General features: G+C 44.2%; 42 protein-coding genes and 1 tRNA gene. 31 read left to right on the top strand and 12 right to left on the bottom strand.

What is annotated here, in order from left to right; all coding sequences use genetic code 11:
- Positions 1-49: 49 nt before the first annotated feature.
- Positions 50-3553, top strand: coding sequence for a calcium-binding protein (locus BGI33_RS07770; RefSeq protein WP_180298975.1), 3504 nt, complete (start codon positions 50-52; stop codon positions 3551-3553).
- A gap of 369 nt (positions 3554-3922) precedes the next feature.
- Here the strand turns inward: BGI33_RS07770 and BGI33_RS07765 are convergent, their stop codons facing one another.
- Positions 3923-5128 carry an acetate kinase gene (locus tag BGI33_RS07765; RefSeq protein WP_100090652.1) on the bottom strand — a complete coding sequence of 402 codons (1206 nt, stop codon included), beginning with the start codon at positions 5126-5128 and terminating at the stop codon, positions 3923-3925.
- A gap of 59 nt (positions 5129-5187) precedes the next feature.
- The gene (locus tag BGI33_RS07760) at positions 5188-5715 is read right to left on the bottom strand and encodes a C40 family peptidase (protein ID WP_100090651.1); all 528 of its coding nucleotides are present in this window, start codon (positions 5713-5715) and stop codon (positions 5188-5190) included.
- 344 nt (positions 5716-6059) lie between these two features.
- Between BGI33_RS07760 and BGI33_RS07755 the strand changes: the two genes are divergently transcribed.
- Together BGI33_RS07755 and dapC are read left to right on the top strand one after the other, a co-directional pair.
- Positions 6060-7229, top strand: coding sequence for an NAD(P)H-dependent flavin oxidoreductase (locus BGI33_RS07755; protein WP_100090650.1), 1170 nt, complete (start codon positions 6060-6062; stop codon positions 7227-7229).
- 177 nt (positions 7230-7406) lie between these two features.
- Positions 7407-8594, top strand: coding sequence for a succinyldiaminopimelate transaminase (gene dapC / locus BGI33_RS07750; RefSeq protein WP_100090654.1), 1188 nt, complete (start codon positions 7407-7409; stop codon positions 8592-8594).
- A 101-nt stretch (positions 8595-8695) separates the two neighbouring features.
- On the opposite strand, the gene BGI33_RS07745 is transcribed toward dapC, so the two are convergent.
- A complete protein-coding gene (locus BGI33_RS07745) occupies positions 8696-9568 on the bottom strand; it encodes a YicC/YloC family endoribonuclease (RefSeq protein ID WP_257379101.1) in 873 nt (290 codons plus the stop codon).
- A gap of 161 nt (positions 9569-9729) precedes the next feature.
- On the opposite strand from BGI33_RS07745, the gene rph reads away from it, so the two are divergent.
- The 8 genes from rph (at position 9730) to xerD (ending at position 16481) form a co-directional block, all read left to right on the top strand.
- Positions 9730-10467, top strand: coding sequence for a ribonuclease PH (gene rph, locus BGI33_RS07740; protein WP_100090649.1), 738 nt, complete (start codon positions 9730-9732; stop codon positions 10465-10467).
- A gap of 203 nt (positions 10468-10670) precedes the next feature.
- Positions 10671-11912, top strand: coding sequence for an aspartate kinase (locus BGI33_RS07735; RefSeq protein ID WP_100090648.1), 1242 nt, complete (start codon positions 10671-10673; stop codon positions 11910-11912).
- Between the two features lie 108 nt (positions 11913-12020).
- Positions 12021-12953, top strand: a complete 933-nt coding sequence (gene ttcA, locus BGI33_RS07730; RefSeq protein WP_100090647.1) for a tRNA 2-thiocytidine(32) synthetase TtcA — start codon at positions 12021-12023, stop codon at positions 12951-12953.
- 7 nt (positions 12954-12960) lie between these two features.
- Positions 12961-14199 carry an MFS transporter gene (locus tag BGI33_RS07725; RefSeq protein ID WP_100090646.1) on the top strand — a complete coding sequence of 413 codons (1239 nt, stop codon included), beginning with the start codon at positions 12961-12963 and terminating at the stop codon, positions 14197-14199.
- Between the two features lie 71 nt (positions 14200-14270).
- Positions 14271-14654: a hypothetical protein gene (locus BGI33_RS07720; protein WP_100090645.1), complete on the top strand. Its 384-nt coding sequence runs from the start codon at positions 14271-14273 to the stop codon at positions 14652-14654.
- Between the two features lie 36 nt (positions 14655-14690).
- Complete coding sequence (locus tag BGI33_RS07715; RefSeq protein WP_100090644.1) at positions 14691-15137, top strand: peroxiredoxin; 447 nt, start codon at positions 14691-14693, stop codon at positions 15135-15137.
- Complete coding sequence (locus BGI33_RS07710; protein WP_100090643.1) at positions 15130-15588, top strand: methylated-DNA--[protein]-cysteine S-methyltransferase; 459 nt, start codon at positions 15130-15132, stop codon at positions 15586-15588. The genes BGI33_RS07715 and BGI33_RS07710 overlap by 8 nt, the downstream gene beginning before the upstream one ends.
- Positions 15582-16481 (top strand): site-specific tyrosine recombinase XerD, encoded by a 900-nt coding sequence (gene xerD, locus BGI33_RS07705; RefSeq protein ID WP_100090642.1) that lies wholly within the window; start codon positions 15582-15584, stop codon positions 16479-16481. The genes BGI33_RS07710 and xerD overlap by 7 nt, the downstream gene beginning before the upstream one ends.
- 409 nt (positions 16482-16890) lie before the next feature.
- Here the strand turns inward: xerD and BGI33_RS07700 are convergent, their stop codons facing one another.
- The 3 genes from BGI33_RS07700 to tgt form a co-directional block, all read right to left on the bottom strand.
- Positions 16891-18063 carry a hypothetical protein gene (locus BGI33_RS07700; RefSeq protein WP_100090641.1) on the bottom strand — a complete coding sequence of 391 codons (1173 nt, stop codon included), beginning with the start codon at positions 18061-18063 and terminating at the stop codon, positions 16891-16893.
- 546 nt (positions 18064-18609) lie between these two features.
- Positions 18610-19992, bottom strand: coding sequence for an argininosuccinate lyase (argH, locus tag BGI33_RS07695; RefSeq protein WP_100090640.1), 1383 nt, complete (start codon positions 19990-19992; stop codon positions 18610-18612).
- Between the two features lie 120 nt (positions 19993-20112).
- Positions 20113-21228 carry a tRNA guanosine(34) transglycosylase Tgt gene (gene tgt, locus BGI33_RS07690; RefSeq protein WP_100090639.1) on the bottom strand — a complete coding sequence of 372 codons (1116 nt, stop codon included), beginning with the start codon at positions 21226-21228 and terminating at the stop codon, positions 20113-20115.
- Between the two features lie 245 nt (positions 21229-21473).
- On the opposite strand from tgt, the gene thrS reads away from it, so the two are divergent.
- The 9 genes from thrS (at position 21474) to BGI33_RS07645 (ending at position 29534) form a co-directional block, all read left to right on the top strand.
- Positions 21474-23381: a threonine--tRNA ligase gene (gene thrS / locus BGI33_RS07685; RefSeq protein WP_100090638.1), complete on the top strand. Its 1908-nt coding sequence runs from the start codon at positions 21474-21476 to the stop codon at positions 23379-23381.
- 6 nt (positions 23382-23387) lie between these two features.
- Positions 23388-23921 carry a translation initiation factor IF-3 gene (infC, locus tag BGI33_RS07680; RefSeq protein WP_174828828.1) on the top strand — a complete coding sequence of 178 codons (534 nt, stop codon included), beginning with the start codon at positions 23388-23390 and terminating at the stop codon, positions 23919-23921.
- 279 nt (positions 23922-24200) lie between these two features.
- Entirely contained in the window at positions 24201-24398 is a 198-nt protein-coding gene (gene rpmI / locus BGI33_RS07675; protein ID WP_100090636.1) for a 50S ribosomal protein L35, read from the top strand.
- A 12-nt stretch (positions 24399-24410) separates the two neighbouring features.
- Positions 24411-24767 (top strand): 50S ribosomal protein L20, encoded by a 357-nt coding sequence (rplT, locus tag BGI33_RS07670; RefSeq protein WP_025330521.1) that lies wholly within the window; start codon positions 24411-24413, stop codon positions 24765-24767.
- 278 nt (positions 24768-25045) lie between these two features.
- Entirely contained in the window at positions 25046-26035 is a 990-nt protein-coding gene (gene pheS, locus BGI33_RS07665; protein WP_100090635.1) for a phenylalanine--tRNA ligase subunit alpha, read from the top strand.
- Between the two features lie 316 nt (positions 26036-26351).
- Complete coding sequence (gene pheT, locus BGI33_RS07660) at positions 26352-28709, top strand: phenylalanine--tRNA ligase subunit beta (RefSeq protein WP_100090634.1); 2358 nt, start codon at positions 26352-26354, stop codon at positions 28707-28709.
- Positions 28710-28809: 100 nt separating this feature from the next.
- A complete protein-coding gene (locus BGI33_RS07655) occupies positions 28810-29112 on the top strand; it encodes an integration host factor subunit alpha (protein ID WP_100090633.1) in 303 nt (100 codons plus the stop codon).
- The gene (locus tag BGI33_RS07650) at positions 29096-29422 is read left to right on the top strand and encodes a hypothetical protein (RefSeq protein WP_100090632.1); all 327 of its coding nucleotides are present in this window, start codon (positions 29096-29098) and stop codon (positions 29420-29422) included. The genes BGI33_RS07655 and BGI33_RS07650 overlap by 17 nt, the downstream gene beginning before the upstream one ends.
- 35 nt (positions 29423-29457) lie before the next feature.
- Positions 29458-29534, top strand: a tRNA-Pro gene (locus BGI33_RS07645).
- A 165-nt stretch (positions 29535-29699) separates the two neighbouring features.
- On the opposite strand, the gene recO is transcribed toward BGI33_RS07645, so the two are convergent.
- Positions 29700-30431 carry a DNA repair protein RecO gene (gene recO / locus BGI33_RS07640; protein WP_100090631.1) on the bottom strand — a complete coding sequence of 244 codons (732 nt, stop codon included), beginning with the start codon at positions 30429-30431 and terminating at the stop codon, positions 29700-29702.
- A 182-nt stretch (positions 30432-30613) separates the two neighbouring features.
- On the opposite strand from recO, the gene trhP reads away from it, so the two are divergent.
- Complete coding sequence (trhP, locus tag BGI33_RS07635) at positions 30614-31981, top strand: prephenate-dependent tRNA uridine(34) hydroxylase TrhP (RefSeq protein WP_100090630.1); 1368 nt, start codon at positions 30614-30616, stop codon at positions 31979-31981.
- Positions 31982-32054: 73 nt separating this feature from the next.
- Here trhP and hemH read toward each other — a convergent pair whose 3' ends face one another.
- Both hemH and thiE read right to left on the bottom strand, forming a co-directional pair.
- Entirely contained in the window at positions 32055-33062 is a 1008-nt protein-coding gene (hemH, locus tag BGI33_RS07630; RefSeq protein WP_100090629.1) for a ferrochelatase, read from the bottom strand.
- 210 nt (positions 33063-33272) lie between these two features.
- Positions 33273-33899 (bottom strand): thiamine phosphate synthase, encoded by a 627-nt coding sequence (gene thiE, locus BGI33_RS07625; protein WP_100090628.1) that lies wholly within the window; start codon positions 33897-33899, stop codon positions 33273-33275.
- A 115-nt stretch (positions 33900-34014) separates the two neighbouring features.
- On the opposite strand from thiE, the gene BGI33_RS07620 reads away from it, so the two are divergent.
- The 3 genes from BGI33_RS07620 to BGI33_RS07610 all read left to right on the top strand — a co-directional run bounded on the left by BGI33_RS07620 (position 34015) and on the right by BGI33_RS07610 (position 40611).
- The gene (locus BGI33_RS07620) at positions 34015-35610 is read left to right on the top strand and encodes an inorganic phosphate transporter (protein ID WP_100090627.1); all 1596 of its coding nucleotides are present in this window, start codon (positions 34015-34017) and stop codon (positions 35608-35610) included.
- Between the two features lie 356 nt (positions 35611-35966).
- Positions 35967-40292, top strand: coding sequence for an RHS repeat-associated core domain-containing protein (locus tag BGI33_RS07615; protein WP_100090626.1), 4326 nt, complete (start codon positions 35967-35969; stop codon positions 40290-40292).
- Position 40293: 1 nt separating this feature from the next.
- A complete protein-coding gene (locus tag BGI33_RS07610) occupies positions 40294-40611 on the top strand; it encodes a hypothetical protein (protein WP_100090625.1) in 318 nt (105 codons plus the stop codon).
- Positions 40612-40709: 98 nt separating this feature from the next.
- Here the strand turns inward: BGI33_RS07610 and BGI33_RS13165 are convergent, their stop codons facing one another.
- Positions 40710-40919 (bottom strand): hypothetical protein, encoded by a 210-nt coding sequence (locus BGI33_RS13165; protein WP_180298974.1) that lies wholly within the window; start codon positions 40917-40919, stop codon positions 40710-40712.
- Positions 40920-40979: 60 nt separating this feature from the next.
- Here BGI33_RS13165 and BGI33_RS14005 point away from each other — a divergent pair, with 60 nt between their 5' ends.
- The 4 genes from BGI33_RS14005 to BGI33_RS07590 all read left to right on the top strand — a co-directional run bounded on the left by BGI33_RS14005 (position 40980) and on the right by BGI33_RS07590 (position 44284).
- Positions 40980-41789: an RHS repeat-associated core domain-containing protein gene (locus BGI33_RS14005; RefSeq protein ID WP_180298973.1), complete on the top strand. Its 810-nt coding sequence runs from the start codon at positions 40980-40982 to the stop codon at positions 41787-41789.
- A gap of 15 nt (positions 41790-41804) precedes the next feature.
- A complete protein-coding gene (locus BGI33_RS07600; protein WP_100090623.1) occupies positions 41805-42149 on the top strand; it encodes a hypothetical protein in 345 nt (114 codons plus the stop codon).
- Positions 42150-42448: 299 nt separating this feature from the next.
- Entirely contained in the window at positions 42449-43819 is a 1371-nt protein-coding gene (locus BGI33_RS07595; RefSeq protein ID WP_100090622.1) for an RHS repeat-associated core domain-containing protein, read from the top strand.
- Positions 43820-43834: 15 nt separating this feature from the next.
- Complete coding sequence (locus tag BGI33_RS07590; protein WP_100090621.1) at positions 43835-44284, top strand: tetratricopeptide repeat protein; 450 nt, start codon at positions 43835-43837, stop codon at positions 44282-44284.
- 3 nt (positions 44285-44287) lie between these two features.
- Here BGI33_RS07590 and BGI33_RS13465 read toward each other — a convergent pair whose 3' ends face one another.
- The gene (locus BGI33_RS13465; RefSeq protein ID WP_218965172.1) at positions 44288-44446 is read right to left on the bottom strand and encodes a hypothetical protein; all 159 of its coding nucleotides are present in this window, start codon (positions 44444-44446) and stop codon (positions 44288-44290) included.
- A gap of 60 nt (positions 44447-44506) precedes the next feature.
- Between BGI33_RS13465 and BGI33_RS07585 the strand changes: the two genes are divergently transcribed.
- The 3 genes from BGI33_RS07585 to BGI33_RS07575 are packed head-to-tail and all read left to right on the top strand — an operon-like array spanning position 44507 to position 46172.
- Positions 44507-45277, top strand: a complete 771-nt coding sequence (locus BGI33_RS07585; protein ID WP_218965171.1) for an RHS repeat domain-containing protein — start codon at positions 44507-44509, stop codon at positions 45275-45277.
- A complete protein-coding gene (locus BGI33_RS07580; protein ID WP_100090619.1) occupies positions 45271-45699 on the top strand; it encodes a hypothetical protein in 429 nt (142 codons plus the stop codon). The genes BGI33_RS07585 and BGI33_RS07580 overlap by 7 nt, the downstream gene beginning before the upstream one ends.
- A 59-nt stretch (positions 45700-45758) precedes the next feature.
- Positions 45759-46172, top strand: coding sequence for a hypothetical protein (locus BGI33_RS07575; protein WP_100090618.1), 414 nt, complete (start codon positions 45759-45761; stop codon positions 46170-46172).
- Between the two features lie 145 nt (positions 46173-46317).
- Here the strand turns inward: BGI33_RS07575 and BGI33_RS07570 are convergent.
- Positions 46318-47027: integrase core domain-containing protein (locus BGI33_RS07570; RefSeq protein WP_218965170.1), on the bottom strand; the 710-nt coding region annotated here is incomplete at its 5' end.

Below are 47027 nucleotides of genomic sequence, written 5' to 3'. Positions count from 1 at the left end.
TGGTAACGATTTAATCATTAACGCATATGGCAATTCGGACTCTGTAACTTTGCCTAATTATTTTAGCTATAACAATGATTACTACCGTGCATTCAATTTCATTTTTGAAGACCAAACTCTCGAACCACTAGATATAAATAACAGAATCACATTTACTCAGAATGGTGATGATAATGATAATATCATTACAGGATGGTGGAGCAATGATATTATCAGTGGAGGTAAAGGTAATGATACCTTATGGGGCAAAGCTGGTGACGATATCCTCAATGGCAATGACGGCGATGATATTCTCAATGGTGAAGATGGGAATGATACCCTCAATGGCGGTGACGGTAACGACACCTTAAATGGTGGTGCTGGCTACGATATTCTTATTGGCGGTACTGGTAATGATATTCTTAAAGGAGGAAATTATCATAAAGATCGCTATGAGTTCGAAGCAGGACATGGTCAGGATGTGATTTACGATAAAGAATACCCCGGCTATACGAATCATTACAATGATGTTGTCTTCAAGGGCGCCACTCTGGCTGACGCTCACTTTACCCGTTCCGGTAATGATCTGGTTATTCAAGCTTATGGTACTGATGATTCTGTTACTCTGCCTGATTATTTCAACAATTATTATAGCAGGGCATTTAACTTTGTATTTGATGACAAAGTATTAAGTGTTGATGATATAGCTGCCATGTCATTTATTTTGGGAGGCACATCAGGTGATGATGTACTCAGAGGCTGGAAATCTCACGATACCATTGCTGGAGGACCGGGTAATGACAAGCTATATGGAGGAGATGGCATAGACAACCTTTTTGGAGGAGCAGGTAATGACGAGCTGTATGGAGAAAGTGGAAACGACTATTTAAGTGGCGGCGATGGTGACGACATATTAAATGGCGGTGAAGGTGATGATATTCTTAATGGTGGTGCCGGTAATGACACACTATGGGGCAAAGAAGGTTACGATATCATCAATGGTGGTCCCGGAAACGATACTCTCTATGGCGGTGACTGGAACAAAGATCGGTACATTTTTCAACGTGGACACGGACAGGATCTAATTGAGGATTTTGAATATGATTCAGCAGTTGGCAGCTATAATGAAATTGTGTTCGAAAATGCAAAACTGGCTGATGCAGTGTTCTCGCGTTCCGGTAATGATCTTGTGATTCATGCCTATGCTAATGAAGATTCTGTTACTTTTACCAACTTTTTTAATTATCAGATGCACACCCGCGCCTTTAATTTTATCTTTGATGATGAATCCATCAATTATCAAGAATTAATTGATAATGGTTATATCTTTACTTTACATGGTAATGGCACGCTTAATGGTTGGAAAGGGAAAGATATCCTTAATGGCGGCGATGGTGACGATAAACTATATGGTGATAAAGGTGATGATATTCTTAATGGCGGCGATGGCAATGATACATTAAATGGTGGTGAAGGTAACGATATTCTTAATGGCGGCGATGGCAATGATACATTAAATGGTGGTGAAGGTAACGATATTCTTAATGGTGGTGCCGGTGATGACACACTATGGGGCAAAGAAGGTTACGATATCATCAATGGTGGTCCCGGAAACGATACTCTCTATGGCGGTGACTGGAACAAAGATCGGTACATTTTTCAACGTGGACACGGGCAGGATTTAATTGAGGATTTTGAATATGATTCAGCAGTTGCCAGATATAATGAAATTGTGTTCGAAAATGCAAAACTGGCTGATGCAGTGTTCTCGCGTTCCGGTAATGATCTTGTGATTCATGCCTATGCTAATGAAGATTCTGTTACTTTTACCAACTTTTTCAATTATCAGATGCACACCCGTGCCTTTAATTTTATCTTTGATGATGAATCCATCAATTATCAAGAATTAATTGATAATGGTTATATCTTTACTTTACATGGTAATGGCACGCTTAATGGCTGGAAAGGGAAAGATATCCTTAATGGCGGCGATGGAGACGATACACTATATGGTGATAAAGGTGATGATATTCTTAATGGCGGCGATGGCAATGATACATTAAATGGTGGTGAAGGTAACGATATTCTTAATGGTGGTGCCGGTGATGACACACTATGGGGCAAAGAAGGTTACGATATCATCAATGGTGGTCCCGGAAACGATACTCTCTATGGCGGTGACTGGAACAAAGATCGGTACATTTTTCAACGTGGACACGGGCAGGATTTAATTGAGGATTTTGAATATGATTCAGCAGTTGCCAGATATAATGAAATTGTGTTCGAAAATGCAAAACTGGCTGATGCAGTGTTCTCGCGTTCCGGTAATGATCTTGTGATTCATGCCTATGCTAATGAAGATTCTGTTACTTTTACCAACTTTTTCAATTATCAGATGCACACCCGTGCCTTTAATTTTATCTTTGATGATGAATCCATCAATTATCAAGAATTAATTGATAATGGTTATATCTTTACTTTACATGGTAATGGCACGCTTAATGGCTGGAAAGGGAAAGATATCCTTAATGGCGGCGATGGAGACGATACACTATATGGTGATAAAGGTGATGATATTCTTAATGGCGGCGATGGCAATGATACATTAAATGGTGGTGAAGGTAACGATATTCTTAATGGTGGTGCCGGTGATGACACACTATGGGGCAAAGAAGGTTACGATATCATCAATGGTGGTCCCGGAAACGATACTCTCTATGGCGGTGACTGGAACAAAGATCGGTACATTTTTCAACGTGGACACGGGCAGGATTTAATTGAGGATTTTGAATATGATTCAGCAGTTGCCAGATATAATGAAATTGTGTTCGAAAATGCAAAACTGGCTGATGCAGTGTTCTCGCGTTCCGGTAATGATCTTGTGATTCATGCCTATGCTAATGAAGATTCTGTTACTTTTACCAACTTTTTCAATTATCAGATGCACACCCGTGCCTTTAATTTTATCTTTGATGATGAATCCATCAATTATCAAGAATTAATTGATAATGGTTATATCTTTACTTTACATGGTAATGGCACGCTTAATGGCTGGAAAGGGAAAGATATCCTTAATGGCGGCGATGGAGACGATACACTATATGGTGATAAAGGTGATGATATTCTTAATGGCGGCGATGGCAATGATACATTAAATGGTGGTGAAGGTAACGATATTCTTAATGGTGGTGCCGGTGATGACACACTATGGGGCAAAGAAGGTTACGATATCATCAATGGTGGTTCCGGAAACGATACTCTCTATGGCGGTGACTGGAACAAAGATCGGTACATTTTTCAACGTGGACACGGGCAGGATCTAATTGAGGATTTTGAATATGATTCAGCAGTTACCAAATACAATGACATTGTGTTCGAAAATGCAAAACTGGCTGATGCAGTATTCTCGCGTTCTGGTAATGATCTTGTGATTCATGCTTATGCTAATGAAGATTCGGTTACTTTTACCAACTTTTTTAATTATCAGATGCACACCCGTGCCTTTAATTTTATCTTTGTTGATGCAACCATCAGTCATCAAGAATTAATCAATAATAGTGTATATTTAGCATAAAGGATAATAAAATTTAAATGCATTTAGGCTTATTAAACTAATAAAAAGATGATTACATACTATCATCAATTAAAAATTTGATTTTTTATATATAAAGTAAACAATATTTTAATTAAATATTGATTTAAAAAAGAGAAGATTCAATCACGAATCTTCTCTTCAATATTTAGTCGAATTAACTCTTAGCATTATTAAATTTACTTTTAGAAATTTGATTAACACATGTACAAAGAAGCATTCTTTTTTAAGAAACATACTCAATTAAATGAAATACACAAAAAAACTGACTTTATTTTTAATATTGCATAAAGTCAGTTTTATTACTGAATAAATTAAGACGATATGCGTCCTAATATAAATATTAAAGCATTACATTCGCATACCAGTTAACTGAGCAGTATCCTGCGCAATCATCAGCTCTTCATTGGTTGGAATAACCATAACCGCAGCTTTGCTGTCTTTAGTGCTAATCACACCCGGTGTACCAAAGCAGGCTTCCATATTGGCATCGTGGTCAAGAATCATGCCAAACACATTCAGATAGTTCACTACTTTTTCGCGCATCAGGGTAGAGTTTTCACCGATACCACCGGTAAACACCAGCGCATCCAGACTACCGCAGGCAACCATCATGCCACCTACATATTTGGCCAGACGGTAGGCAAATACATCCAGAGCCAGCTCTGCACCTTTATGTCCATTGGCAGCGGCCTCTTCCAGCATACGGCAGTCATTGGAAAGATTAGACAGACCCAGCAATCCGCTTTCTTTGTTCAGCATTTCGGTAATCTGTTCAATGCTCATTTTGGCATTCGAAGCAAGGAAAGAGAAAATGCTTGGATCGATGTCACCACAGCGTGTACCCATTACCAGACCTTCCAGAGGTGTCAGACCCATACTGGTATCCTGTGAACGGCCGTTTTTAACCGCAGTGATGGATGCGCCATTACCCAAGTGGGCAATTACCATGCTCATCTCATTGACATCACGCTGCAAAAATGCTGCGGCTTCCTGTGCAACATAGCGATAGCTGGTACCATGTGCACCATAACGACGTACACCATAGCGGGTATACAAGGTTGACGGAATGGCATAATGATAGGCATGCGGCGGCATGGTTTGATGGAAAGCGGTATCAAATACGGCTACCTGAGGTAATTCCGGGAATGCCTGTTGGGCTGCCTGTATACCCAGAATATGAGCTGGGTTATGCAGCGGCGCCAGTACAATGCAGGCCTCAATATCACGCATTACTTCAGGTGTAATCACGGTAGACTGGGTAAAGCGTTCGCCACCATGCACTACGCGATGGCCAATGGCTTTTACACGGTCGTATAAACCCAGCGCTTTTAACTGTTCCAGCAAGGCCATTACGGCAGCAACATGGTCGTGACCACCGGTTAAGGCATGTTTATGTTTTTCACCATTTATTTTGAAGGTAATGAAAGCATCAGTATTGCCTACTTTTTCGGCCAGACAGCTCATTAAAACTTCTTTTTCGGCTACATCCATTACCGCAGCCTTTACGGAAGAACTGCCGCAATTGAGTACCAATACCAAATCTTGCTCACTCATGTTATTGTCCTGTTTACTGTGATTACTTAGTCATAAAAAAGAATAGTTAATTCTTTTGATTAGCGGGCAAACAGCGTTCGTGCACCTGTAAAACGCTGGCTAAAATAGGGTTGATCCAGCCTGGCAGTACGAATCACACCATTACTGGAAGGAGCATGGATAAATTTACCGTTACCGATATACAACCCTATATGTGAATAAGCCTGTCCCGAGGTATTGAAAAATACCAAATCCCCAACCTGCAAATCTCGCGTGCGGATTGGTGTGGAAACAGCAGCTATATCACGCGCGGTACGAGGGAGATTAACCTGCAATGCCTGCTGGTAAATATATTGCACCATACCGCTGCAATCGAATCCGTTATCTCGCGTGCTGCCGCCATAACGGTAAGGCATACCAATTAGGCTCATGCTTTGCAACAACAATTCCTGACTTCCCTGCCGGTGGCTGATTTTGGTAATCCTGATTGGAGCCAGATGGCGCTGCTGGCCCAGCTGAACTCTTTTTTGACTACCCGTACCACAGGCTGACAGAAATAAAACCAGCGCACCTAAAACGGCACGCCGCTGTGCATTACATGTAACCATTAGTTATTTACCCTGTTGCGATTACCTGATTCATGCTCATAGCGTGAATATAACATGAGTTGGTGATGATTTCTCTAAGCATTAAGACTTAACAGCCAATCCTTACATTACCTAACCATGTCGTACAAATTCTACAAAACCTGTATCAAAGTCAAATCTAAAACCATTAAGTCGCTTTGATTCTCTTGACAGTGGCTTTATGCAAGAATAGAGTATATACACTAATTTATAAAAGCCAACCGGATTAAGTATAAGTTTAATTGGTTTCCGGTAGTAATTACAGGCTTTTAGCTTAGGTGGCGCCATGAAGTATTACTAATTTACATCAAGAGGCAGGAAGCAATATGCAGAAATTTGCACCACTGATTATTCGCAATCATCACCTGATACCAATTGTACAAGGCGGCATGGGCATAGGCGTATCTGCATCCAGTCTGGCCAGTGCAGTAGCACGTGAAAATGGCGTAGGTACGATTGCCAGTGTAGACTTACGTCATTTGCATCCCGATTTGCTGGAGCAATCTCAGCAAAATCCAACACAGGAGAAATACGACACTTTAAACCGGATTGCTCTGGATCGTGAAATTAAGTCTGCATTAGCCCAGTCGCAAGGACGTGGCATGATTGCAGTCAATGTGATGAAAGCAGTTAAAGACCATCCGGCCATGGTACGGCAAGCTTGTGAATCAGGAGCACATGCAATTGTAATGGGGGCAGGTCTGCCTTTGGATCTACCCGACATGACAGAAAATTTTCCTGATGTTGCCTTAATGCCAATCCTGTCTGAATCCCGAGGGATAGCCATAGTACTCAAGCGCTGGATGAAAAAAAACCGCCTGCCCGATGCAATCGTAATTGAACACCCAGCTCATGCAGCCGGTCATTTGGGAGCGGCCACTGTTGCCGGCGTGAATGATGAGCGTTTTGAATTCAAACGCGTACTCGCAGAAACTTTCGAGTTGTTCAAAAAACTTGATCTGGAACGGGAAAAAATTCCATTAATAGTGGCTGGCGGTATGGCCAACTTCCAGAAAATCACCACTGCCCTGAAAGAATGGGGTGCTGCTGCCGTACAGATAGGGACTGCATTTGCTGTTACTCAGGAAGGTGATGCACATATTAATTTCAAGAAAATTTTAGCCGGTGCAGAGGGTGAACAAATAGTAGAATTTATGTCTGTAGCCGGTTTACCGGCACGTGGTATTAAAACCAAGTTTCTTAATAGCTATCTGAAACGCGAAAGTATTTTACAGGCCAATGCCAAGGCTGACCCGCGACGCTGCACTCAGGGTATTAACTGTTTGTCGGTATGCGGTCTGCGCGACGGACTGGAAAAAGTCGGCCAGTTCTGTATTGACCTGAAGATTGCCGCTGCCTGGCGTGGCGAAACTGATAAAGGTTTATTCTTTCGTGGTAAAGATCCTCTGCCATTCGGGAATACCATACGCAGTGTGAAAGAAACCATTGACTACTTGCTGACTGGTAATATGCAAACAGTACAAAAATCTGCCTGATATTTTACCAACCATGTTAAAGCCACATTAATGTGGCTTTATATTTATAACACTGCTTTGTATCACTCAATTAGTCAACAAATACTATATTTGCCCGACAAATAACCACTACTCACTGCCGTGGCCATTTGATTGATGGTAGTATCAGAGCATTTACAATTATTTATGTTTACCACCATGAACCCCAAATTGGAATTATTGCAGCCCTACCCCTTTGCCCGCTTGCGTAAATTAATGGACGGCCTCGAACCGCCAGCCAATCTACAACCAATATCATTACATATCGGTGAGCCAAAACACCCCACACCACCTGTACTCACCAATGCTCTGATTCAACATCTGGACGGACTTGCTATTTATCCGGTTACAGCTGGTATCACAGAACTGCGTCAGGCCTGTGCCCAATGGTTGACACGCCGTTATGCAGGATTGAATGTTAATCCAGATACAGAAGTGCTGCCCGTTTTAGGTAGTCGCGAAGCCTTGTTTGCATTTACCCAAACCATTATTGATAGCAATAGTAAATTTCAGCCAGTGGTTATCAGCCCAAATCCGTTTTATCAGATTTATGAAGGCGCAGCACTGCTGGCAGGCGCACGCGTAGAATATGTTAATTGCCGGGCACCACATTTTATGCCGCAGTGGCAAGAAATTGATAACAATACATGGTCTAAAGTACAGCTGGTATTTGTATGCTCTCCGGGTAATCCAAGTGGTGCTGTAATGAATCTGGAAGAATGGCAGAAATTATTTGCCTTGCAGGATGAATACGGGTTTGTGATTGCTTCGGATGAGTGCTATTCGGAAATTTACTTTGATGATGACAACAAACCTTTAGGCGTATTACAGGCAGCCACACAGCTGGGGAGAACATTTGACCGCCTTATTATGTTTACCAGTTTATCCAAACGCTCCAATGCACCTGGCTTACGCTCCGGCTTTGTAGCTGGTGACAGTAAACTTCTGGCCAATTTCCTGCTTTATCGTACCTATCATGGCAGCGCCATGAGTGTGCCCGTTCAGCATGCCAGCATTGCCGCCTGGAACGATGAAGAACATGTTATTGCCAACCGCAATCTGTATCGGGAAAAATTCGAGAAAGTTATTCCAATATTACAGCGCAAATTTGCCATACAGAAACCCGATGCATCATTCTATCTGTGGCTATCCGTACCCGATGGTGATGATTTGGCCTTTACCAAAAAATTATGGCAAAAAGCCGCTATTCGTGTGCTACCGGGACGGTATCTTGCCCGCAATACCCCATACGGCAATGCCGGCGCCGGCTATGTGCGGATTGCACTGGTATCCAGTGTTGAAGAATGTATCGAAGCAGCCAAACGCATGATTAATCTGCCTTTTTAATAATCTGTTTTCATATAGTGATGCAACCAACAAAAAACCAGAATTGCCGGTTAGCTCATACAGGTAATTCTGGTGTTAATCACTATAATAACAACTAGTGTTTATTCAATATTCTGTACTTGTTCGCGCATCTGCTCAATCAGCACTTTAAGACCCACTGAAGCCTGAGTACATTCAATTGCTATGGCCTTGCTACCGAGAGTATTGGCCTCGCGGTTTAGTTCCTGCATCAGAAAATCCAAACGCTTGCCCACACTGCCACGATGTTCCTCTATAAGACGCCGTGCTTCAGTAATATGGGTATTTAAACGATTCAGCTCCTCGTCAACATCCGCCTTTTGCATAAACAGAACAAATTCCTGTTTCAGTCGCTCTGCATCTACCTGTGCCACTGCTTCCCGCAAGCGGGTTTCAGCCTTATTCATATGGTTCTGCAATAACTGCGGAAACAGCTGCTGCATCGCAGCCACAATATCACTCATATCATTGAGCCGGCTCAGCAGGTGCTGCTGGAGTTTTTCCCCCTCCCGCGCCCGTGCTGTCTTAAATTCGGTTAATACCTGCTTTAGTAGCGTCAGCAGCCCATTGAGCAGCACGTCTTCGTCTTCCGTTGTCGCAACAATTACCCCGGGAAAATGCAGAATATCTGCAACCGTCAATTTACCTAAATCTTTATACTGACGGCGTATCTGATGATTAAATGCTGCCAGTTGCTCTACCAGCTTGTGATCAATGGGTAAATCCTCAGTATTTTGGCTGGGGAGCTGCTTAATCTGTACGCGACACTCCAGTTTACCCCTTGCTACCTGCGCGTTAATTAATTCGCGCATCTGCCCCTCAAACCGGCGTAATTCTTCTGCAACTTTAAACTGTACATCCAAATAGCGATGATTAACTGCCCTAAGCTCAATACTGATTTGACGATTCCCAAACTGTCCTGAAGCATTTGCATAGCCAGTCATACTGTATAACATAATATTTTCCTTAAACCGTTTTTTCCTGCCTGGTTATATCTAAACTGGCAATTAAATCAAGTATAACGAAAACCCTTTCATCTACAAAAGGCTTAATTAGTATCAATAGCAGCACACTGACTATATAATTCTTTAACAATCACTCAATCAAAGCGGCCATAATGAAAAATACCTCTATACCCAATCGCACTGAGCGTGCTGATAACGAACCACGGAAGCTTAGTATTATTCCTCACTTTCTAGCACATGCAGATGGCTCCGTATTGATTAGTTGCGGCAATACTAAAGTAATCTGCACTGCCACCATTGACGAAAATGTTCCTGCTTTTCTCAAAAATCAGGGACACGGCTGGGTGACAGCAGAATATGGAATGCTGCCAGCTTCAGCTAACGGACGTATGCGCCGCGAAGCCGCAGCAGGAAAACAGTCTGGCCGTACTCAGGAAATTCAGCGTCTGATTGGCCGCTCATTACGCGCAGTTGTGGATATGGAAAAACTGGGCAGTCGCCAGATACTGATTGATTGTGATGTCATTCAGGCTGATGGTGGTACACGTACGGCCAGCATCAGCGGTGCCTTTGTTGCCCTGTCGCTGGCTGTTAACAAACTGCTTGCCCGTGACGTAATCAGTGAAAACCCGATTCGTGAAGCCGTAGCCGCTATTTCAGTTGGCACCCTTAATGGCAAACTACTACTCGATCTGGACTATCCCGAAGATTCGGCCTGTGATGCCGATATCAATGTAGTCATGACTGCTTCACAGCAACTGGTTGAAATTCAGGGCACTGCCGAAGGTGCTACATTCAGTATTCAGCAATTAAATGATTTAATCAGTCTGGCACAAAAAGGAATTGAGCAAATTCTTGCCGCCCAGCAACAAGCACTGGCTGCCAATTAATTCATACAAATACAATTACCTATTTTCTGAATTTAAAAATTATTTAAAACAGGCCGCTTGAATCTGACAAAATACTGATTCAGCGGCTTGTTTTTACATGATAAAAATGCTAAAAAGAACGCCCTAAAGGAAAATCAAGCAGGCAGTGTTAACACAGTCTCTCCTTTTTTGACATTAAAACAACTCAGAAAGCAAGCAGTGTTATGGCGTTAATCGTACAAAAATACGGCGGTACCTCAGTAGGAACTGTAGAGCGTATAAAAAATGTAGCGCGTCGTGTAGCACAGGCCAGAGCCAATGGTGATGATGTTGTCGTGGTTGTATCCGCCATGAGCGGTGAAACCAACCGTCTGGTCGCACTGGCACATGAAATTCAGGAAAAACCCAATCCACGTGAAATGGATGTTGTGTTATCAACCGGCGAACAGGTTACAATCGGCCTGCTGGCCATGGCACTGCACAGCATTGGCGTAGATGCCAAAAGTTATACCGGCTGGCAGGTAGCAGTTAAAACCGATTGCGCCCACACCAAAGCGCGGATTGATGAAATAGATGATATACGTATCCGCACCGACCTGAATGCTGGCAAGGTGGTCATCATTGCCGGTTTTCAGGGTATTAATGCCAATAATGATATTACTACACTTGGCCGTGGTGGTTCAGATACTTCAGCAGTTGCCCTGGCTGCGGCACTAAAAGCCGACGAGTGCCAGATTTATACCGATGTAGATGGCGTTTATACTACCGACCCGCGCGTTGTACCTGAAGCACGGCGCCTCAGTACCATCTCATTCGAAGAAATGCTGGAACTGGCCAGCCTGGGCAGTAAAGTATTACAAATCCGTTCGGTAGAATTTGCCGGTAAATACAAAGTGCGGCTGCGCGTGTTAAGCAGTCTTGAAAACAATGGCAAAGGCACATTAATTACGTTTGAAGAGGATCAAAATATGATGGAACATGCGGCAGTATCCGGTATTGCTTTTGATAAAAATCAGGCACGAATTAATGTGCGTGGTGTACCAGATACGCCGGGAATGGCTTCCCTGATACTCGGCGCTGTGGCTGATGCCAATATTGAAGTAGACATGATAATTCAGAATTTCGGTTCTGCCGGTACCACAGATTTTTCTTTTACCGTACCACGTAGTGATTATCAGAATACACTGGATATTCTGCATGAAGTACAGAAAAAAATCGGCGCACGTGAAGTTTGTGGCGATGATACCGTATGTAAAGTATCCATAGTCGGCATGGGTATGCGCTCACATGTTGGCATCGCTTCTACCATGTTCCGTACACTAGCTAAAGAAAATATCAATATTCAAATGATTTCGACTTCTGAAATAAAAGTTTCCGTGTTAATTGATGAAAAATATCTGGAACTAGCTACTCGGGTGCTCCATCAAGTATTTCAGTTGGATAAAGAACCGGAAAAAAGAGGCTAAAATCCCCTTTTAACGCTTGTAAAATCTAACACAGGTCGGCTGAGCTACGTCAGCCGACCTTTAATTATTGTACAATGGCAGCTATTTGCTTAAATTAGTGCTGCATCCATGTCTCATACACCCAAACGTGAATACGAAAACAACAAGCTAGTCAAACGACTCCGTCATCAGGTTGGTGCTGCCATTAATGACTTCCAGATGATTGCAGAGGGCGACAAAATCATGGTTTGCCTCTCTGGCGGCAAAGATAGCTATGCATTACTGGACATTCTGCTCAGACTACAGAAATCCGCTCCAGTACAATTTGAAATTCTGGCCGTTAATCTTGATCAGAAACAACCCGGCTTTCCGGCTCATATCTTACCCGACTATCTGCGTAGTCTGGGCGTACCTTTTCAAATCATCGAAGAAGATACCTATAGCGTAGTCAAACGGGTTATAGATGAAGGTAAAACCACCTGTGGCCTGTGCAGTCGCTTGCGCCGTGGCATTCTGTATCGCGTGGCCAAAGAAAATGGCTGCACCAAAATAGCTTTGGGTCATCATCGCGATGATATTCTGGAAACCCTGTTTCTGAATATGTTCTACGGTGGCAAACTCAAAGCCATGCCGCCAAAACTGTTATCTGACAATGGTGAACACATCATTATCAGACCATTAGCCTACGTTAAGGAAAAAGACCTGATTCGCTATGCACAAATGCAGGAATTTCCAATTATTCCATGCAACCTGTGTGGTTCGCAGCCCAATTTGCAACGACAGGTAATTAAAGACATGCTGCAACAATGGGATAAGCAGTTTCCTGGTCGCATTGAATCCATGTTTTCAGCCCTGCAAAATGTAGTACCTTCACATTTGGCAGACTATAGATTATTCAACTTCACCGGCCTGCAACAGGGGCAGAAACTGCCACATGGTGGCGATATTGCTTTTGACCGCGAAAATTTTTCTTCCACGACAACGTTAGTACAGACTGGTGAAATTACTCAATCTGTACAAACAGGCAAACCCATTATTAACATTTTAGATTCCCGACAATAAGCCCACTATGAATCAACCAAGAAAAAAATTAACTCCCGCAAAAGCCATGGTAGCCGCAATCAGCGGCTACGCTATGGATGGTTTTGACTTACTGATACTCGGCTTTATGCTCAGTGCTATCAGTAACGACCTCGGACTGAACACCTCACAGGCTGGTTCACTGGTAACATGGACCCTAATCGGCTCCGTTATCGGTGGTATCGTGTTTGGCCATCTGAGCGACCGTTTTGGCCGGGTACGTATGTTATCGCTCACCATTCTTATGTTTGCCGTATTTACCGGCCTGTGTGCCATTGCGCAGGGTTATTACGACCTGCTGATTTACCGTGCATTGGCTGGCATGGGTTTAGGTGGTGAGTTTGGTATCGGCATGGCCATGATTGCTGAAGTATGGCCTGCTGCAAAACGCAACCGTGCCTCAGCTTTTGTCGGCATTGGCTGGCAGTTGGGTGTACTGGCAGCGGCTTTTATCACCCCATTCCTGCTCAATATTATCGGCTGGCGCGGCATGTTTCTCGTGGGATTATTCCCAGCTGTGGCGTCTTACTTTATTCGTCATGATACCAGCGAACCAGAACAGTTTACCCGCGAACACAAAGCCCAAGGCGAGCTGTCATTTTCAGCACGCCTGAGCTTACTGGTTAAAGATCGGCAGACAGCCAAAATCAGTCTGGGTATTTTTATCCTGTGTGCGGTACAAAACTTTGGTTACTACGGATTAATGATCTGGATGCCCAGTTATCTGGCTAATAAACTGGGTTTTAGCCTTACCGCTTCCGGTAACTGGACAGCGGTCACCGTAATCGGCATGATTATCGGTATCTGGCTGTTTGGTTTCCTGGCCGATCACTTTGCCCGCTGGAAAATCTTCCTGATTTACCAGATTGGTTCCTTCATCATGGTGGCACAATATGCCCAGTTACAGGATCCAACCGCATTACTGATCTGCGGTGCCATTATGGGGCTATTTGTAAACGGCATGATTGGCGGCTATGGTGCACTGATTTCTGATAATTTTCCACCACATGTCCGGGCCACTGCCCAGAATGTACTATTCAATCTTGGCCGAGGTGTAGGTGGTTTCGGGCCACTGGTTATCGGTTTTCTCGTTAAAGAATGGTCATTCTATGCAGCCTTGTGTCTGCTGGCGTCTATCTACCTCTTAGACATCATTGCAACCTTATGGCTACTACCCCGGCATAACGCAACCCCATCCAAAGATGACAACCTTGGCGTTATCGGCTGATTAATTGACTCATCAGTGCAGAGTTACCATACCCTGCACTGATTTTTACCATCAACACATCAGATAAAACCATGACAACATTTACTAAAGTTATTTTATATACCGATAGCGATGGCTATGCCCGCTTCAAAGAAGAAAAAATCGAATTAACCGAAGGCAATGAAAAAAGCCAATTATCACCGTGGTTAAATGCAGAAGGTTTACAATTACGTCACAGCCCGGTTGGTTTTGAAAGTGATTTTCACTGTACCGGCAAGCCGCAATGGCTGTTTGTGTTACAGGGAATCATGGAAATCGGCCTGCGTGATGGCACCACCCGTCGTTTTGGCCCCGGTGAACATTTTTATTCTGCCGATACCCTGCCCGCAGGTGCCACCTTTAATCCACACATTCATGGACACTGTAGTCGCCTGATTGGCAACGATCCCCTGATTACTGCCTTTATCCGCAACTAACTTCAGTAACAAAATATTTACAAAGGAAAATATACAATGTCAAAACCCATGCTGTTTAGCTTGCCCAATGCAGAAGGCAACAACTTCAACATTATCGAACACCTGCCAGCCGTGGTTTATTTTTATCCGAAAGACAATACCCCCGGTTGCACCACCGAGGCACAGGAATTCAGTACACTCCTACCACAATTCAAGCAGCTAGGTTATAACGTTATCGGCATTTCCCGCGATACAGAAAAAAGCCATCACAATTTCATCTGCAAATACGGACTCAACATCACCCTGTTGTCAGATTGTGAAAAAGCAGTATGCCGCCAGTTTGACGTACTCAAAGAAAAAAACATGTATGGCAAAAAAGTATTTGGTATTGAAAGAAGCACATTTATCCTGAATCAGGATGGCAATATTGTTCATGAATGGCGCAAAGTTAAAGCCGCCGGCCACGCCCAAACCGTTTTAGATACCCTACAACAACATGCCTAGCTATTCCTATCGCGCGCCCTGCTGCTCATTAATACTGGATTTTAATCAGCAGCAGCAACTACAGGCAATCCACTGGCAAACAGCCATGTCAGCAACCCTGCCTGGGCTGACAGGATACTGGGCTCAACAGCTTGATGCCTATTTCTCTGGCAAACTGCAAACATTTAACTATCCTCCCTCATCTGCTGGCACTGTATTTCAGCAGCGAGTATGGCAGGCAATTGCCAGTATTCCCTATGGGCAGGTAGCCACCTACGGCGATATTGCCCGTATACTGGGCAGCGCAGCCAGAGCAGTTGGACAGGCCTGTGGCAAAAATCCCCTGCCAATTATTATCCCCTGCCATCGGGTTGTATCCGCCAATGGTCTGGGCGGGTTTAGCCTGAGTAATAATCCTTTCGAACTCAATATTAAACGCTGGTTACTCGCCCATGAGGGAGCAACATGGTAAACGAACCCTTACCACCAGAGCTGCTCGAACCAATTGAATCACTGCTTGAGCACTTATGGCTAAGCGAACAACTGGCATTTAACACACTAGAAAGCTACCGGCGCGACCTGAGCAAAATTGCACGCCGCTTACAGCCTCTGCATCTGAACTGGTTCAACGTAGATGCTTTGTCACTGGCTGATGCAATATTTATCGATAGTGAAAAACCATCATCACAGGCACGAGCACTGTCAGCATGTAAACGTCTGTTTAGCTGGATGCAGGAATACAACCGGCGTCAGGATTTACCTACCGAGCAGCTACAAATGCCCAAAAAAGGCCAGCATCTGCCTGATATCATTTCCGAAAGCCAAATAGATGCTCTTCTAGCTGCTCCAGATACCGAAACACCACATGGTCTGCGCGATAAGGCCTTACTGGAACTAATGTACGCTACCGGCTTACGCGTCAGCGAAGCTGTTAATTTGCACATTAACGAAATTGATTTACAGAGTGGTTTGCTTAGTACCATCGGTAAAGGAAACAAGCAGCGTATGGTACCACTAGGTGAAGAAGCCACAGACTGGCTACAAAATTACTTTACTCATGCTCGCCCTGCTTTACTCAAAGGAAGAGCATGTGATGCTGTATTTGTCAGCCAGAAAAAAACCGCCATTAGTCGCCAATTGGCATGGATGATTGTCACTAAATATGCCAGTTCGGCAGGTATTCATCACCTTAGCCCCCACGGCCTGCGCCATGCATTTGCCACTCATCTGGTTAACCATGGTGCTGATCTGCGCGTAGTTCAGCTATTACTGGGGCATGCCGATATAGGTACCACCCAAATCTATACCCATGTAGCCAATGAACGTCTGAAACAACTAGTACAACAGCATCATCCGCGCGGATAAAATACAAATCAAAACACAATATAAAATAAGCAAACTTATCAGAATAATAGTTTAAATTGTCCTACTGAAACAAAATACATAGGCAATTGACGCCTATAGTTACAATACACCAGCATTAACAATCACATAGCAGTAAGCCACCATTCTGCGATACAAAGTTTGCTTGTGCCATACCGTACTTTATCTGGCCAATTATCAGCTTATCGATATTAATTTATATATTAGTATTGAACAATTTAATAACACAAGAACAATAGCAGCCATATATTCAGCTATCTTATGTAGCCATCCCAATCTCAATACTCAAACTGCACATAAAAATAAATGATTTCACAATATGAAAAAGCCAGCATGCAAAGCATACTGGCCTGAAAATTAATTAAATCAAATAATTCAGATTATTTAATTGTTAATATAAACGCAGTCGAGATCCAATATTAACCGAATTCTGCGGCGTAGGCTGCATGGTAAATTTCGGGTTTCCAGTATATTCCAGTTGGAATTTATAATCTATTTTCATCGGACCTTTAAGCTCTTTAATATCATCCAGCGGCACCTCACATTGATAGCGTACTCCTATAATTCGACCTTTAGCGTCAAAATAGAAATTGCTTACAATTGGAATAGATTTATTCTTAAATTGCGCCATATAACTACCAATTGGTGTACCTGCCAATGCACCATCATTATCATCTGAATAGATTGACGCCAATGCATCAATGATTTTTTGTAATACTGCATAGTCCTGAGGCTGATATTTACTATCCGAACCAGCTTTGGAAGCAGCCTGTTTCAAAGCTTGAGAAAGACTTTGCAGCATGGCAGCATTATATTTTAGGCTTTCAGCATAAGACGAATTCAGTTTAACCTGATGTTTAGCCTCCAGCTCTTTTCCGAATTCGTCTACACTTACTTTACTAAATTCACTAGATTTAATTACAGCATAACCATCATCTACAGATTTAGGTATACTTTTCAACAAATCAGCAATAGGCAAATGCTGTACTCTGTCTTGCGGCACAGCCAGTTGCACGTATCTGTCACCGATTACCAATTGAGGATTGGATTGTTCATTCATAACATCTGATACATTAGTGATAGCAGAAGCATCCATGTATACAGACAAATTATTGAAGTCCACATAAACAGGAAATTTATAAGAAATCAATGCATTTTTTCCTTCATAGCGGAACTCTGGAATCACTTCCATACGCCCTTTTCGCATATCCACTGCACCAGTAAATGGTATTGAGAATGATTTGCTAATCAGCCCCATCATCCTGTTAACTGATTCCATTTGCTGTTTATAATAATCTGGTTCAGCTTCTAAAAACTCTTCGGAAGAATCACTTGACTGTACTGTAATTGCTTCTGAATTTTTATCCGCAGTGCTTGCGCCTGCCCGATTACCCATTTCCAGTCTATAACTACCACTGAAATTAAACTGATTATCTTCTTTCATCATGCGCTGCATACCAGAACGTACCATCTTGTCAGGTGATTCCTCTATCTTGTTTCCACATGCTGACACCAGCCCGGCAACAGCCAGTGCCAAAATCATTTTTGTAATCTGCAATCTCATAACAGCCCTTTTAAAAATAAAGACAAAAATAAAATTAAGTTAATAATTGTAAATGAATCAAGCACAAATAACCAGATATTCTGCATCATTTTGCTTTACATAAATTGCATTTGTTGTAAAAATACTAAAACAGCATTTAGTATTGATGAAATATTATAAAAAATTAATAACATTAATTAACAACATGTCGGAAATAGTTTTCTAGTCTGTTATAAAGTGCTTATATTTTCCAAATAAATCAGTAAACGCAAACTATTTTCAAAAAACAATAATCTTTAGCTTAATCATACAATCCTGAAGCATTACCTGCGCACAGGCAGGATAACCATCTAAAAATATTCTGACACTACCCCTCAGGATGCGACTTCTTCTTACCTTAATGATAAAATTAATCGAATAGAAATTGTGCTGATAATAAAACAAATATTTTATAATATTCTTTAAAGATAAATACTTGGCTAAAGCAAACTTTGTCAAAGAGCTTCAAAGAAAATAAAAAATCAGGCAGAAATTTATCTGCCTGATTTATAAATTAGCTAATAAAATTTAAACAGTTTGTAAATACTCACGCCAGCGTGCCACCTGCACACGTACCTGCGCTGGCGCTGTACCACCAACATGATTACGCGCATTAAGACTGCCTTCAGGAGAAAGCACCTGATAAACATCCTCATCTATCAGGCTGGAAAATGATTGCAGCACATTCAATGGTAACTCACTTAATTCCTGCTGCTGCTCTTCCGCCAGTCGCACCGCACGTGCAACTACCTCATGACTATCGCGAAACGGTAAACCTTTTTTAACCAGATAATCAGCCAAATCAGTTGCTGTCGCAAAACCCTGTAACACAGCAGCACGCATATTCTCAGGCTTCACACTAACACCACGCATCATATCCGCATAAATACGCAAAGTATCTACCAGAGTATCTACCGTATCAAAAAGCGGCTCCTTGTCTTCCTGATTATCTTTGTTATAAGCCAGCGGCTGTGATTTCATCAAAGTAATCAATCCCATCAGATGGCCTACTACACGGGCACTTTTACCACGTACCAGTTCCGGCACATCCGGGTTTTTCTTCTGCGGCATAATGCTGGAACCAGTACAGAAACGGTCTGCAATATCAATAAAACCAAAGCGCGGACTCATCCAGTAAATCAACTCTTCACTCAGGCGTGACAGATGCATCATCAGAATCGACGCAGCAGCAGTAAATTCAATAGCAAAATCACGGTCAGATACCGCATCCAGAGAGTTCTGGCAAACTGCTTCAAAACCGAGCAATTGCGCAGTGACTTCACGCTTTATCGGAAACGTAGTGCCGGCAAGTGCAGCAGCTCCTAATGGCATCCGGTTAACCCGATGGCGACAATCAAGCATCCGTTCACTGTCACGACCCAGCATCTCAACATAAGCCAGCATATGGTGGCCAAAACTAACAGGCTGTGCTACCTGCATATGCGTAAAACCTGGCATCACCACTTCTGCATTTTTATCAGCCAAATCAACCAGCGCAGACTGCAAATCCTTGATTAGTGCCACAATGTGATCAATTTCTTCACGCAGCCACAGCCGAATATCGGTAGCCACTTGATCATTACGGCTACGCCCCGTGTGCAACCGCTTACCAGCATCGCCTACCTTCTGGGTCAGCAGATGTTCCACGTTCATATGAACATCTTCCAGATCAACCGACCATTCAACTTTTCCGGCAGCTATTTCCTGCAAAATTTCCTGCATACCAGCTTTAATTGCAGACAAATCCTCCGCACTCAACACACCAGCCTGTTGCAGCATCTGCGCATGTGCCAGCGAGCCCTGAATATCACATTGAGCCAAACGCTGGTCAAATGTTATTGATGCCGTATATTGCTTCACCAGCTCACTTACCGGTTCATGAAAACGGCCTGACCAAACTTTCTCTCCCATACTATTTCTCCACTATACTCAACAATATCCAAAGAAATTGCTGACAGCACATTACCTCCCATCAGCACCCCATCATCTTCATCGGTAATACAAAAGCAGCACCAATACCAAAAAATTTGATTACAGTACGCCGCGGGCGCGATCAGTATGAAAGCGCGTTTGAAACTCACTGAATTTACCCGCCTCAATGGCCAGCCGCATTTCTGCCGTCAGTATCTGATAATAGCGCAAATTATGAATGGTATTTAACTGAGCACCCAGAATCTCGCCTACACGCTGCAAATGATGCAGATAAGCACGGCTGAAATTACGGCAGGTATAGCAGTCACAACTTTCATCCAATGGGCGCTGGTCGTGGCGATAAATCGCATTACGGATTTTCACATCACCAAAACGGGTAAATAGCCAGCCATTACGCGCATTGCGGGTTGGCATCACACAATCAAACATATCAATGCCATAGGCCACACCATACACCAAATCTTCTGGTGTGCCGACACCCATCAGGTAATGTGGTTTATGTGCAGGAAGCTTAGGACCAATAGCCCGTAAAATACGGTACATTTCCGGCTTCGGTTCACCAACAGACAAACCACCTACAGACAAGCCCGGAAAGCCGATTTCCTCTAGTCCTGCCAGCGACTGCTCGCGCAAATCCTCATACATACCACCTTGAACAATACCAAATAAAGCATTCGGATTATTCAAGCGCTCGAATTCATTTTTACTGCGCTCTGCCCAGCGCAGACTCATTTGCAAAGATTTCTCAGCTTCTTTTGCGTCTACATTACCGTCTGGACACTCATCCAGCTGCATCACAATATCAGAATTCAATACCGTTTGAATCTGCATGGAAATTTCAGGCGACAAAAACAGCTTGTCTCCATTAATCGGGCTGCGGAAAGTACAGCCCTCTTCCGTTAACTTACGCATCTGCGCCAGAGAAAACACCTGAAAACCGCCAGAATCAGTCAGCATCGGCCGGTTCCAGCCAATAAAATCGTGCAACCCGCCAAAATCACGAATAACATCCAGACCCGGCCGTAACCACAAATGGAAAGTATTACCCAGAATAATCTGTGCCTTGATTTCCTCCAGATTACGTGGCGACATGGCCTTAACTGAACCATATGTCCCAACCGGCATAAATACTGGTGTTTCCACCGTGCCATGATTCAATTCCAGAGTACCACGACGCGCAAAACCATCTGTGCGCTGTAAAGTAAATTTCAGCATATAACTAATTTAATGACAATAATTATGACAGAATACCCGATTATAGCCGAAACCACCACATTTCGCCGGACAAGCATTGCCAAGCAAAATCCAAATCGTTAAAATAAATTCCTTACCCGAAGCGAAAGTTCACCAGTAACTATCGCTTTATATCTATCCCTTTAATTTATAAATATAATCAAAAGCAGCCATCTTATTTTCTCACTTGTAACAAGCGAGCCTGGTCTGTTGTTTGTGGAGTATGCATGTTAAACATTACCCTGCCAGACGGTTCTGTCCGTCAGTTTGAAGCGCCTTTAAGCATAGCCGACATTGCCGCTTCCATAGGTGCAGGCTTGGCCAAAGCCGCCATTGCCGGGAAAATTAATGGCAAGCTGGTAGATACATGTGATCAGGTAACAGAAGATGCACAGGTCAGCATCATTACCGCAAAAGATAAAGAAGGTGTCGAAATCATTCGCCACTCCTGCGCCCATTTGGTCGGTCATGCCGTTAAGCAGCTATATCCTGAAGCCAAAATGGTTATCGGGCCGGTAATTGAGGATGGCTTTTATTACGATATCTGGTACGAGCGCCCCTTTACCCCCGAAGACATCGCAGCTATCGAAGCACGCATGAAAGAACTGATTGCACAAAATTATGATGTAATCAAAAAAGTTACTCCGCGTGACGAAGTCATCAGCGTATTCAAACAGCGCCATGAAGACTACAAACTGCGCCTGATTGAAGACATGCCAGATGAAAAAGCAATGGGTCTTTATTATCATCAGGAATACGTAGACATGTGTCGGGGTCCACATGTTCCTAACACCCGCTTCCTGAAAAATTTCAAACTAACCAAACTTTCCGGCGCCTACTGGCGCGGAGATGCCAAAAACGAACAGCTGCAACGCATCTATGGAACAGCATGGGCAAGTAAGGAAGACCTGAACGCTTATATTCAGCGCATAGAAGAAGCAGAAAAACGCGATCACCGCAAACTGGCCAAACAAATGGATTTATTCCACTTGCAGGACGAAGCGCCGGGCATGGTATTCTGGCATCCAAAAGGCTGGTCACTATGGCAGATTATTGAGCAGCATCTGCGTCGCGAACTTTCTGCCGCCGGCTATCAGGAAATCAAAACACCCATGATTATGGATCGCAGCCTATGGGAAAAATCCGGTCACTGGGATAACTACAAGGAAAACATGTTTATTACCGAATCGGAAAAACGTGTTTATGCCGTTAAACCTATGAACTGCCCCGGCCATATCCAGATTTTTAATCAGGGTCTGCGTTCATATCGCGATTTACCATTGCGCCTGGCCGAATTTGGTTCCTGCCACCGCAACGAACCTTCCGGTGCCCTGCATGGCCTGATGCGTGTACGTGGCTTTACACAGGATGATGCACACATTTTCTGTACAGAAGACCAGATTGTCAGCGAAGCCAAAGCATTCAACGAACTGGTAATGCGTATTTATCGTCAGTTTGAATTTAACGACGTAGCCGTCAAATTATCCCTGCGCCCGGAAAAACGTGCTGGCTCTGATGCAATCTGGGACAAAGCCGAGCAGGGATTGCGTGATGCCCTGAATGCCTGTGGTGTTACCTGGGAAGAATTGCCCGGTGAAGGTGCTTTCTATGGCCCCAAAGTGGAATACCACATTAAAGATGCATTAGGCCGCTCTTGGCAATGCGGCACCATCCAGCTGGATTTCGTGCTGCCAGAACGTCTGGGCGCCGAATATGTAACCGAAGAAAATGGCCGCGCCCGCCCGGTAATGCTTCACCGTGCCATTCTGGGTTCACTTGAACGCTTTATCGGTATCCTGATTGAACATCATGCCGGCGCATTCCCATTATGGCTGGCACCGGTACAAATGGTAATCATGAATATTACCGAAGCACAAGCCGAATACTGTCGGCAACTTGCCACTCGTTTAAGCGCAGAAGGCTTTCGTGTGCATTTAGACTTGCGTAATGAGAAAATTGGATACAAAATTCGAGATAACAGTACGCAACGCCTACCTTACCAACTGGTTATAGGCGAGAAAGAAAAACAGGACAACAAGGTTGCCGTACGCAAACGCGGCGGCGAAGACTTGGGTCAGATGGATATTGAGACATTCATTACCCAGCTGAAACAGGAAACCTTGTCTCTTCATTAAACGTGAATAAGGAGTACGACCATCGCTCAAGAACGCGAAGCACGCATCAACGGTGAAATCACCATTAAAGAAGTGCGTTTGATTGGTCCAACTGGTGAACAGTTGGGTGTAGTATCTACTCAGCAAGCCATGAAACTGGCTGAAGAGCATGATGTGGATCTGGTGGAAATCGCCCCTACCGCCAAGCCGCCCGTCTGCAAATTAATGGATTTCGGTAAATTTAAATACGAGCAATCCAAAAAACGCGATGAGCAGCGCAAAAAACAGAAACAGGTGCAAGTTAAGGAAATCAAATTCCGCCCTGGTACTGATGAAGGTGATTACCAGATCAAAATGCGTAACATCAGCCGCTTTCTGACTGACGGTGATAAAGTAAAAGTCACCTTACGGTTCCGCGGACGCGAAATGGCACACCAGCATCTGGGCGCAGAACTACTCAAGCGTATTCAAGCTGATTTAATAGAAATTGGCACCGTTGAGCAGTTTCCTAAAATGGAAGGTCGCCAAATGGTAATGATTATTGCACCAAAAAAGAAATAATCATTAACTGAATTTCAGCCTGTCTCATAAAAGCCTCATTTTATCTATATAAAATGAGGCTTTTCATATATCGGCCTATAATCTTAACCAGCTCATAAGACCTTAACAGTCGATAATGACTGCCATATTGCCTTACCAACACAGGTATATTATAATTCGCTTTTTTGTGCATCGCCGCTGTGCGCAAATCAATATTTAGGCGGCAAAAACCGTGGTGTGCGGGTTAAAGTGCTGTTTACAGCCACCCCTCGCCTGATCCAACAACAATGGAGTTTTCCCATGCCGAAAATGAAAACCAAATCAAGCGCGAAAAAACGCTTCAAAGTATTGGGTAACGGTGGTGTAAAACGCGCTCATGCGTTCAAACGTCACATTCTGACGAAAAAAACCACCAAAAATAAACGTCAATTGCGTGGCACCTCTCTGGTGAATGACCGCGATATGGCTTCTATTCATAAAATGTTACCCTACGCTTAAGGAGTTTGAACTATGCCTCGCGTAAAACGTGGTGTTACCGCTCGTGCCCGTCACAAAAAAGTTTTAGCGTTAGCCAAAGGCTATCGCGGCCGTCGTAAAAACGTCTATCGTATTGCCAAACAGGCAGTAATGAAAGCCGGTCAGTATGCTTACCGTGACCGTCGTCAGCGCAAACGTCAATTCCGTCAATTGTGGATTGTGCGTATTAATGCAGCAGCACGCCAGAATGGCTTGTCTTATAGCAAATTCATGAACGGCTTGAAAAAAGCTGCCATCGTTATCGACCGCAAAGTATTGGCTGATCTGGCTGTTTTTGATCAGGCTGCATTTGCGCAACTGGCAGCACAGGCAAAAGCTGCACTGGCCTGATAGTCAGTTTTTTGTAAAAAAGGAAACTTCGGTTTCCTTTTTTTGTATTCCTGCCTTGTCAAATAAGCCCAATCATTGTCAAAACCATCGTTTAGCACTGTTGGTCACACGAATTTCGCGTTAAAATAACCTTTTAGCACATATTTTATTATAGCGTGTTATATTGCCCGTTTTGCCCATTGCAGGCTCGGTATTGATACAAATTCCAGCGTATTCAACAGCAAGACAAAGAGCATAAAAACACTCCTTCGTTTTATTTTTAAGTAAAGAATCTCGTTATGGAAAACGCCAACCGCATCGTTGCCGAAGGCATCGCTGCCGTTAACTCAGCCATTGATTTACCTGCATTAGAATTAGTAAAAGCTCGCTATCTGGGTAAAACTGGTGAACTCAATGCCTTATTAAAAACTCTGGGAAAAATGACACCAGAAGAACGCAAAACTACAGGTGCGCACATTAATGAGTGCAAAAACCAGTTTCAGGCTGCATATAACCAGCAACGCGATGCCCTGAATGAAGCAAAACTTCAACAACAGCTTGCCGCTGAAGCACTGGATGTTACCCTGCCCGGACGCGGACAGAATCTGGGTGGATTGCACCCAGTTACACTAACCTTGCAACGCATTGTAGAACTGTTTCACAGCATGGGTTTTACCGTAGCAGACGGGCCGGAAATCGAAGACGATTTTCACAACTTTCAGGCTTTAAACATCCCGCCCAATCATCCGGCTCGCGCCATGCAGGATACCTTCTATGTAGAAAATGGTAACGTATTGCGTACCCATACTTCACCTATCCAGATTCGTTACATGCTGGATAAAAAAGAACCGCCAATCCGCATTATTGCGCCGGGACGTGTATACCGGGTAGATTCAGATGCAACGCACTCTCCCATGTTTCATCAGGCAGAAGGCCTGTGGATTGAAGAAGGCGTTACCATGGCTGATCTGAAAGCCGTATTTACCGACTTTATCCGCCGCTTCTTTGAGCGCGATGACTTACAGGTACGCTTCCGTCCCTCGTTCTTCCCTTTTACCGAACCTTCGGCAGAAATCGACATAATGGGTGAACGTGGCTGGCTCGAAGTGGGTGGCTGCGGCATGGTACATCCAAACGTACTGAAAAATGTCAACATAGATGCTGAAAAATACACAGGTTTTGCTTTTGGTATCGGTCTGGATCGTTTTGCCATGCTCCGCTACGGTATCAACGATTTACGCCTGTTTTTCGATAACGACCTAAACTTCCTGAAACAGTTTCAGGATTAAAACTAATTGTCACCTAACCAATAGACAATTAAAGGGCGGGAACAAAACCATGGCATCAAGTCCATTATATTTTGTTTCTGATTTTAGTTTTAATATCGAAGCCATAAATAACCTGATACCTACTACTGATGAATTTTTCAGATTGAATAGTGCCTACGGCTGAATAACAACCGACACAGATTCATCAGCAAATAACATTAATCCCAAAAGTGAAGATGCAGCATCCATACTGATTTAATAATCGTGCAAATCGTCATTACTGGCTAATCACCACACTTTTGGATTAAACCGCAACAGAATACATACTGGAAGCATCATGCAATTTTCTCAAAATTGGTTATATTCATGGGTTAATCCTGAATTGTCAGCCGAACAACTGGCACATTTACTGACTATGGCCGGACTGGAAGTAGAAGAAACCACTTTGGCAGCACCTGCCTTTAGCGGCGTAGTCATTGCTGAAGTTAAATCTGTAATCAAACATCCTGATGCAGACCGGCTCAACATTACTCAGGTTGATGCAGGTACGGGCGAATTGATACAAATCGTTTGCGGCGCACCCAATGTACAGCCTGGTATCAAAATACCCTGCGCCTTGCCTGGCGCCATCCTGCCGGGTAATTTCAAAATCAAACCCACCAAAATGCGCGGCCAGGTGTCCAACGGCATGCTTTGTTCTGCCAAAGAATTGGGTTTGCAAGATGAAGTAAACGGCCTACTGATTTTGCCTGCCAATGCACCCATTGGTAATAACATTCGCGATTATCTGGATTTAGATGATAATCTGCTTACCCTGAAAATTACTCCCAACCGGGCAGATTGTCTGAGCATAAAAGGCATAGCGCGCGAGGTTGGCGCCCTAACCCAGACAGCACTAAGCCCGATAGAAATCATCCCTAACCAGCCAACAACAGATGCCAGCCAGCCTGTTAGCATCGATGCTCCGGAAGACTGCGGCCGTTTTCTCAGCCGTGTAGTCCGCGGAGTCAATGCACAAGCCACTACACCAGCATGGTTAAAACAGCGGCTGGAACGCAGTGGCCTGCGCAGTATCAACGCACTGGTTGATATCGGTAACTACGTTATGCTTGAGCTGGGACAGCCAATGCATATGTTTGATGCAGACAAAATCACCGGTAAACTAATTGTTCGCCGTGCCCATGAAGGCGAAACGCTGGCCTGCCTGAATGACAAAACAGTTACCCTAAGCAATAATACACTGGTGGTTGCCGATGAAGAGCAGGTATTGAGCATCGCCGGATTAATGGGTGGTGCCACCAGCTCAGTTACAGATGATACTCAGAATGTCGTTATTGAAAGTGCCTGGTTTACACCAGACATTATTGCCGGCAAAGCCCGTCAATACGGATTTGGTTCCGATTCATCATTTCGCTTTGAACGGGGCGTAGATTTCAATTTACAGCAACAGGCTATCGAACGCGCAACCACTCTGATAAAAGAAATCTGCGGCGGCGATATTGGTGTAATCACCGAAGCAACAGGTATCTTACCTGCCTCTAAACAGGTCAAAGTGCGCACAGCAAGAGTAGCAAAAGTATTGGGCGTAACCATTGCGGCCACAGATATTGGCGTTATCCTGCAACATTTAGGGCTTAACCCGCAATCCTGTGATGATGGTTTTATGGTTACTTCACCCAGCTTCCGTTTTGATATTGAAATCGAAGCCGACCTGATTGAAGAAATTGGCCGCGTTTATGGTTATGAAAATATTCCAGACGACCATACCAATGGTAAATTAAACATGGTGGCCTTACCAGAAACACAAAAACCCCTGTTCAGCATTTACCATCAACTGGCAAACAGCGGTTATCAGGAAGTAGTCAGCTATGCATTTGTAGAAGAAGCATGGGAACATGATCTGGCCGGCAATACCAACCCAATTCGCTTGCAAAATCCAATAGCTAGCCAGCTTAGCGTCATGCGTTCCACCCTGTTTGGTGGACTGATTGAAATACTGCACAACAATCTTAACCGTAAACAAAACCGAGTAAGATTGTTCGAAGTGGCACGAGTATTTCACAAACATGACGAAAAATACATTCAGACAAAAAAAATTGCCGGTCTGGCCTATGGTTCAGTTCTACCTGAACAGTGGGCAGTAACAACACGAAATGTTGATTTCTATGATGTCAAAAACGATGTTGCTGGCTTATTAAGCGCACATACAGTGGATTATCGTGCCGCACAACACCCGGCTCTGCATCCGGGCAGAACTGCTGAAATCATAATTAATAACGAAGTAGTTGGTATTATCGGTGAGCTACACCCACGCTGGACACAAAAATATGATTTACCCCAGTCACCCATTTTATTCGAACTGGATTTAAGTGCCGTTTTAACCCAAGCCAGAATTACTTATCAGCCCGTATCCAAGTTTCAGCCAGTACGGCGTGATCTGGCATTTATCGTATCGGAGCAAACTACTGCCGACCAATTAATTAGCACTCTAGCCACAGTAAATCATCCAGCAATCCAAGAAATATCAATATTCGACGTTTATCGCGGTAAAGGTATGGCTGAAAATACCAAGAGTATAGCTATAAAAGTTATCCTGCAAAGTGCTGAGCAAACACTAACAGATGAAGAAGTTGAAGAAATAATGACAAAATTCATTGATATAGCGAGTACAATTGGTGCACAATTACGCACCTAAAATCATAGCTACACAAGCTACTTGGTCAAAAATTTACACACTTGAAAACACACACTAATTTGGGGATAATAACGCCCTCTTTAATGAAAGAAATTTTGATATGACGCTGACAAAAGCTGAACTTGCAGATATTCTCGTAGACAAAGTTGCTGGCATGAGCAAACATGATGCCAAAGAAATTGTAGAACTGTTTTTTGAAGAAATTCGCAGCACTCTGGAACAAGGAGAACAAATCAAAATCTCCGGTTTTGGTAACTTCCAGTTGCGCGACAAACCACAACGCCCGGGACGCAACCCTAAAACCGGCGAAGAAGTACCAATTTCAGCCAGACGCGTTGTCACATTCCACGCATCACAAAAATTGAAAGGCATGGTTGATCACTATAATGGAAAACAAGCCTAAGCAACTGTTACCTATTCCAGCACAACGGTATTTCACCCTTGATGAACTATGCCGTCTTGCTGACATCAGTGCTGAACAGTTTTCTGTCTGGCAGCAGATACACGGTGTTGTCGTTGGCTATGGCGGCCAGCATTATACCCGTGCTGATGTAATTAAAATTCGACAATTGCGCGATAGCTTTACACCATATATCGACCCATTTACACGTAATCAGGTGGATGCTGATGGTAATCCGGCCATAGATGCCATCGAAACCCGTCAGCAAATCGAAAAAGTAATAGATAATCTGAATAGCGTACTTGCTAAGTAAAACGATTACACTTATAATCGCTTTCCTTACGAAGTCGGAGTGTGGCGCAGTCTGGTAGCGCACTTGCATGGGGTGCAAGGGGTCGAAGGTTCGAATCCTTTCACTCCGACCAAAATAAAAATACAGCCGTTTATGGCTGTATTTTTTTGCCTGTAAGTTATGCAAATATTCAGAGTTGATTTACAGCACATTTTTTATCAGATTTGTACAGTAAACATCTATAATTGAGCAATTCCATTATTTTCAGACTGGTCAATAATCAACCTATACTTATATATTAATCAGTATATTGCTGCAACTGTTTCAGTACCCGTCGACTGGTTATGCCTTCAGGCAGGCGAAAATCGAGAAGCATGCGAGTAAGACGAATCGCTTCTGAGTGCCATTGAGGCTGGGCAGCCAGAGTCTGGGAGGTTAAGGCGTTAAGTGTGTGGCCATGGACAACAATCCCGTTTTCTTGTGCAGATAACTGTGCCTGCATTAATAACACTGGTGTATGTTCGGCTCGTAACCAATAGCGCTCATAATCAATAATTGCCTGTCCCTGATTATCCTGACTGATATCGGGTGCTACGCCTAAAGTGCGCAGTAATGACCATTCAAAATACCGCAGCGCTGATAAATGTTCACCGCTGGCGATACTTTGCAATACGGTATGCATTGCTGCATGAATCTGAGGTAAAGGGTCTTCGCGGGCTGTAAGTTTCAGCACCAGCTCATTCACATACAAAGCGCTGAATAGGGACTGATTCTGCGGCTGCGGCCATCCTCCTACCCATTCGGCACGGTGTAAGGTTTTTAGTTCATTATTACCATACCAAGATAGCTGCAGGGGCATAAACGGAACAAGCACACCACGTAATTCACTTTGTCTGCGCCGGGCACTGCGTGCCAGCATCACCACCCTGCCATAATCCCGGGAAAATATTTCTATTTGCAGGCTGCTTTCACTCCACGGGCGTGAGGCGAGCAAAAAAGAGGGTTGATGATTAATGCGGTTATTGGACATGACCAGTTTTCACATCGACTATACGTACTGTCAATTATAGCCTGATACGGCATAACAATTGACCCTGTTTGGGAAAAAGCGGATAATTCTGTTAATAACAGATACTTTACTTTTAGGCAGCCGGCTTTAATAAAGCCGGCTGCCTAAAAGTATTCAAAACCATCAGGAAAGTTTGCACACTCATGAAAGCACCGGAATTATTATTGCCCGCTGGCGGACTGGAGCGGATGCGTGCCGCATTTGACTACGGCGCAGATGCTGTTTATGCAGGTACGCCGCGTTATTCACTGCGGGCACGCAATAATGAATTTGCACATCTGCCAATACTGGAACAGGGAATTACTGAAGCACATGCGCGTGGCAAAAAATTCTTTCTGGCCAGTAATATTCTGCCACATAATGCAAAGCTGAAAACTTATCTGGCCGATATGGAACCAATTATTGCCATGCAGCCAGATGCCCTGATTATGGCCGATCCCGGGCTGATTATGAAAGTGCGCGAAAAATGGCCGGAAGTACCAATACATTTGTCTGTTCAGGCCAATACCACCAACGCATGGGGAGTACAATTCTGGCAAAGTATTGGTATTGAGCGGATTATTCTGTCACGTGAACTGAGTATCAATGAAATTGCTGAAATTCGTCAGCAATGCCCGGATATTGAGCTGGAAGTATTTGTTCACGGTGCTTTATGCATCGCCTATTCTGGCCGCTGCCTGCTTTCCGGTTATTTTAACCACCGCGACCCTAATCAGGGTACGTGTACCAATGCCTGTCGCTGGGATTATAAGGTACATAATACGATGGATAGTGACAGTGGTGATGCACAATTATTGCGCGATTTCGATTTTAAACAGGCGCAAAGTCTGGCTGAGGATACCTTGCTCGGCCTGAATGAGCAGCAACGGCATCCGCTGGCAAATAAAGTGTATTTAATTGAGGAAGCAAACCGCCCGGGTGACATGATGCCCATTATGGAAGATGAGCATGGGACCTATATCATGAATTCCAAAGATTTACGTGCGGTAGAACAGGTAGCGAAACTGGCGGAAATCGGTGTGGATTCACTGAAAGTGGAAGGTCGCACCAAGTCGGTATACTACGTTGCCCGTGCAGCACAAGTATACCGGCGTGCTATTGATGATGCGGTTGCAGGTAAACCTTTTGATTATGCGCTGCTGGCTGAACTTGAAGGTTTGGCCAATCGTGGTTACACCACTGGTTTTCTGGAACGCCATCAGACTCAGGAATACCAGAATTACCTGTCTGGCCATTCTTTATCGAAACAAAGCCAGTATGTTGGCAAGGTTACCGCTATAAATGCTGATGGCTGGGCAACGATTGAGGTAAAAAATAAATTCAGTGTTGGTGACCAGCTGGAAATTATTCACCCCAGCGGTAATCAGATTATTCAGCTTGAAGCAATGACACGTAAGGGCTATCCGGTGGAAGTGGCTGCCGGTAACGGGATAGAAGTACAGATTCCACAGATGCATGGTAAAGATAATGCTTTGATTGCTCGTATTATTAGTCAGACTGAGGCGGCTTAAACTGCTAACTTAAACACGCCATAGATACAATACTATGGCGTATTTATTATCTAATACAGATATCGATATGTGATTACAGCCAACCCTGTAAATGCTGCCTAACCAATGGTGCCAATATTTCTACCCATTCCTGTTCACTATTCATGCATGGAATATACTGAAATTGCTTTCCGCCATGCGCCAGAAAATCTGCTTTGCCGCGAATATTAATTTCTTCTAGTGTTTCCAGACAATCGGTAACAAAGCCCGGGCAAACTATATCGAGGCTGCTTATTCCAGTCTGAGGTAACTGGATAAGTAAATCCTGTGTACTTGGGCCTACCCATGGCGCGTAACCAAAACGGCTCTGAAATGCCAGTCGATATTCACTTTCTTGCAGTCCAAGCTCAGCCACCAGCAAACGGGTTGTAGTGGTGCAATGCTCAACATACTCGTCTCCGGCCTGATGCTGCGCCTGTGGAATCCCATGATAACTCAGTAATAAACACTGCCCTCGCCCATGTTGCTGCCAGTATGCCTGAATATGTCTGGCCAGTGTTTTTATATAATTGCTGTCAGCATAAAAGCTGGTGATACTGCGCACCGCCATTTGCACACGCTGCTTAAGCATCACCCGCCATACCTGATCAAGTGCAGCACCACTACTGGAGCCTGCATATTGCGGATATAACGGTAATACCAGCAAACGTTGCACACCCTGCTGTTTCATTTCCTGCAAAACATTAACCACGCTAGGCTGCCCATAAGTCATGGCAAAACGGGTAATAATGCCCTTGGGCATGATTTTGGCTAACGCTGTGGTAAGAGACTGGGTACCGGTCAATAACGGCGAGCCGCTATCCTGCCAGATAGTGCTGTAAGCATGGGCACTTTTACGTCCACGAATAGGCAGAACAATCCCGCGCAAAATTAGCTGCCATAAACAACGCGGCAATTCAACAACGCGCTGGTCAGATAAAAATTCACGTAAATAGGGGCGCACTGCCTGAGGTGTAGGCGCTGTGGGCGTGCCCAGATTGAGTAGTAAAACACCTATAGCTGTTTTCGATGTTTCTGGTTCGGAAAGAAATAATTTTGACATAACAATTGGCAGCAGCAGATTATCAGGAAATCAGGAAAATCCTGCTACCAGTATAGCTGATATATTTTGCTTTATAGCGATTATTACGGTTTTATATCCATTCTGCCCTAAATAATGTACCTGTAAATATCAATATTCCTAAAGCGGTTTGAGTCCCAGTAAATTATGCTTACAATCTTAGATTCCCAAGGATTTACTGGCAGGCTGTCTTTATTCCTGCCAAAGCGCCTGAAAAGCCTTAACTGTTTTTTCTGGTTCAGCTGCTTCAGTGACAGCCCGTACCACTGCTAGCGAACTTACGCCAGTAGCCAATACTTCGCGAGCATTACTCAAGTCAATACCGCCAATGGCAACCGTTGGCGTACTACCAGCCTGAACAACGTATTGTCTGAGCTTGTCCAAACCCTGCGGTTGGCTGGGCATAGTTTTGGTTTTAGTGGGAAAAACTGCGCCACAAGCAACATAACTTGGTTTTACTGCTAATGCTTTTGTCAACTCATCAGTAGAATGTGTGCTTACACCTAACCGCAAACCAGCACTTTGAATCATAACCAGATCAGCACTTTCCAAGTCTTCCTGTCCCAGATGTACCCCATAGGCACCACAGTCTACAGCCTCCCACCAGAAGTCATTGATAAATAATTGCGTAGGCGAATCTTTTGCATAGGCTACACTACGCTCAATTTCACGGTACAATGTAGAGCCAATCGCGGTCTTATTACGTAGCTGTACAGTATTGGCACCTGCATCCACCATTCGAGCTACCCAATCCGCAGAGGGAACAACAGCATAAAACTTCAGGGGAGCAGCTATAGGTAAAAACGAATTTGAAAACATAATTTACTCCTTTTGAAATAAAAATCTTTATAATGACAGTTTTTCACACAGCACTGCCTCCGTTCTGTAACGGTAGCATATATTTATTCTGAATTTTTCACTTTATAAATACATTATGGCCTCAGACACATCCTCTGTACGCTCACCCCTGATTATGCGGGTTAATTACACTTTTGCAGCGCTGTTACTTGGCACAATTGCCTACTTTATCTATTGGGGACTGGGTTACACCAATCATCACTCTCCGCTGTTATTCATCATTGCTACCCTGTTTGGCGCCTTCATGGCATTCAATATCGGCGGTAATGATGTTGCCAACTCCTTTGGCACCAGCGTAGGTGCAGGAACCCTTACAATACCACAGGCACTGGGTATCGCCGCAGTTTTTGAAGTATCAGGTGCAGTAATTGCCGGCGGTGAAGTTACCAAAACCATTCGTCACGGTATTATAGACCTTGGTGCCATGCATTTGGCACCATCACAATGCATTAACGTCATGCTGGCTGCATTGCTGGCTGCGGCTATCTGGCTGCTGATTGCTTCGAAAAAAGGCCTACCGGTCTCCACCACACATTCCCTGATTGGTGGATTGGTTGGAGGCGGGTTGTGTCTGGGCTATCTGGTAACTGGTAACAGCAGCGCTTTAGATCTAATCCAGTGGAATAAAATGGGTGAAATTGGCCTATCGTGGGTGATTTCTCCGGTTTTAGGCGGAGCTTTGTCATTTATCCTCTTTAGCCAGATAAAAAAACATGTACTCGATTATAACGACCGCATGAGCATTGCCCTGAAGCAAATCAAACAGGAAAAAAAAGCATATAAAGAAAAACACAAAGCCTGGTTTGAACACTTAAGCGAAACAGAAAAAATCAGGATTTCTTCAGCAATTGCCCGAGATGCCGAAAATTATAGCGACCCTGATTACAGCACAGAAGAGCTGGAATCAGATTATTATAAAGGGCTGGCTGATATCGAAAGCCGTAAAAACAGTATTGATGCTTTCAAAGCACTACATAGCTGGGTACCTTTAATTTCAGCCTGTGGCGGCATGATGATTACCGCTATGCTGTTATTTAAAGGGTTAACCAATCTGCATCTTGGCTTGTCTGTGGTTACCAATTTTCTGTTAATCATCATGATAGGCGCACTTATCTGGATGGCCACATTCATTTACGCCAAAACACTGAAGCGTAAGGATTTGAGCAAATCCACCTTTCTGATGTTCAGCTGGATGCAGGTATTTACGGCCGCCGGTTTCGCGTTCAGTCATGGTGCCAATGATATTTCCAATGCAGTAGGCCCTTTCGCAGCCATTATGGATATTATCCGTACCGGTGATATCGGCATGGATACCAATACCCCGATTCCAGCACCAGTAATGATAACTTTTGGTGTTGCCCTGATTGTCGGCTTGTGGTTTATCGGCAAAGAAGTTATTCAGACAGTGGGTACCAATCTGGCCAAAATGCACCCAGCATCCGGTTTCACCGCAGAGCTGTCTTCAGCTGCAATTGTGATGCTGGCTACACTAATGGGATTACCAGTATCCAGTACACACATTCTGGTTGGTGCCGTATTAGGTATTGGTTTGGTTAATCACAATGCCAACTGGAAGCTAATGAAACCCATAGCACTGGCCTGGATAATTACCCTGCCATCTGCTGCCCTACTTTCTGTGCTGATTTTTCTCGGACTCAATTCGTTTTTCTGAAATCACACACCGGACAGACAACGCCTGTCCGGTTTTTTATGCCGTGCAGTAACAAGAGTGCTGGCCAGATATCCGTTTCCATGAAACACGAGAACTAACTGCCCAGGTTAACCAATAAGCACACCAAAGCAGCTAACCCCTTACCGGAAAGCTGCTTTTATTATTTCCAGCACTCAATCATCTACACCGTTGATAAAATACAACACAAAAATTACCTAAAAATAAATACAAATTAATATAAATCAACAAATAAACTAATTTAATAATTTTAATTTAACAAAATTAAACCAAACCATGAAATACTAAAGCAATAAACTGGTAACAAACTGTGTTTATCAACCAAAGGAGACATAAGCATGGGAGAAGCCTACTGGGCTGCCCGCGAGGGAGACATCCTTTTACACACCTCCATGCTTGCAGACATCGTTGGCGCCGCCGTAGAAATCGCCACCTACGCCGCCATTACCGCGGCCGCAGGCTTCCTCGTTTTTGGCACCATAACCACCGGCGGACTGGCATTAAGCCTTGTCGTAGGCATCGTCATGGCCATGACCGGCGGCGATAATGTCGTATCTAATCTCGCCGACTGGGTCAGTAGCATCTTTCCTCTCAACGAAGATGGCAAAATCACCACCGGCTCACCCAATACCCGTATCAACAGCAAACCGGCAGCTCGCGCCGCGGGCACAATAGACCCAAGCATCGAACTGACCGATGACGGCGAACAACCACAACAGCCCACAGAATTCCTCGACATAGCCGCAGGCATACTCAGTGGTTTGTGGGAAATGGCCAAAGAAATTTTCAGACCTACCGTAGCTACAGCTGATCCACGGGCAGTACCCAAAGATAACGACAAAATCACCTGTGCCAAGCATCCACATCTACCCGGTACATATGAATACATGGCCGAAGGTTCCAGCAAAGTCTACATCAACAGCCAGCCTGCCGTACGCAGCAACGACCGCAGCACCTGCGAAGCCAAAGTTACTGACAACTGCGAGGGTGGCGTCAGAGTTTCCAACAACGTACGCATCGGTGGTGAACCCATCGTCGTGCGCCCGATCCGCAGTGGCAAACACCCCATATCCTTAGGCGTTGGCATATTAGCCTCCCTTAAGCGCCCTAATAAAAGATGTGTCCAAATTGGCTGTCTGCTGGTCAACCTCGCCATTAATGGCGCCACCAGCTATGTCATCGCCAGCGCGACCAAAGCCGTAACCCGCGGTAACCCCGTTCACCTGCCCACCGGTGCCAAACTCCTTACCGGCACCGAAGAGCTCGACTTCACCATACCCGCCCATTTCCCCATCGAATGGCAGCGTTTTTACAGCAGCATCGATACCCGCACCCACAACATGTTTGGTGCCGGCTGGAGCGTCCCTTATGAAGTAGAAATGGAAATCAATCCGCAGTCAGACGGCTCCTGCACCGCCTTCTACATCAACGAACAGGGACGGCGCATCGAAATCGAAGCCTTGCAGCCGGGTGAAGGTATCCGCATCGTCAGTGAAAATATCAGCATCCGCCGTGGCGAACAGAATCGCTGGGTGATCGAAGATGACGACGGCACCTACCGCCTGTTTGAACCCGATCCCAACCAGCCCAATCGCCTCTACCTTACCCTGCTGCAAGACCGCAACGACAACCACCTGTTTATCTACCGTGATCAGCACAGCCGCATCAGCCACATCAGTGACGACAGCAAGGCTGCCATCATCTCCCTGCACTATCAGGATAAACACCATCCCCAGCGCGTCACCCACATCAAACGGGAACTAGCCAATGGCAGCAGCCAGCTACTGAGCCAGTACCACTACAACGAACAGGGCGATTTACAACAGGTCATCGATGCTGAAAACCGCCCCACCAGAGAATTTGCCTACGACAACGGCCGGCGCATGAACTACCACCGCCTGCCCACTGGTTTGCAGTGCTATTACCAGTGGCAGCACTTCGACGGGCCAGCAGAAACCGCATGGCGCGTTATCCGCCACTGGAGCGAAGCCGACGGTAAACGTCTGGAAGACTACCGTTTCCAGTATGATCTCGAACAACGTCTCACCACTGTATATGACAGCCTCGGTCGAGTAAGTCAGCATTACTGGAACGAAGTCTACCAAATCACCCGCTACATCGACCCCCTCGGCCAGACTACCGAATTTGAGTGGAACGAAGACCAGCAACTGGTCAGCGTCACCAATCCCCAAGGCGGGAAATGGCGCTACAGCTATGACGAACAGGGACGCGAAACCACAGAAACCGATCCCCTCGGCCGTACCACTCAGACCCAGTGGCTGCCGCACTGGGCTTTACCCACCATCAGCGTCGACCCCGATGGCAGCACCTGGCGGTACTACTACGACCAGCGCGGCAACCTGCGCAGTGTTATCGATCCTCTAAAGCAGCGTACCCACTACCAGTACGACCTGCATGGCCAGATAGTTCAGATCACCGATGCCCGCGGTGGCAAAAAATACCTGCGCTGGAATCAGAACGGCCAACTGATTCAGCATAGAGACTGCTCCGGCACCATCACCGAACTGAATTACGACCAGTACAACAATCTCAGTGCCATCTCCGACGCCCAATGCAACAGCAGCAAATACAAGTACAACGCTGCCGGCCAGCTTACTGGCGTTACCTTAACCGACGGCAGACAGGAACACTACCGTGTCAACAGTGCCGGCCAGCTACTGACCTATACCGACCCTGCCGGCCACAGCACCCACTACCAGCGCGACCCGCGCGGACTGGTGCATACCCGCATTGATGCTGCCGGACGCAAACTCGGCTTTAACTACGACGCCTATGGCCGCCTTAACACCCTTATCAACGAAAACGGCGAACACTACCAGTTTCAATATGATGCCGCCGACCGCTTAATCGAACAGACCGATCTGGACGGGCGTAAACAGAAATACAGCTACGATGCACTGGACAACGTCAGCGCCGTGCACTTTGCTGCCGGCAGCAGTGCCGAAATTACCCACCGCTTCAAACGCGATGCCATCGGCCGCCTCATCGGCAAATACACCACCGACGGCACCACCGCCTACCAGTACGACAAAGCCGACAACCTTATCAACGTTGGCTACAAGAAAGCCGGCCTGCCCGCAGAGGCAGAGCCCGACCTCATCACCTTCAGCTACGATCTACTGGGTAACCTGCTGAGCGAAACCACCGCACAGGGCACCCTCAGCCACCAGTACGACCCACTGGGCAACCGCATCGCCACCACCTTGCCGGATGGGCGCACCATCAACAACCTCTATTACGGTTCCGGCCACCTGCACCAGATAAACATCGATGGCCATATCATCAGCGACATCGAACGCGACAACCTGCACCGCGAAATATTACGCACCCAGGGACGCCTGAACACCCAGTTCAAATACGACCGCAACAGCCGGCTGCAACGCAAACAGATACAGCGCAATCAGAACCCCATCCTGCCCGATATCCTCATCGAACGCAGCTACCAGTACGACAACCTCGACCGATTGGTAAGCAAAAAACACAGCAAACACGGCCAGACCGATTACCGCTATGATCACACCGGCAGAATCGAAGGCTGTCGTAATCAGAGATACTGGGAAACCCTGCAATACGATGCCGCTGCCAACCTGCTGGACAGCAAATACAGAGAAGACTACAGCAATCACAACCTGATTCGCTGTAACCAGCTCCTGCATTTCAGAGGGCACCACTACAGCTATGATGAGCACGGCAGAACCCAGACCAAACAGACCATCGGTGCTACCCAGCACTATCATTACGATGCCGAACACCGTCTAAGCGAAGTACGCATCGAACAAACAGGCCGCAGTCAGCGTTACGGCTATGTTTATGACGCCTTAGGCCGGCGTATCGAAAAGCATCAGATAGACCGCGAAGGCAAACCCTACAACCGTACCCGCTTCCTGTGGGACGGGTTAAGAATGATTCAGGAAACCGGCCCGAATCACCCCACTAGCCTGTATATCTATACCGACCAGAACAGCTACGAACCACTGGCGCGGATAGATAAACGAGGTAATGACCCAGAAAGGGTAATGTACTTCCACACCGACCTGAACGGCTGCCCGGAAGAGTTAACCGATGCAAACGGCGAAATACTGTGGGAATGCAGCTTTCAGCTATGGGGAAAACGGATTCATGAAATCGAACATATCCCCATCCAACAAAACCTCAGATATCAGGGACAATATTTAGACAGGGAAACCGGCTTACATTACAATACTTTCAGGTATTATGATCCGGATATAGGTAGATTTACTCAGCCAGACCCGATTGGGCTGCTGGGTGGATTTAATCTGTATCAGTATGCGCCTAATGGGTTGACTTGGGTCGATCCGTGGGGATTAACTTGTGGTGGTACAACACGAGTACGCCACTATACAAACCGCAAGGGATCAAATGCTATTAAACAAGACGGAGTAATCAGGGCTAAAGATAATGGGCGAGTTTATGTAGAACCAGCTAATAAAAAACCATTAAGTCAGATAAAAGCTGAAGATAAATACGGGATTAAACCAGGTAAAGGCAGAGATTATATTGAAACTGACGTCTTATCCTCGCGATTAGAATGGAAAACTAATCCTGCTTATCATACAAAAGAGCTAACAGTTAAGGGGGATATAACCTTGTCAGAAAATGCAAAAATAGTTCAAAGGAAGTGATATGTTATTGAAAGATAATGAAAGTATAGTACTAACAGGAAAAGAAGCTATTGAAATTATAAAAACTATTAATTACTTTGTTATCTCATTAAATCAAATTGGACACTATTATGAAGAAAAAATAAATACTAAAGATGGAGAATGTGACTTTAAAAAAGAAATTGCACACTTCATTATAAAAAATAGAATTGCTAATCAGTTACTTGTTGCTAGAGGGATATTATTACATAAGTTTAATCGTGAACTTGGAGACGATGATATGGACGACATTGAAAGAGCAATAGAAAAAACAAAATACTGGGAAAAACCTGGAGATTAAATATTTGGAGAATGCGATTGTAAATATCCCATACTTAGGACAATAATCACATAGAAAATTATGTTATATGTTCCATATTATTAAATACTACTAGCTAATTATAGAGCTATACCGACCCCGCCGGCCACAGCACCCACTACCGCTATGACGAGCACGGCAGAACTGCCAGTAAACAGACCATTAGCGCCACCCAGCACTACCACTACGACGCCGACCACCGCCTGAGCGAAGTACGCATTGAACAACTCAACAAAACCGAACGATACCGCTACCTCTATGACGCCCTTGGCAGACGTATCGAAAAACATCAGATAGACCGCGAAGGCAAACCCTACAACCGTACCCGCTTCCTGTGGGACGGGTTAAGAATGATTCAGGAAACTGGTCCAAATCACCCCACCAGCCTGTATATCTATACCGACCAGAACAGCTACGAACCACTGGCACGGATAGACACAGACGGCAACCAAGAACAACATATCCGCTACTTCCACACCGACCTGAACGGCTGTCCGGAAGAGCTTACCGATGCAAACGGCGAATTACTCTGGGAATGTAGCTTTCAGTTATGGGGGAAGCGGATTCATGAAATCGAACACGAACCCATAGAGCAGAATCTCAGATATCAGGGACAATATTTAGACAGAGAAACTGGTTTACATTACAATACGTTCAGGTATTATGATCCGGATATAGGCCGCTTTACCCAACCGGATCCGATTGGTTTAGCCGGTGGGTTTAATCTGTATCAGTATGCGCCCAATGGGTTGACTTGGATTGATCCGTGGGGGTTAGCAAGTATAAATGCCCCTGGTGTATATAACGTTTATGACGAAGCTTACTTACCGAAAGATATGTATCGTATGAGTGATAGGAAACATTTCCAAGAAGCTAATCGACAACTTTATTATCGAATGAAAAACGATCCTCAACTTAAGGCTTCTCTTGAAAGTAAATATCCAGGAATTTTTGAGAAAGTTTCACCAGGCAAACGAGGAGCTTTCCCTGGGAAAGCACCGACTGGGATTGGTTGGTCAACTACATGGCACCATCATGAAAGAGTCGGTGGGTTATTGCAGTTAGTTGACAAGAAAGATCATAACTCTAGACATCTTGATTATCACCCTAAAGGCTATGGAGGAAGGAAGTCATGGGGCGGTGGTTCGTCTTGTAGATAAAATTTGAGGATACCAATGAATAGTTTTAAATCTATATATGAATTAATAAAGAACCTTTCTCTTCTAGACCAAGGAGAATGGATTTATGCAAATTTAAATTCGTGGAATAGTAATCCAGAACATACAGAGTTTTATTATATTCCATGGGATTATATTCAAAATTTAGATGACGATGAGATATATCTTGATGAAGAAGATATGGAAATGCCTCTTGTCGTTAAAGGATTAAATTTAAGAGGATGGATGCTGGTTGGTTCATTAGACTATATAATCCAAAATAAATCAGACTTTGAGCATGATAATAAATGGCTGATTGATGAAATAAATTATTATCGAAATAATGATACATTTAGAACGTAAATATAAATTTGGCAAAATTACTCTAATTTTTTTGCTCATCCATTAATTAATCAACTAATTATTTAATAATAACAAAGATTAGTGGCTAGTTAAGAAGAACCGGTACCTAGAGCAGCCTGTTACACTATTACTGCGACCCACTGGGCAACCGCATTGCCACCACTCTGCCGGATGGGCGCACCATCAACAGCCTCTATTACGGCTCCGGCCACCTGCACCAGATAAATATCGATGGCAACATCATCAGCGACATCGAACGCGACAACCTGTACCGCGAAGTATTACGCACTCAGGGACGCTTGAACACCCAGTTCAAATACGACCGCAACAGCCGGCTGCAACGCAAACAGATACAGCGCAATCAGAACCCCATCCTGCCCGATATCCTCATCGAACGCAGCTACCAGTACGACAACCTCGACCGGCTGGTAAGCAAAAAACACAGCAAACACGGGCAGACCGATTACCGCTATGATCACACCGGCAGAATCGAAGGCTGTCGTAACCAAAGATACTGGGAAACCCTGCAATACGATGCGGCCGCCAACCTGTTGGACAGCAAATACCGAGAAGACTACAGCAACTACAACCTGATTCGCTGTAACCAGCTCCTGCATTTCAGAAGCCACCACTACCGCTATGACGAGCACGGCAGAACCCAGACCAAACAGACCATCGGCGCAACCCAGCACTATCACTACGACGCCGACCACCGCCTGAGCGAAGTACGCATTGAGCAAACAGGCCGCAGCCAGCGTTATGGGTATGTTTACGATGCCCTTGGCCGGCGTATTGAAAAGCATCAGCTAGACCGTGAAGGCAAACCCTACAACCGTACCCGCTTTCTGTGGGACGGGTTAAGAATGATTCAGGAAACCGGCCCGAATCATCCTACCAGCCTGTATATCTATACCGACCAGAACAGCTACGAACCACTGGCGCGGATAGATACAGACGGCAACCAAGAACAACATATCCGCTACTTCCACACTGACCTGAACGGTTGTCCGGAAGAGCTGACCGACGAAAACGGTAAAATACTGTGGGAATGTAGCTTTCAGTTATGGGGAAAGCGGATTCATGAAATCGAACACGAATCAGTAGAGCAAAACCTCAGATATCAGGGACAATATTTAGACAGAGAAACCGGCCTACATTACAATACTTTCAGGTATTATGATCCGGATATAGGTAGATTTACTCAGCCAGACCCGATTGGGTTGCTGGGTGGGTTTAACCTGTATCAGTATGCGCCTAATGGGTTGACTTGGATTGACCCGTGGGGGTGGAGTAGTTGCCGTCTTAGATTCATGGGAAGAACACCAAGCAAGAAAAGCAAAACAGGGCAGGAAGTTATCAATCGAATGCGTGGGGAGAAGCGTATTATTGGTGAAGGTAATGATATGTATTTTAAAAGCTCTACCGATGGAAAATGGTACAATATTAAAGATGCAGATATGGCTCACAAAACTGATGCAGTTGCATATTGGAATCAGACAGGTGGATTCCACGGGCCTAAATCTAAAGATGTTAGAGGTTTTATGAGAGATCCTAATAATTATGAATTAGAATACTTTAGACATAATCGTTCACAAGGGGCAAAATTAGGACAAACGTATAAAAAACCTGAAGATTTTATTGGACCAGCTGAAAAATCATCCTATTTTTAATAAAGAGAGATAAGTATGAAAGAACTTTCAAATGTGGATCCTGATTTAGAGCAAAGTATCATATCTATTGTAGAGGACGGCAATGTTTTTAATGTAAATAAAAACTATTCCTCAGCTTTACAAAATTATCAGAAAGCATGGGCGCTTCTACCAGAGCCCAAATTAGAATGGGAATTGATCAGTTTATGGTTATCAGGTTCTTTTTATACAACTTATTTTAATTTAAAAGACTATGAAAATGCCAAAATTTGGGCGCATTCTAAGCTTGCAGCTACAAGTTCTGATATTGATACAGGCCCGTATATTGATCTTGGCATGGTTTATTATGAATTAGGTCAATATGATGAAGCTTATAAATATTTTAATGCAGCATATGAATGTGGCAAAGCCCGAGCATTCAAAGAACGACCTAAAAAATATTTAGATTTCTATTTAAAAGAAACAAAACAAAAGGATAAAAAATAATTTCTAGTTAGCGAAACTAAAGTAATCAAAACCGCCAGCCATACCCAGCACTACCACTACGACGCCGAACATCGCCTGAGCGAAGTACGCATTGAACAGCTCAACAAAACCGAACGATACCGCTACGTCTATGACGCCCTTGGCAGACGCATCGAAAAACAAAAGTTAGACCGCGAAGGCCAACCCTACAACCGTACCCGCTTTCTGTGGGACGGGTTAAGAATGATTCAGGAAACCGGCCCGAATCATCCTACCAGCCTATATATCTATACAGATCAGAACAGCTACGAACCACTGGCGCGGATAGATAAACGAGGTAATGAGCCAGAAAGGGTAATGTACTTCCACACCGACCTGAACGGCTGTCCGGAAGAGCTTACCGATGCAAACGGTAAAATACTGTGGGAATGTAGCTTTCAGTTATGGGGGAAGCGGATTCATGAAATCGAACACGAACCCATAGAGCAGAATCTCAGATATCAGGGACAATATTTAGACAGAGAAACCGGCTTACATTACAATACCTTCAGGTATTATGATCCGGATATAGGTCGCTTTACCCAACCGGATCCGATTGGTTTAGCCGGTGGGTTTAATCTGTATCAGTATGCGCCTAATGGGTTGACTTGGGTCGATCCGTGGGGGTTAGCAGGCAGTAAACTTAAAGATGGTATACCTGAAAATCCTGGTCTTGTTCGTCGCTTTATGTCTAAAAAGGAATTTAAAATATTTACAAATGAAGGGTTTACATTTGATCCCAACGATAGCAGAGGAGGGATAAGTGCAACTTCTGTAAAAGTTAAACCTGTGAATCGAGATGCCATAAAAAGGAGTACAGGAGCTTTAGGGGCAGATTACTATGTAGATATAAATACTGAAAGTAAAAATGTAGAATTAAAAGGACGAACTAAGGGAGGAGTGATGGACTGGAAAATTAAGGATAACATTTCTACTAATGAAATTATAAATAAAGGTCGGGTTAAAAAATGCTGATTAATGCTTTACAAGAGTATAAAGACGCGGAAGAGAAGTTATGGAAAGAAATAGTAAATGATAAGGAGGAGCAATATTTTATCGAACATACAGATGTTTCGATTGCTACATCTCTTCTTGAAAATTTGATTAAATTAAGAGTTTTAGGTACAGAGCTACCTGCGTATGAATTAATGTTAAAAATTAATAAGGATAAAGCACTAACGCTCATAAAAGATCTGTATCTGTCTCAGGATCTTGCTAATCATGCAAAAGACCAAGTGGTAGACTTAAAGGGTATGTTTGCGGATATAAAAAATATTCTGGGCAAGGAAGAGCTAGAGAAAGTATTAAACAGTAAAGAACTCTTACGCAAAAACAAAAAAAATAAAAGAGTCCAAGAAGCCATTAAATTTGCATTAGAGCAAGATGAAGACAGATAAATGTGCTATAAGTAAGAAAAATATAGAGATAAATTCACAAAAGTATAAGGTAAAAATCCATGTTAATTGATACATTGCTAGAGCATGAACGTGCATACAATAATTTACTCAAGGAAATATCAGATGAAAAAGCAAAACAAGATTTTATTGATCATGCAGACGTTGCAACAGCTACGCCTTTACTTGAATTTTTAATTAAAACTAAAGTAATGCAATTGCCTGCTTTTGAGCTAATGTTAAAAATAAATAAAGACAAGGCAATCAAATTTTTAAAAAAGTGGTATCTGTCGCTGGATCTATCTGATCATGCTAAAGACCCTGTTTCAGGCCTTGATATAATATTATGTCACGTCAAGGATATACTGGGAGAGAACGAATTCAATAAACTATTAAATTGCGAAGAATTCTTACCTAAAAACAAGAAAAACAAAAGAGTAAAAGAAGCAATTAGATTCGCCTTAGAAGATGACTAAGCAAAAAACACAGCAGACACGGGCAGACCGATTACTACTATGATCGCACCGGCAGAATCGAAGGCTGTCGTAACCAGAGATACTGGGAAACCCTACAATATGATGCTGCCGTGTACTAGCTTAAACTTAATCTGACAGACACCACCTACTCATCGGCATTCGTTCTAATACAATGACTGTCTGATGAGTAAAATAAATTCTCTAGCTGCTTTTCTTTAGCCAGTCCTTTTGTCTCTACCCAAGTTTGCCAAGGTGTCTTACCATAACAGTATTTCCCTGAATGTGCTCTTTCCCGATTGTAAAACTCTAGCCAAAGCTCAATATCTTGTTGTATCTCTTTCAGTTCTGTATATATTTTACGTCTAAACATAATATCATAACACTCGGTCTTCATCGTCTTATGGAACCGCTCACATATACCATTCGTTTGCGGACTGTAGGCTTTTGTTTTCGTATGCTCTATATCCTCCAAATTCAGATATAGTTCGTATGCATGACGCTCTTTATGACCGTTATACTCACTTCCTCTATCCGTCAGAATTCGTAAAAGCGCTACCTGCTCATTATCAAAAAATGGTATCACTTTATCATTGAGCATATCCGCAGCAACTAAACTGTTTTTCTCCGTATATACTTTAGCAAACGCCAGTCTTGAATAGGTATCAATAAACGTTTGTTGGTATATTTTCCCAATCCCTTTAATATGACCAACATAATATGTATCTTGTGCGCATAAGTATCCAGGATGCTGGGTCTCAATTTCACCCTGTGCCTCTCGCGCTGCTTTCGCTTTCTCTAAAGCCTGTAGCTGGCTTTCTGTTAACACAAGCCCTTCCTGAGCTACTTTTGTTTCCA

Source organism: Snodgrassella alvi (genome assembly GCF_002777425.1).
In the GTDB taxonomy this organism is placed as follows: Bacteria; Pseudomonadota; Gammaproteobacteria; order Burkholderiales; family Neisseriaceae; genus Snodgrassella; species Snodgrassella alvi_B.
Note: the sequence above shows the minus strand (reverse complement) of the source record. Positions and strands in the feature narration are given on the sequence as shown.

Coding starts and splice junctions, on each gene's coding strand:
- rpmI (WP_100090636.1), top strand. CDS start 24,201: ATGCCGAAAATGAAAACCAAATCAAGCGCGAAAAAACGCTTCAAAGTA.
- BGI33_RS07765 (WP_100090652.1), bottom strand. CDS start 5,128: ATGAGTGAGCAAGATTTGGTATTGGTACTCAATTGCGGCAGTTCTTCC.
- BGI33_RS13165 (WP_180298974.1), bottom strand. CDS start 40,919: ATGTTTTTCGATACGTCTGCCAAGGGCGTCATAGAGGTAGCGGTATCG.
- BGI33_RS07710 (WP_100090643.1), top strand. CDS start 15,130: ATGCCTAGCTATTCCTATCGCGCGCCCTGCTGCTCATTAATACTGGAT.
- BGI33_RS07575 (WP_100090618.1), top strand. CDS start 45,759: ATGTTAATTGATACATTGCTAGAGCATGAACGTGCATACAATAATTTA.
- rplT (WP_025330521.1), top strand. CDS start 24,411: ATGCCTCGCGTAAAACGTGGTGTTACCGCTCGTGCCCGTCACAAAAAA.
- trhP (WP_100090630.1), top strand. CDS start 30,614: ATGAAAGCACCGGAATTATTATTGCCCGCTGGCGGACTGGAGCGGATG.
- xerD (WP_100090642.1), top strand. CDS start 15,582: ATGGTAAACGAACCCTTACCACCAGAGCTGCTCGAACCAATTGAATCA.
- tgt (WP_100090639.1), bottom strand. CDS start 21,228: ATGCTGAAATTTACTTTACAGCGCACAGATGGTTTTGCGCGTCGTGGT.
- pheS (WP_100090635.1), top strand. CDS start 25,046: ATGGAAAACGCCAACCGCATCGTTGCCGAAGGCATCGCTGCCGTTAAC.
- pheT (WP_100090634.1), top strand. CDS start 26,352: ATGCAATTTTCTCAAAATTGGTTATATTCATGGGTTAATCCTGAATTG.
- thiE (WP_100090628.1), bottom strand. CDS start 33,899: ATGTTTTCAAATTCGTTTTTACCTATAGCTGCTCCCCTGAAGTTTTAT.
- hemH (WP_100090629.1), bottom strand. CDS start 33,062: ATGTCAAAATTATTTCTTTCCGAACCAGAAACATCGAAAACAGCTATA.
- BGI33_RS07610 (WP_100090625.1), top strand. CDS start 40,294: ATGTTATTGAAAGATAATGAAAGTATAGTACTAACAGGAAAAGAAGCT.
- BGI33_RS14005 (WP_180298973.1), top strand. CDS start 40,980: ATGATTCAGGAAACTGGTCCAAATCACCCCACCAGCCTGTATATCTAT.
- BGI33_RS07755 (WP_100090650.1), top strand. CDS start 6,060: ATGCAGAAATTTGCACCACTGATTATTCGCAATCATCACCTGATACCA.
- rph (WP_100090649.1), top strand. CDS start 9,730: ATGAAAAATACCTCTATACCCAATCGCACTGAGCGTGCTGATAACGAA.
- BGI33_RS07585 (WP_218965171.1), top strand. CDS start 44,507: ATGATTCAGGAAACCGGCCCGAATCATCCTACCAGCCTATATATCTAT.
- BGI33_RS07650 (WP_100090632.1), top strand. CDS start 29,096: ATGGAAAACAAGCCTAAGCAACTGTTACCTATTCCAGCACAACGGTAT.
- BGI33_RS07615 (WP_100090626.1), top strand. CDS start 35,967: ATGGGAGAAGCCTACTGGGCTGCCCGCGAGGGAGACATCCTTTTACAC.
- BGI33_RS07600 (WP_100090623.1), top strand. CDS start 41,805: ATGAATAGTTTTAAATCTATATATGAATTAATAAAGAACCTTTCTCTT.
- BGI33_RS07700 (WP_100090641.1), bottom strand. CDS start 18,063: ATGAGATTGCAGATTACAAAAATGATTTTGGCACTGGCTGTTGCCGGG.
- BGI33_RS07715 (WP_100090644.1), top strand. CDS start 14,691: ATGTCAAAACCCATGCTGTTTAGCTTGCCCAATGCAGAAGGCAACAAC.
- BGI33_RS07580 (WP_100090619.1), top strand. CDS start 45,271: ATGCTGATTAATGCTTTACAAGAGTATAAAGACGCGGAAGAGAAGTTA.
- BGI33_RS07760 (WP_100090651.1), bottom strand. CDS start 5,715: ATGGTTACATGTAATGCACAGCGGCGTGCCGTTTTAGGTGCGCTGGTT.
- recO (WP_100090631.1), bottom strand. CDS start 30,431: ATGTCCAATAACCGCATTAATCATCAACCCTCTTTTTTGCTCGCCTCA.
- thrS (WP_100090638.1), top strand. CDS start 21,474: ATGTTAAACATTACCCTGCCAGACGGTTCTGTCCGTCAGTTTGAAGCG.
- BGI33_RS07735 (WP_100090648.1), top strand. CDS start 10,671: ATGGCGTTAATCGTACAAAAATACGGCGGTACCTCAGTAGGAACTGTA.
- BGI33_RS07655 (WP_100090633.1), top strand. CDS start 28,810: ATGACGCTGACAAAAGCTGAACTTGCAGATATTCTCGTAGACAAAGTT.
- BGI33_RS07745 (WP_257379101.1), bottom strand. CDS start 9,568: ATGTTATACAGTATGACTGGCTATGCAAATGCTTCAGGACAGTTTGGG.
- BGI33_RS07620 (WP_100090627.1), top strand. CDS start 34,015: ATGGCCTCAGACACATCCTCTGTACGCTCACCCCTGATTATGCGGGTT.
- dapC (WP_100090654.1), top strand. CDS start 7,407: ATGAACCCCAAATTGGAATTATTGCAGCCCTACCCCTTTGCCCGCTTG.
- ttcA (WP_100090647.1), top strand. CDS start 12,021: ATGTCTCATACACCCAAACGTGAATACGAAAACAACAAGCTAGTCAAA.
- argH (WP_100090640.1), bottom strand. CDS start 19,992: ATGGGAGAGAAAGTTTGGTCAGGCCGTTTTCATGAACCGGTAAGTGAG.
- BGI33_RS07720 (WP_100090645.1), top strand. CDS start 14,271: ATGACAACATTTACTAAAGTTATTTTATATACCGATAGCGATGGCTAT.
- BGI33_RS07725 (WP_100090646.1), top strand. CDS start 12,961: ATGAATCAACCAAGAAAAAAATTAACTCCCGCAAAAGCCATGGTAGCC.
- BGI33_RS07590 (WP_100090621.1), top strand. CDS start 43,835: ATGAAAGAACTTTCAAATGTGGATCCTGATTTAGAGCAAAGTATCATA.